Origin of the sequence: Pontibacter sp. BAB1700 (genome assembly GCF_000277005.1) — a bacterium.
GTDB lineage: Bacteria > Bacteroidota > Bacteroidia > Cytophagales > Hymenobacteraceae > Pontibacter > Pontibacter lucknowensis.
Map to the genome: position 1 here is coordinate 1 of NZ_AKIS01000081.1, position 55293 is coordinate 55293.

Annotated in this window: 46 protein-coding genes, 1 tRNA gene and 8 pseudogenes; 18 read left to right on the top strand and 37 right to left on the bottom strand. The window is 50.0% G+C overall.

From position 1 onward, the window contains the following. Nucleotides 1–113 precede the first annotated feature (113 nt). From O71_RS27235 to O71_RS10050, 9 genes and pseudogenes are all read right to left on the bottom strand, one after another. Nucleotides 114–377, bottom strand: a pseudogene (locus tag O71_RS27235) (murein L,D-transpeptidase family protein); the annotation flags it as partial. A gap of 244 nt (nt 378–621) precedes the next feature. After that, nucleotides 622–792, bottom strand: a pseudogene (locus tag O71_RS22645) (SOS mutagenesis and repair protein UmuC); the annotation flags it as partial. Between the two features lie 16 nt (nt 793–808). Continuing rightward, complete coding sequence (locus O71_RS10020; RefSeq protein ID WP_007656171.1) at nt 809–1528, bottom strand: DUF5131 family protein; 720 nt, start codon at nt 1526–1528, stop codon at nt 809–811. 11 nt (nt 1529–1539) lie between these two features. Further along, nucleotides 1540–2415, bottom strand: a complete 876-nt coding sequence (tcmP, locus tag O71_RS21680; RefSeq protein WP_007656173.1) for a three-Cys-motif partner protein TcmP — start codon at nt 2413–2415, stop codon at nt 1540–1542. A gap of 46 nt (nt 2416–2461) precedes the next feature. After that, entirely contained in the window at nt 2462–3595 is a 1134-nt protein-coding gene (gene tcmP, locus O71_RS10030; protein WP_007656175.1) for a three-Cys-motif partner protein TcmP, read from the bottom strand. Nucleotides 3596–3773: 178 nt separating this feature from the next. Next, entirely contained in the window at nt 3774–4745 is a 972-nt protein-coding gene (locus O71_RS10035) for an ADP-ribosylglycohydrolase family protein (protein ID WP_040574108.1), read from the bottom strand. A 183-nt stretch (nt 4746–4928) separates the two neighbouring features. After that, on the bottom strand, nt 4929–5735 hold the full coding sequence (locus tag O71_RS10040; RefSeq protein ID WP_007656179.1) for a hypothetical protein: 807 nt from the start codon (nt 5733–5735) through the stop codon (nt 4929–4931). Between the two features lie 20 nt (nt 5736–5755). Continuing rightward, the gene (locus tag O71_RS10045) at nt 5756–6637 is read right to left on the bottom strand and encodes a hypothetical protein (protein ID WP_155800768.1); all 882 of its coding nucleotides are present in this window, start codon (nt 6635–6637) and stop codon (nt 5756–5758) included. A gap of 315 nt (nt 6638–6952) precedes the next feature. Next, the gene (locus tag O71_RS10050; protein WP_007656183.1) at nt 6953–7201 is read right to left on the bottom strand and encodes a hypothetical protein; all 249 of its coding nucleotides are present in this window, start codon (nt 7199–7201) and stop codon (nt 6953–6955) included. Nucleotides 7202–7492: 291 nt separating this feature from the next. Here O71_RS10050 and O71_RS10060 point away from each other — a divergent pair, with 291 nt between their 5' ends. The 3 genes from O71_RS10060 to O71_RS25585 all read left to right on the top strand — a co-directional run bounded on the left by O71_RS10060 (nt 7493) and on the right by O71_RS25585 (nt 11248). Further along, nucleotides 7493–7867: a hypothetical protein gene (locus O71_RS10060; RefSeq protein ID WP_007656187.1), complete on the top strand. Its 375-nt coding sequence runs from the start codon at nt 7493–7495 to the stop codon at nt 7865–7867. Between the two features lie 175 nt (nt 7868–8042). Further along, nucleotides 8043–9599, top strand: coding sequence for a hypothetical protein (locus O71_RS25580; RefSeq protein ID WP_237717800.1), 1557 nt, complete (start codon nt 8043–8045; stop codon nt 9597–9599). A gap of 53 nt (nt 9600–9652) precedes the next feature. Next, the gene (locus O71_RS25585; RefSeq protein WP_237717801.1) at nt 9653–11248 is read left to right on the top strand and encodes a type ISP restriction/modification enzyme; all 1596 of its coding nucleotides are present in this window, start codon (nt 9653–9655) and stop codon (nt 11246–11248) included. A gap of 84 nt (nt 11249–11332) precedes the next feature. Here the strand turns inward: O71_RS25585 and O71_RS10070 are convergent, their stop codons facing one another. The 3 genes from O71_RS10070 to O71_RS10080 form a co-directional block, all read right to left on the bottom strand. After that, on the bottom strand, nt 11333–11722 hold the full coding sequence (locus tag O71_RS10070) for a hypothetical protein (protein ID WP_007656189.1): 390 nt from the start codon (nt 11720–11722) through the stop codon (nt 11333–11335). Between the two features lie 291 nt (nt 11723–12013). Continuing rightward, nucleotides 12014–12090: transfer RNA gene (locus O71_RS10075), tRNA-Arg, on the bottom strand. Nucleotides 12091–12157: 67 nt separating this feature from the next. Further along, on the bottom strand, nt 12158–12877 hold the full coding sequence (locus tag O71_RS10080) for a TVP38/TMEM64 family protein (protein ID WP_007656191.1): 720 nt from the start codon (nt 12875–12877) through the stop codon (nt 12158–12160). Between the two features lie 184 nt (nt 12878–13061). On the opposite strand from O71_RS10080, the gene O71_RS10085 reads away from it, so the two are divergent. Both O71_RS10085 and O71_RS10090 read left to right on the top strand, forming a co-directional pair. Beyond that, a complete protein-coding gene (locus O71_RS10085) occupies nt 13062–14201 on the top strand; it encodes a cystathionine gamma-synthase (protein WP_007656192.1) in 1140 nt (379 codons plus the stop codon). Nucleotides 14202–14271: 70 nt separating this feature from the next. After that, on the top strand, nt 14272–14796 hold the full coding sequence (locus O71_RS10090) for a DUF6141 family protein (protein WP_007656194.1): 525 nt from the start codon (nt 14272–14274) through the stop codon (nt 14794–14796). A 71-nt stretch (nt 14797–14867) separates the two neighbouring features. On the opposite strand, the gene O71_RS10095 is transcribed toward O71_RS10090, so the two are convergent. The 3 genes from O71_RS10095 to O71_RS10105 all read right to left on the bottom strand — a co-directional run bounded on the left by O71_RS10095 (nt 14868) and on the right by O71_RS10105 (nt 16777). Further along, the gene (locus tag O71_RS10095; protein WP_007656195.1) at nt 14868–15584 is read right to left on the bottom strand and encodes an OmpA family protein; all 717 of its coding nucleotides are present in this window, start codon (nt 15582–15584) and stop codon (nt 14868–14870) included. A 328-nt stretch (nt 15585–15912) separates the two neighbouring features. After that, entirely contained in the window at nt 15913–16281 is a 369-nt protein-coding gene (locus O71_RS10100) for an STAS/SEC14 domain-containing protein (RefSeq protein WP_007656197.1), read from the bottom strand. 103 nt (nt 16282–16384) lie between these two features. Continuing rightward, the gene (locus O71_RS10105; protein ID WP_155800771.1) at nt 16385–16777 is read right to left on the bottom strand and encodes a DUF5329 family protein; all 393 of its coding nucleotides are present in this window, start codon (nt 16775–16777) and stop codon (nt 16385–16387) included. Between the two features lie 146 nt (nt 16778–16923). Here O71_RS10105 and O71_RS10110 point away from each other — a divergent pair, with 146 nt between their 5' ends. Next, nucleotides 16924–18852: a hypothetical protein gene (locus O71_RS10110; RefSeq protein WP_007656201.1), complete on the top strand. Its 1929-nt coding sequence runs from the start codon at nt 16924–16926 to the stop codon at nt 18850–18852. 41 nt (nt 18853–18893) lie between these two features. Next, nucleotides 18894–19391, top strand: coding sequence for a DUF421 domain-containing protein (locus tag O71_RS10115; RefSeq protein ID WP_040574110.1), 498 nt, complete (start codon nt 18894–18896; stop codon nt 19389–19391). Nucleotides 19392–19470: 79 nt separating this feature from the next. On the opposite strand, the gene trxA is transcribed toward O71_RS10115, so the two are convergent. Beyond that, a complete protein-coding gene (gene trxA, locus O71_RS10120) occupies nt 19471–19797 on the bottom strand; it encodes a thioredoxin (protein WP_007656205.1) in 327 nt (108 codons plus the stop codon). A gap of 370 nt (nt 19798–20167) precedes the next feature. Here trxA and O71_RS10125 point away from each other — a divergent pair, with 370 nt between their 5' ends. Continuing rightward, nucleotides 20168–20758: a DUF3575 domain-containing protein gene (locus O71_RS10125; RefSeq protein ID WP_192811668.1), complete on the top strand. Its 591-nt coding sequence runs from the start codon at nt 20168–20170 to the stop codon at nt 20756–20758. A gap of 99 nt (nt 20759–20857) precedes the next feature. Here O71_RS10125 and dnaE read toward each other — a convergent pair. Both dnaE and O71_RS10140 read right to left on the bottom strand, forming a co-directional pair. Beyond that, nucleotides 20858–24482, bottom strand: a pseudogene (gene dnaE, locus O71_RS10130) (DNA polymerase III subunit alpha). Nucleotides 24483–24696: 214 nt separating this feature from the next. After that, the gene (locus O71_RS10140) at nt 24697–25782 is read right to left on the bottom strand and encodes a mechanosensitive ion channel family protein (protein WP_007656209.1); all 1086 of its coding nucleotides are present in this window, start codon (nt 25780–25782) and stop codon (nt 24697–24699) included. Nucleotides 25783–26073: 291 nt separating this feature from the next. Between O71_RS10140 and O71_RS26490 the strand changes: the two are divergent. Continuing rightward, nucleotides 26074–26727 (top strand): annotated as a pseudogene (locus tag O71_RS26490) (MFS transporter); the annotation flags it as partial. Between the two features lie 79 nt (nt 26728–26806). Beyond that, a complete protein-coding gene (locus O71_RS26495) occupies nt 26807–27325 on the top strand; it encodes an MFS transporter (RefSeq protein WP_255345382.1) in 519 nt (172 codons plus the stop codon). A gap of 74 nt (nt 27326–27399) precedes the next feature. On the opposite strand, the gene O71_RS10150 is transcribed toward O71_RS26495, so the two are convergent. The 4 genes and pseudogenes from O71_RS10150 to O71_RS10165 form a co-directional block, all read right to left on the bottom strand. Next, on the bottom strand, nt 27400–29946 hold the full coding sequence (locus tag O71_RS10150; RefSeq protein ID WP_155800774.1) for a LysM peptidoglycan-binding domain-containing protein: 2547 nt from the start codon (nt 29944–29946) through the stop codon (nt 27400–27402). 392 nt (nt 29947–30338) lie between these two features. Continuing rightward, nucleotides 30339–30983: an O-methyltransferase gene (locus tag O71_RS10155; RefSeq protein WP_007656213.1), complete on the bottom strand. Its 645-nt coding sequence runs from the start codon at nt 30981–30983 to the stop codon at nt 30339–30341. Between the two features lie 151 nt (nt 30984–31134). Beyond that, a pseudogene (locus O71_RS10160) lies at nt 31135–32365 on the bottom strand (M16 family metallopeptidase). Nucleotides 32366–32430: 65 nt separating this feature from the next. Beyond that, nucleotides 32431–33183 (bottom strand): hypothetical protein, encoded by a 753-nt coding sequence (locus tag O71_RS10165; RefSeq protein ID WP_007656215.1) that lies wholly within the window; start codon nt 33181–33183, stop codon nt 32431–32433. A 162-nt stretch (nt 33184–33345) separates the two neighbouring features. On the opposite strand from O71_RS10165, the gene O71_RS10170 reads away from it, so the two are divergent. The 4 genes from O71_RS10170 to O71_RS10185 all read left to right on the top strand — a co-directional run bounded on the left by O71_RS10170 (nt 33346) and on the right by O71_RS10185 (nt 37664). Further along, nucleotides 33346–34344 (top strand): glycosyltransferase family 9 protein, encoded by a 999-nt coding sequence (locus tag O71_RS10170; RefSeq protein ID WP_007656217.1) that lies wholly within the window; start codon nt 33346–33348, stop codon nt 34342–34344. Nucleotides 34345–34532: 188 nt separating this feature from the next. Further along, the gene (locus tag O71_RS10175) at nt 34533–35825 is read left to right on the top strand and encodes an aminopeptidase P N-terminal domain-containing protein (protein WP_007656219.1); all 1293 of its coding nucleotides are present in this window, start codon (nt 34533–34535) and stop codon (nt 35823–35825) included. 385 nt (nt 35826–36210) lie between these two features. Continuing rightward, nucleotides 36211–37158, top strand: coding sequence for a thrombospondin type 3 repeat-containing protein (locus tag O71_RS25590; RefSeq protein WP_040574115.1), 948 nt, complete (start codon nt 36211–36213; stop codon nt 37156–37158). Beyond that, nucleotides 37083–37664 carry an OmpA family protein gene (locus O71_RS10185; RefSeq protein ID WP_051017737.1) on the top strand — a complete coding sequence of 194 codons (582 nt, stop codon included), beginning with the start codon at nt 37083–37085 and terminating at the stop codon, nt 37662–37664. The genes O71_RS25590 and O71_RS10185 overlap by 76 nt, the downstream gene beginning before the upstream one ends. Before the next feature lie 214 nt (nt 37665–37878). On the opposite strand, the gene O71_RS10190 is transcribed toward O71_RS10185, so the two are convergent. The 8 genes from O71_RS10190 to O71_RS10220 all read right to left on the bottom strand — a co-directional run bounded on the left by O71_RS10190 (nt 37879) and on the right by O71_RS10220 (nt 42282). Further along, nucleotides 37879–38802, bottom strand: a complete 924-nt coding sequence (locus tag O71_RS10190) for an aspartate carbamoyltransferase catalytic subunit (RefSeq protein WP_007656225.1) — start codon at nt 38800–38802, stop codon at nt 37879–37881. 7 nt (nt 38803–38809) lie between these two features. Continuing rightward, nucleotides 38810–39358, bottom strand: coding sequence for a bifunctional pyr operon transcriptional regulator/uracil phosphoribosyltransferase PyrR (gene pyrR / locus O71_RS10195; RefSeq protein ID WP_007656227.1), 549 nt, complete (start codon nt 39356–39358; stop codon nt 38810–38812). 77 nt (nt 39359–39435) lie between these two features. Continuing rightward, on the bottom strand, nt 39436–40335 hold the full coding sequence (locus O71_RS10200) for a hypothetical protein (protein ID WP_007656229.1): 900 nt from the start codon (nt 40333–40335) through the stop codon (nt 39436–39438). Continuing rightward, nucleotides 40320–40913: a hypothetical protein gene (locus O71_RS10205; protein ID WP_007656231.1), complete on the bottom strand. Its 594-nt coding sequence runs from the start codon at nt 40911–40913 to the stop codon at nt 40320–40322. The genes O71_RS10200 and O71_RS10205 overlap by 16 nt, the downstream gene beginning before the upstream one ends. 105 nt (nt 40914–41018) lie before the next feature. Next, entirely contained in the window at nt 41019–41423 is a 405-nt protein-coding gene (locus O71_RS10210) for an EVE domain-containing protein (RefSeq protein WP_007656233.1), read from the bottom strand. A gap of 71 nt (nt 41424–41494) precedes the next feature. Next, complete coding sequence (locus tag O71_RS23850) at nt 41495–41665, bottom strand: hypothetical protein (protein ID WP_155800777.1); 171 nt, start codon at nt 41663–41665, stop codon at nt 41495–41497. A 9-nt stretch (nt 41666–41674) separates the two neighbouring features. Further along, entirely contained in the window at nt 41675–41899 is a 225-nt protein-coding gene (locus tag O71_RS10215; protein WP_007656236.1) for a hypothetical protein, read from the bottom strand. A 20-nt stretch (nt 41900–41919) separates the two neighbouring features. Then, on the bottom strand, nt 41920–42282 hold the full coding sequence (locus tag O71_RS10220) for a hypothetical protein (RefSeq protein WP_007656238.1): 363 nt from the start codon (nt 42280–42282) through the stop codon (nt 41920–41922). 153 nt (nt 42283–42435) lie between these two features. Between O71_RS10220 and polX the strand changes: the two genes are divergently transcribed. Both polX and O71_RS10230 read left to right on the top strand, forming a co-directional pair. Next, nucleotides 42436–44181, top strand: coding sequence for a DNA polymerase/3'-5' exonuclease PolX (gene polX / locus O71_RS10225; protein WP_007656240.1), 1746 nt, complete (start codon nt 42436–42438; stop codon nt 44179–44181). A gap of 3 nt (nt 44182–44184) precedes the next feature. Beyond that, a pseudogene (locus O71_RS10230) lies at nt 44185–45182 on the top strand (glycosyltransferase family 9 protein). A gap of 110 nt (nt 45183–45292) precedes the next feature. Here O71_RS10230 and O71_RS10235 read toward each other — a convergent pair. The 3 genes from O71_RS10235 to O71_RS10245 form a co-directional block, all read right to left on the bottom strand. Then, nucleotides 45293–46243: a TraB/GumN family protein gene (locus tag O71_RS10235; RefSeq protein ID WP_007656242.1), complete on the bottom strand. Its 951-nt coding sequence runs from the start codon at nt 46241–46243 to the stop codon at nt 45293–45295. Nucleotides 46244–46289: 46 nt separating this feature from the next. Next, nucleotides 46290–47861, bottom strand: a complete 1572-nt coding sequence (locus tag O71_RS10240) for an IPT/TIG domain-containing protein (RefSeq protein WP_007656244.1) — start codon at nt 47859–47861, stop codon at nt 46290–46292. 133 nt (nt 47862–47994) lie between these two features. Beyond that, nucleotides 47995–49107, bottom strand: a complete 1113-nt coding sequence (locus O71_RS10245) for an outer membrane beta-barrel protein (protein ID WP_155800780.1) — start codon at nt 49105–49107, stop codon at nt 47995–47997. Between the two features lie 107 nt (nt 49108–49214). Between O71_RS10245 and O71_RS10250 the strand changes: the two genes are divergently transcribed. Then, nucleotides 49215–49631 (top strand): hypothetical protein, encoded by a 417-nt coding sequence (locus O71_RS10250; protein ID WP_007656247.1) that lies wholly within the window; start codon nt 49215–49217, stop codon nt 49629–49631. Between the two features lie 151 nt (nt 49632–49782). Here the strand turns inward: O71_RS10250 and serS are convergent. Then, a pseudogene (gene serS / locus O71_RS10255) lies at nt 49783–51056 on the bottom strand (serine--tRNA ligase). 281 nt (nt 51057–51337) lie between these two features. Between serS and rho the strand changes: the two are divergent. Continuing rightward, a pseudogene (gene rho / locus O71_RS10260) lies at nt 51338–53133 on the top strand (transcription termination factor Rho). A 118-nt stretch (nt 53134–53251) separates the two neighbouring features. Here rho and O71_RS10265 read toward each other — a convergent pair. The 3 genes from O71_RS10265 to O71_RS10275 form a co-directional block, all read right to left on the bottom strand. Beyond that, nucleotides 53252–53725 (bottom strand): hypothetical protein, encoded by a 474-nt coding sequence (locus O71_RS10265; RefSeq protein WP_007656251.1) that lies wholly within the window; start codon nt 53723–53725, stop codon nt 53252–53254. 68 nt (nt 53726–53793) lie between these two features. Beyond that, entirely contained in the window at nt 53794–54699 is a 906-nt protein-coding gene (locus O71_RS10270; protein WP_007656253.1) for a UbiA family prenyltransferase, read from the bottom strand. A gap of 7 nt (nt 54700–54706) precedes the next feature. After that, nucleotides 54707–55293, bottom strand: a 587-nt coding sequence (locus O71_RS10275; RefSeq protein WP_007656254.1) for a hypothetical protein, incomplete at its 5' end; no start/stop codon positions are given.

The window sequence follows — 55293 nt, forward strand, 5'->3', positions numbered from 1 at the left end:
GTGCGGAACTCTTCCAGGAACTGGCGCTTGATCTTGTCCAGATCTAAGCCGTTTTTTTCTTCCATGTTTTCTGCGTTAAAGGTAGTACTCTAAAACCTTTGACACAGTTGGCTTTACGCCCTCACCGATACTACTTTGTAAAGCTCGTCAACCTCTTCATCTGTCAGGGCAATACAACCCTGCGTCCAGTCCACCCACCTATGCAGCCGGCCAATGACGCCAGTGCCGTTCCGGAGACCATGAATCTTGATTGCACCTCCCGGTAACTTGCCTAACGTCTTTGCATGGGCAATGTCATTTGCATTAGGATAGGAGATGCCTAGATTCTTGTGGTAGGCACTGTTGGCATTCTTGTCGTTGATAGTATAGCTACCTCGGGGGTTTTCATGTCGCCTTCATACTCTTTGTGTCCATCCGGGTTTTCGGCCTAAGGCGATAGTGTACGTCTTGACCAACTCTCCACTCGCATAGGCCACCAACTTCCTTTGTGATTTGTACACCACTAGTCTATCGATTTCTATGCCGTCTTTCAGTTTGGTTTCCGGTAGATAGTAAACCGCCAATCCAATCAGGGGAATGCAGAGTAGGGTAACTATTGTATTTCGCATTGTCAAAGTTAATCGGTGTACTCATGGGAATATCTAGCGCCTTGGCCTCGTTGCTCCGGGCTACCACGCAGCCATCGTTGTTGCTCAGCACCACCACCGGTTTTCCGTTCAGGGACGGGACGAACACCCTTTCACATGAAGCGTAGAAGTTGTTGCAGTCCAAGAGGGCGAATATCGTAGTCATCGATTCACGTCACTTCTCATGTAATAATGGCCTTATCAGGCATGGCATCATAGGTCTTCCCGTTTAGCTCTCTGCCAGCTGCTTTTTTATTTCTTCCTCCCCACTGCTTGAAGAAGAAAGCTACTCTAGCACTTTCACATTGGGTCTGAATGTCAACCACCCATTCGGCTCTCATGGGTCTGGGGTTTCTGCCGGACTCACCGCCCACTATCACCCAATCAATGTTGTTCAGATTGAGGTTCGGCAGGGGGCCGATAAGAGGCTCCAAAGAAAGGAACTTGACCACTGCGTTGGTTCGCATCAAGTGCTCAATTCTGAACGTTACCGCATCGTCCTCAACCGATACGCCCATCCATATGTTGGGGGTCCAGTTGAGGAAAGGGGACAGTTCCTCTAATCGCTCAGCTCTTTTGGTAAGTATCTGGAAAGTATGCTGCGGGCACTCGTTCATAACTTTGAAAACCTGCTGCACGAAACTCAGCGGCACATCCTCGTGGAACAGGTCGCTCATGCTATTAACGAAAATCACAGACGGCTTCCACTTACGTGGCTGGTCCAACACCTCCGGGTGTACAACCACCTTTTTGAAGCCGCTGCTGTACTTTTCTAGACCCATTGCCTGTAACCTCTTGGTCATCACCTCAGCATAGCAGAACTTGCACCCCTGCGAGATTTTTGTGCACCCGGTAGTTGGGTTCCACGTGGCCTCTGTCCATTCTATACTTGATTCTGCCATAGGTACAATGTTTATCGTATTGAGTACTTCCTGATAATATCATTCGAGATGCGCAGGCCAGCCTTGTTATTGCTTGCACAGATGAAATGATATAAAGTGTTTCTGTTCTTGCTTCTCATCACGTAAGGCTTGCTCACGTGTTCCCAAACCTTTCCAAGCTGCTGCGAATATAGCTCCGCTATCTTGTTAATACTATCGTCCTGCTTCTGCAACTGCGTAATCTCATCCCCAAAGAGAGACATCGTTGTTGACGTTCTGTAAAATTGCTTCCTTATCTCGGCTTCATCCAATCCAAGGAAACGCTCCAATCTCCCCATCCATGCCTCTGAAATGTTGCCATCCGCAGTGAGCAACCTATTGGCGGCAACGCCAGATGGCAGCAGAACCCACAGGTCTATGCCAAGCCCGGCACATGCTTCCAGCGACTCCCAATCCAGCGCCATACCAAACGGGTCTATAAATGCCAAGGCCCTGTGGCCGGGGTTCTTTCTTAAAAAATCCGCCAAGTCCTTCAACTTCAAGTTGCAGTCGTCAGATACGCAGTAAATGCTCTTATCCGGGAACCTCGTTCTCAGTGATGTTTTGAGCGTGCTGCATTTAGTGCTGTCCAGCTCGACCAAGTAATATATGTCGAACTGCTTTGGGTGGTCGATGTTCAGAACCTTTGTCGCAACCCCCTCAATCAATGTGTCCGTAAGTCCAAAGTCAAGCTTAGGGCTTTCCGAGGGCGATGTCTCAATCGTCCCGCAACCGGCAAATCCATCGAAGTAAACCAGCTCAAAATCATACTTGTTCATGATGGTGAGATAGGCATTCAGGTATTCCATGAAGATGTTAATCTTCTTCTGAGTCCACGCACCACCAAACTTGTTGTAGCCTTGTGCCATAAATATAAACGATTAATTGCTAATAATGTTAGTTGTGCTAAATATTTTAGTCGAATTGAATAATTGAGGTGTAGGTGATTTTTCCCGCTGGCCCTCCCTTTTTAGCATCCCGGATGTCCACCAGTCCCCGCTCCCGGAGAAGGCGGAATGCCTCCTTGTAGTTCTCTTTGATATAGTTGGTACCGATGTTATGATTTTCAAACACCTCATTGATTGAGCAGAGGTTATATAAGCTCTTCTTTCTATAAAGGTCTTCGGTGAGATTAATGACAGAGTGGGGCAGATACCTGTGGTAGTCAGGTACTAAGAGGCGCAGTCGCTTCTGATTGGCCCCGAACAAGGGTACACCGTCTTCTTGGAAGTCACTGTATTTAGTCATGATTTCCTTTATTCTCATGTAGGCGATGCGGGCCTTGGTGACAAAGACTAAGTAGTGGCTCGTCTGGTTACGGTGCGGGAAGTTTATCTTGAACTTAAAGGTCAGGTAGTTCCTCTCCCGGAAGATATTTTCAAAGGAGTCGATGATGAAGGTCTCTCGTTTCTTAGGCTTCTTTTCTCGCTTATAATATTCTCTAATGTCATTAATGCGGTCTCCGAAGATTTCCTTCATCAGGTCGCTAACGTTATCATTGAGTACTGCTGACCGTATCCTGTTCACGTTGAAGAGCATGAACAGGTCAGAACCCCAGTTCTTGACGGACTGCAAGAGCATTTCCTGTGAGAAGCTGTAGCCGAAAGGGTCTATGAAGGTCAGGGAGGGATTACTGTTGTTGAGCAGGTTCACCAGTAGACGCTGGTTTGCCTTTTCGTTCAACACCAGCGGGGCGTGGTGCAACTCCTCGTAGAATGGCAGCGAACTCAGGTTAGCTTTTAGCTTCTCCACTACTGACTTGGTTGAGTCGTTGAAGAAGGTTTTGACGCTCATGTTCAGGTCTATTCTTTCACCCGAGCTTTTATGAATGCTCTCTAAAATCTTGATAGGGGTTGAAGGCTGGCCATCTTCGTAGTAACCCGGCCCTGAGTACAAGTCCACATACAGCACCGTATTAATCCTTTTGAACTTCTGGCCATACAGCAAGATTCCGCACCAAGCTTTGAAGTACTTATTCAGTATCTCGGACTTAATCTCAGACGTGTTTCTCTTCTCTTTGAAGAAGCATTCGGGGTTGATAGAAGCCACTTGATTGAAGTGTGAGTGAATGTAGAATTTTTCTTTTTAAATATATGAAATTTTGTTTGTAGGTTAATGGGGTGTAGGAATAATTATGTGGATAGGTTGCGGTAGTAAGGGGACATGGCCAAGAAGGGCTGGTATAGGTGGCCGTGCGGACGAACCACCTAACTTGGCTTTAATTAGGTTACCCTTGGCAGAGCGAAGCAGCCAGTCTCGCAGCCAGTGCCTCAATGTCCTGCCTTCTCGCTAGATGGGCTAGCCAGTCGGCTGGTATTTCCTCCTTACTCGTCAGCAGCAATCCCTGTAGCCCGCTGGCTACTGCGGAAACTGTATCTGTGTCGGACCCGAGACGGATACAGTTCTCTGCCACAGCCTCCAACGTGTCGCAGTTGAGCAGGCAGTAGAGGGCCGCCTCTAGAGTCTCCACGACATACCCACCGCTGTATATCTCGGACATGGCCAGCTCGTAAATTCTACCATCAAGGATTCTATTGAAGTGCTGCATCTCGTCTTCCGGGACACGCAGGTATAATAAGTGGTCCCGGACGATTTTGTTGGACTGCCAGTAGGCTTCGAACTTGTCCTTCCCATCAAGCAGGAGTTTGGCATATTCTAGGTAATAGAAGCAGGCGGTTGTACAGGTCTGCGTGGCGTGCGTGATGGCGCTGACCTCCCTTGTCAGTTCATACCGCTCATGGATGGGAATGTCTTTGATGTATGTGTAGAAAACGAGCGGGAGCACCCTCATAAGGCTCCCATTCCCCTTGGAGTGCTCGTGGCTCAATCCAGAATCGAGAGGGCTGACGCCCTGTAGCATCTTCAAGATGGCCTCCCGGGTGACACCCCCAATATCGAAGACGGTCGCATAGTCCGCAGCCCAGTGCCCCTCGGTAAACCAAAGGCAGAACTGCCGTCCAATGTCCCGGATGTCATATCCAAAGCACAGGGAGTCGGCAAGGCAGAGCGTCAAGCACGTATCATCTGAGTATACACCGGCAGGCTGGCCATGCGTGCCCCCTCCAACCATCATGGTCACGCATTCCACGGTCTGTAGCTCAGCCCTGCTCTTGAACTCGTAAACCGTGCCCAAGGCATCTGCGCAGGCAAGGCTCAGCAAGGCGCTCTCTATGGTGCTGCGTAGTTCTTCATGTTTCATACCTAAAGTTACAAAGAGTATCCCACCTTGGGAGGGACTAGTGTTGAAATAATATTCCCATATGGAGGATACTTCCCGAGCACGGGGCAATATCACTGTAGAATCAAATGGACAGAGCATCAAGGGCACCATGCTGTAGGGTCCAGACAGGCCTTGGGAGGTCCTACAGAAGAATCCAGTCAATCAACTGTGCTTTTTGAACCGCTCGTCCAATTGTCTCAACCTTTCCGCTACGTGGGGCGGCACTTCTGGCGCTTTCTCTAACCCATAACCATCCATGAGCTTGGAGAGGGTAATGGGCTTGACGCACGCCTTCTCTGTGACTGCAACTCGGCTGGGCTGGGCCATCGGGAATATATCATTAGCTACCTCCACGGTTCCTCCATCGTAGGAAAGTGTAGGAGCCGGTAAACCTAGTGTTTTAAAGGTATCCTCAATGATGAATTTGACCAGCGGCACATCGGAGGATTTCAACAAGTAGCTGTCATGGATGGTGGTGAAAGGGGCAGTTCCCTGCTCCACGGCTGTCACAGCCACAAGGTCAATCAATATTCGAGCTTCCAAACGCTGCAACAGGTAGGGGATGGAGTATATTTTGTTTACACTCTCACGCTCACCCGCAGCGGTATTGACAAACTCGCACGCTTTCACAACGCCCGGGTAGTGCTCTTGTAGGAGTGCCTTTGACTTCTGACATTGTCCCTTCCTGCTGAACAATGTCCTAAAACAGATGTCCTTCACCCTCTTCTTCTTGAACTTCTTGTTGTGCTTGCGCTCTAGGCTGGCGGCTAGCATGCCGTAAAGTTCACCAGATATCGCCCCATCAATGAACTCCTTGACGTCCGGCTTCGTGTGGTATGCCTCTCGGAGCAGGTGATGCACCTTCTGTAGCTTCTTTGGGTTCATGCCCGGTGCGAGTACCTTCATGACCTGCTCAGGGAACAGAACCATGCAAGCGAAGAAGTAGAACTGGCTGTTCTTCACGTCCATCTCCACTGCATGCTCACCATCTATTCTGACATAGCTCCGAATGATTTTCTTGTTGTTGGTGAATATGGAATGGAAGCGTTCTCCTTTAAAATCTCGGGGTGTGACATAAATGTCCCCTGATGCCAACCTGTCGCTTGCGTGGAGGTGTTTCTGTAAGCTTCTGTCGGACCTGAACTTCTTGTGATTCCGCAGGCACCATGACGTGAAGCCATCCGCATCGAATGTTGCTGCGAGGCGGTACACGTTATCCACCAGTTGCTGCCGTCCCTTCTCTCGTAGCTGTTGCTGCCGTCTTTCTTCCTTTGCCTTGAGGCCTTCACCAGCATCTTGTCAGTGGCGTATTCGACCCGGTGGTATTTCCGAACATCGGTAGCACACGTGATGAGTCGCTGCTGGAACCTGTAGTACTTGCTGTGCCGCCCGTTGAAGTAAAAGTCCGTAGCACCGTTAGATGAGTAGCAGGTGATATATCTGGCGCTCTGGAAAAACTCTAGGTAGCGCTTGTAGTCGCTTCCCACCCAGTTCGACAGGTCGCTAGAAGGGACGCCCACGTAGCCCATTGAATGCAGCCTGCTGTTGTCCTTGTTGGTGACCTTCCTGATGGACTTGTTTATCAGCAGGGTGGACAAGGCGAGCGCCCGGTCTATTTCGAACTTGGTGCCGGTGCTGGGCCAGTGTGTTGCCGAGTCCGCCTCTACCTGCGCTACGGTGAGGTTAATAGGCAGGTATGCATGGCTCCGCCACCGTTCTGGGTGTGCTGCCTTGATAGCGGCCAGTCTCTCTCTGTCGGTCTTGCCCTTCGTCTGCCCCACGGTGCTCTCCCTGATGGGCTTCACAAGCCACTTCTGTGTCCGAGCGTTCCAGTACATCTTACATATCGGGCATCTCTCTCCGTGTCTCATTTGTCATTCTCTAATGTTGGTTCTACCATTGTAGAATCGGGAACACCGAAAGTTTTATTCCAGTGAATATTTTTTTTGAGACCACGCTGGTATACCATGGAAGGGCCTACAGTATATAGCGATACAAATAACCTCCTCTCTCCCAAAAAAATCCTAGACATCTTTGATAGTGTAATGTCGGATACTGGATGAAATAGACTGGGTACAAAATAATGAGGAATGGAGTAACCTTTCAACATGGTGAGCACACGTCAGTGGTGCTCACACCAAGTGTGTACCATAAGGGGAGGAGTTTGTATATGCATGAAGACAATCCTATTTCTGGCTGGACTTCTTGTCTTTGAACATGCTCAGAAGGTCTTCAAAGAAATCATCATCCACTTCCCTGCTTACTGTAGGTGATGTCCTCAGGGAGGAGGACTGGACCCCTGTATCCGGGTGTTGTTTTTCCTGTCGACCCTCAAATATTTTATCTATTACTGCGAGTATAATCTCTTTTAGGTCCTCGCCTTCGAATGTCACTGTGACCTTGGCGTTCTTGCTGTTGTCTCTCGCTGCTTCCATTACATAGTTTATTTTTTATTCCCACATAAACTGGGGGTGTAGTTATATATTTATTCCCACATGCTGAAACCGGAAACTGGTAGAAAAACAGGTGGAAAAAATTATATATAATAGAAATGAACAGCATCTCATGAGTAAATATCAGAGTGTGAAATGCAAAAGAGAAACGTGGTCCACAATCACAGAGGCGGTCCATATCCTACGTGACCACGGCTACTATCTCAAAAAAAACGAAATAGTTGACTTGGCCCTCCGGAAACTTGTTACAGCGATAAAACGGATGGAGAAGCGATGATAAACATGGACTACTTGTATCAGCGTGGAAGCTTCTGTTATACCCAACAAATAGGAGGGAAAGAATATTACGTGACGCTTGCGCTGGGGCTTAACGATATCAGGCCAGCGTATATCTACATGTTGTCCATGAAAGACCTGCCGGAGCGCATACCCGTTATGGTTGAGCAATGTATAAAACCAAATGGTGCTGGTCAGGCGGATGTGTGTGTAATCGAATACCTTGCTGAGGATGGCGTAACGATAATGCAATTGAAGCACCTCGACATCACCGTTGAGGAGCTTCATACCCAAGAACCAGAGAGCGTCTATGCTGGCATTCCCTTGTTGACTTACGACCAGTTCATGCAGGTGCTGGAACATAAGCAGTAACGACCGGGGCGGTACAATTATCCGGGTTGCGAAAAAAATATTCTTACATTAACTGAGCCTTCTGGTAAGCTGCAATGGTCATATAAATTATTCCTATATTGCATTGATGGCATAATCTGTAAGCCATTGTTGACCGCTCGTGCAGTCAACAGGGCATCACTGCAAATAGGAATCCATGACACTCCACGATTACATCAACATACTCAATACACGTTTCAGGACAGGCATTTCCAGAGAACACAGCTATAGGGGAGACCTTCAAACTTTAATCTCCACCATGGTCCCCGATGTACTGGTAACCAACGAGCCAGCCCGTGTGGCGTGCGGTGCGCCTGATTACATCATTACAAAGAAGGATATCCCAATGGGTTACATCGAGGCGAAGGACATAGGCGTACCGCTGAATAGCAAGAGCTTAAAGGAACAGTTCGAACGCTACCGAGCCTCGCTGGACAACCTAATCATCACCGATTATCTGGACTTCCATTTGTACATCGAAGGAGAGTTCAAAACGTCATTGCGCATTGCGGAGGTACGAGACGGACAGATTCACCCGGTGCCTGCTAACTTCGCTATGTTCGAGAACCTGATGAAGGATTTCTGCACCTTCAACGGCCAGACCATAAAAAGTTCTAGGAAGCTAGCAGAGATGATGGCTGGCAAGGCACGTATGCTCGCTGAGGTGATTGAGAAAGCGCTGAGCAGTGATGATGTGAATCACGAGAACAGCACCCTCCAAGACCAAATGGATGCCTTCAAGATGGTTCTCATGCATGATATCAAAGCGAGAGAGTTCGCTGACATATATGCCCAAACCATTGCTTACGGCATGTTCGCTGCGAGGCTCCACGACCCGACCCTACCTACCTTCACCCGTCAGGAAGCGGCACAACTCATTCCGAAGACGAACCCATTTCTGCGGACCCTCTTCCAGTACATCGCTGGCTACGACCTTGATAGCCGCATCACATGGATTGTGGACGGGCTGGCAGACCTTTTCCGTGCTACTGACGTGGGGGCACTATTGAAGAACTTCGGGAAGGCCACGCAAACTCACGACCCTATCATTCACTTCTATGAGACCTTCTTGGCCGAGTACGACCCGAAGCTGCGTAAGGCACGTGGCGTGTGGTATACGCCAGAGCCTGTCGTTAATTTCATAGTTCGTGCCGTTGACGACATTTTGAAATCGGAGTTCGACCTGCCGCAGGGCTTGGCAGACACCTCCAAGACAAACGTGACACTGAAAGTGCCCACGCACGACAAGCGATTCAAAGCAGGCCAGCGGGAGTACGAGCAGGAGGTGCATAAGGTGCAGATACTTGACCCAGCCACGGGCACCGGCACGTTCTTAGCTGAGGTTGTGAAGCACGTCCACAGTCGATTCAAAGGGCAGCAGGGCATTTGGAGCAACTATGTGGAGAACCATCTAATACCACGTCTGAACGGCTTCGAGTTGTTGATGGCGTCCTATGCGATGGCGCACCTTAAACTGGACTTGCTGCTGTCAGAGACGGGCTACAAGCCCACAAGAGACCAGCGATTTCGGGTCTACCTGACCAACAGCTTGGAGGAGCACCACCCCGATACTGGGTCTTTGTTCGCCACCGCTTTGGCCAACGAGGCGAACGAGGCCAATCATATCAAGCGGGATACTCCTGTTATGGTTGTAGTCGGAAACCTCCCTACTCCGGTATATCTTCTAACAATGGCCAGTGGATCAGCGGGCTAATTGATGACTATAAGTATGTTGACGGAGTGCACTTCAATGAGCGGAAGCACTGGTTGAACGATGACTATGTGAAGTTCATTCGGTATGGCCAGCACTTCGTGGAAAGGAACGGTACGGGTGTATTGGCTTTCATCAACCCGCACGGGTTCTTGGACAACCCCACGTTCAGGGGGATGCGGTGGCACCTGCTCAGAACCTTCGATTCAATCTATACCATCGACCTGCATGGAAATAGCAAGAAGAAGGAGACCGCACCAGACGGTAGTGAGGACCAGAACGTCTTTGACATCATGCAGGGGGTATCCATCAACTTCTTTATCAAGACCGGGAAGAAGAAAGATGCCGAGCTAGGAAGGGTATACCATGCCGATTTGTATGGAAAGCGAGAGTTCAAGTACAGGTTCCTTTCTCAGAACACTTTGAAGACGGTTAATTTTACGGAACTCAAACCGGGTAAACCTTTTCTATTCTTCGTACCCAAGAATGATAGTGGGAAAGGAGAATATGAGGAAGGGTTTAAAATCGATGACCTATTCGGAGTCAATGTTACGGGTATAGTAACTGCAAGGGATTCACTCGTGATAAGTAATGACAGAGATGAGCTTCTGCGTAGGATTCAGCGCTTTACTGATTTCAATTACACTGACTCCGAAACAAGGAATCATTTTTTTGGTGGTAAGAAGTCGGGTAAATACCCAGCGGGAGATTCAAGAAGTTGGTCTCTATCAGCGGCTAGGCGGAAAATAAAGGACAACGACCACTTGGCGTTTATCAGAAGCATCTCCTACAGGCCATTCGATACAAGGAGCATATACTACTCGACTGATATGGTAGACTGGGGAAGAGAAAAATACATGCAGCACTTCTTAAAAGGCGATAACGTTGGTCTTGTGATACCGAAAATCAATAAGGAGGACAACTGCTTTTTTATAGCAGACAAAATCATTGCTCACAAGCTGTGTAGCGCCTACGACTCCAACTCTATATTTCCGCTCTATCTATACCCGGAGGAAACAGGACAGATAACAATTGGTGACCCTTCTGCGAGCCGAACACCAAACCTGAACAAGAAGCTGGTGCAGCAGATTGCAGATAGAGTGGGTTTGAAGTTCGTCCCGGAGCGGGAGGAAACCCACGACAAGTTCTCACCACTAGACCTGCTCGACTACATATACGCTGTCTTGCATAGCCCATCATACCGAGAGAAGTACAGGGAGTTCCTCAAAGTGGATTTCCCACGTGTGCCCTTCCCAGCTGGACCCGATTCGTTCTGGAAGCTCGTGGAACTTGGAGGGGAGCTTCGGCAGGTACATCTTCTAGAAAGCAGGGTGGTGGGAGAGTACATAACCCAGTACCCGGAGGATGGAAGTAATCTGGTGGAGAAATTACAGTACGTGGATGGAAACGTCTACATCAACGATACGCAGTACTTTGCCAACGTACCGCAGGTGGTCTGGGAGTTCTACATCGGTGGCTACCAACCGGCTCAAAAATGGCTGAAAGACCGTAAAGGCCGAGAGTTGAGCTTTGAAGATATCCTGCACTACCAGAAAATCATTGTCGCCCTACACGAGACGGATAGGCTCATTAAGGAGGTTGATAAGGTTGGGGTAGAGAAGGCGCAGGATGTAGAGGAAGTCGATAGGTAGCGCATCTTTGTAAATCTAAACGCAAGTAAAGTAAAGGTTTCTGTATCTCGCAGTGAGCACGGACTGGTGAGCATATTCCATATATTAGTGATAGCGCTTATACTCGCTGAATTGAGTTTCTATCTGCTTGGAAGATGCATCTATGGGTTCTTTGCTTGTTAGCATTCTTATCTCAATCTCTAATGAACTGAGCATATGTACTGGCACCTGTTGTACAGGTACATCAAGGGGCGAGAGTTGCTCTGACAAACATGCAGTGAATATGCAGACTTCTTGTTTTGAATGAATGCTCTGTTGTAACATGTCGACTATGGCTTCACCGAAGCCGAACATAGAAAAGACATAATTATAGTATGGCTCACCACTCACCACTACACGTAATGAGATTTCAAAATCAATGTTCCTATAGGTCGTTACATAAGTACAACTACCGAACTGGTGAAGGAAATCTATGGCATCAAGGTGTTCCTGCATGTTAGAGTTTTCCTTATATATCCTAGGTAGGGCCGCTCTTTTGGGTTAATAACCGTGAAGGGGGTAATGCGATAAATACATACGCAGCGTGTATACATTGATTCGCTCGACACTACAGCGTCTGAGAGTAGAGGAGGGGTTTGGATGTAGAAATATTTTTTACAAAATGTACAGACTGTAAAATGTAACGATTAAGCGAGGCGGTGAATGGGAGGTTGTGGTGAATTTCTGTGGTGAATAGGCACAAAAAAACCGCTAAGTTGTTGATTCTTAGCGGTTAATCTTGTAAAGTGGTGGTCGCGAAGGGAGTCGAACCCCTAACCTTCTGATTCGTAGTCAGATGCTCTATCCAGTTGAGCTACGTGACCATTCCGTTATTGTGATGCAAAGTAAAGGCCTTTTTTCTTGCAATGCAAGCCCCAAAGCGAATTTTTCTCAATTTTTTGCCGTCGCTTTCCGCAGCGCCCGCTTCAGGGCATGGTCAAAAATGAAGTACAGCCCGCCTATCGAAATGATAATCAGGGATATCATAAGCAACTGGCTGCCTTTGTTGCTGCCGGGGTCTTGCAATAATTTTATGACATCACTGGCCTGTGTACCTACCCAAAAGAAGAAAAGCGTACGCGGCAGCATGCCAACCATACTAGCCAGGAAAAATTTCACCTTGTCCACCTGCAACAGCGAGAGGACAAAATTCATAAGCGCAAAGGGTAGCACGGGCGATATACGGGTCAGAAAGATCAGGCTCCAACTCTGGTCGCGCAATTCCTGCATCAGGTACATCGTTTTCTCAAATCGATTTAGGAAAGACATCATTTTGCCGTGGTCGATGAGCCGGGCCAAGGTATAGCCGATGAGTGAAGCAATGCCATACGAAACCACCACACCTGCAAAGCCAGGCCAACCGAGGTAGAAGCCGCTCACCAGTGCTACAAAAGTAGTCGGGGTCAGGGCGAGCGACATGGTAATGGAGATCACGACAAAGTAGAGGAGCATCTGCGGCCAGCTCAGGTCTTGTAGCAGGGTTTCATTCTGGTACAGGTATACGGCAGCTGATGAACTCACCACTAGCGGAACTACGACCAGCAACAGCATGGAAATAAACGAAGGCGCGTTTTCCCGTATAAAAGTCCGCAGCATGGACAGTTTAGGCATAACAGGTGTTTTGGTCAAAGATAAAGCCTTTCAGGCAAGGATTTGCTGAAGGTATACGTAGATAGCGGTACGGGCAACAAAATTTAAAGATATGTGCCAGGCAGCGTGAAGCTTCCTGGCGCCATCCAACTCCCGAAAGGTAAAATTACTAACTTGCAACAAGCCATTATCAAAAAATAAACCTATGAAATTTGGAACAAAAGCTATACATGCCGGTGTGGAGCCGGACCCAAGCACGGGCGCTATCATGACACCCATTTACCAGACCTCTACCTACGTGCAGAAGTCGCCGGGTGACCATAAAGGCTACGAGTACTCCCGCACCCACAACCCGACACGGACGGCTCTGCAAAATGCCCTGGCTGAGCTCGAGAACGGCAAGCATGGCCTTTGCTTCGCTTCAGGTATGGCTGCCATCGATGCCATTATCAAAATGCTGAAGCCGGGTGACGAGGTGATCTCCACCAACGACCTGTATGGCGGCAGCTACCGCATCTTCACCAAAATATTTCAGAACTACGGCATTAAATTCCACTTCACTGACATGAGCGACCTGAGTAAGGTAGAGGCGCTGGTGAACGAGAATACCCGCATGATCTGGGTAGAGACGCCCACCAACCCGCTGCTCAACATCATCGATATCAAAGGCTGCGCTGCCATCTCCAAAAAGCACAACCTGCTGCTGGTGGCCGACAACACCTTCGCGACTCCATACCTGCAGAACCCACTCGACCTGGGGGCTGACATTGTGATGCACTCGCTAACCAAGTACATGGCGGGCCACTCCGACGTAGTGATGGGTGCCGTGATCGTGAAGGACGACGAGCTGCACGAGAAGCTGGCCTTCATCCAGAATGCCTGCGGCGGCACGCCTGGCCCTCAGGACTGCTTTCTGGTACTGCGCGGCATCAAGACGCTGCACATCCGCATGGAGCGCCACTGCGAAAATGGCCGTGCTGTAGCGCAGTATCTCATAAATCACCCGAAGGTGGAGAAAGTGCTGTGGCCTGGCTTGCCGGATCATCCGAGCCACCAGATAGCCAAAGAGCAGATGCGATCCTATGGCGGTATGGTTTCGTTTGCGCTGAAGGGTGACAGGATGGAAGATGCAATCGCTACACTGGAGCGCTTCAGGTACTTCTCGCTGGCAGAGTCTCTGGGCGGCGTGGAGTCGCTCTGTGGCCACCCGGCCTCTATGACCCATGCCAGCATACCCAGTGCTGAGCGGCTGAAAGCGGGCCTGAGTGACTCGCTGATTCGCCTGAGCGTAGGTATAGAGGACATTGAAGATCTGCTGGCGGATCTGGAGCAGGCCATTGGTTAATTAGTATTCAGAAACAGACAGGTATAGCCGTTCCGCTCACCCGTGGGGCGGCTATTTGCATCAGGTATAGATGGAAGAGCAACGCATCTTGTTCCGGGAAAAACAGCGTTTTAAGCAGTTCTGGCTGTGGGCACTTATACTAGGTATAGCAGCTGTCTTTTGGGCAGGCTTTGTTTACCAGGTAGTGCTGGGTGGCGCCTTCGGCAACAGGCCTGTCACGGATATACAGCTGAGTCTGATGCTGGCGCTGATCAGCTTCGGGCTCCCTTTCTTTTTCTATTACATGACCCTGACGACAGAAGTGTTGCCAGGTATGCTACAAGTGCGTTTCCGCCCTTTTCATCTGAAGCCTGTCCGTATACCTTTGCACACCGTGCGCGACTTTGAGAGAGTAACCTATAACCCGATTGGGGAATACGGCGGCTGGGGAATCCGATGGGGAGCAAAGGGTAAGGCCTACAGCACGTCGGGCAGGGAAGGGATATTGTTACGCTTTTACAATACACAGCCGCTCCTGATCGGCTCTCAGCGGTCAAAGGAGCTATTCCAGGCCATAGAGCAGGGCAAGGCCTCAGGCAAAGGTATAGCCGGGTAGATAAGTAGAGGTATAAAAAAGGCCGATAATCAAATTGAGTAGCGGCCTTTTCTGATTATAAGGTATAGGGATTACTTCATCGACTGGATGCCCAGTATCTTGTAAATCTCAGTAAAGTCAGGTGTCAGGATGATCTCTGTACGGCGGTTCTTGGCTTTTGCAGTAGCGGAACGGCCTGTGTCAACCGGCTGGAAATAAGCACGGCCGGCTGGCGTGATGCGGTCAGGTGACAGGCCACGCTGCGCCATCAGGCGGGTGATCTCTGTGGCACGCAGTACGCTCAGGTCCCAGTTGTCGGCGATGTCCTTTGTGCCCGGTCTTACCTCCACGTCATCGGTGTGGCCTTCTACCATCACGCCTACGCTCTGATTTTTCTTCAGCACGTCTACCAGCTGATCCAGGGCCTGTTTGCCGGTGTTGTTCACTTTGGTGCTGCCTGTAGCAAAAAGCAGTTTGTCAGACATCGAAACGTATACCTTGCCATCTTTGATGTTCACGCTCAGGTCACCCTGGTTGAAACCAGAAAGCGCACCGTTCACTTCATTGCGCAGGTTGTCCAGCACTTTTTTCTGGTCATTCATGGCACGCTCTAATTCGGCCAGTTTCTGCTCACGCTCTCGCAGCGTGCTGCTCAGTTCTTTTTCCTTGTCACGGCTGGCTGCCTGCTCGCGCTCCAAAGCCTCTTTGCTGGCTTTCAGCTCGTCGTACTTTTTGGAGGAAACGCAGGAAGACATCAGGGCGCCGCATAGTAGCAGTGATAGAGATGCTTTTGTGAAATTAGATTTCATGTGTGTTTGATTGTTGTTTGTGTTGTTTGTAATTGATTTTTACTGGCAACTATGGGACAAAACGAAAAATGCCGCTTCTAAAGTATAGCTGATCTTAAATTTCCCCCTTCGACAGCTTCAGTTTAAAAGCAAATATTGTGCTAAATCTATATATTCTGAGCAGCTTGCTCATAAATATTTTTTCGGGGAGTTTTTGTGCGCAGAAGAGAGTGATGAAGGGCTTTGGATACAGAATAGGACAAGATATGAGCCTCAGCACAAGGCAGGGACAGGTATAAAAAGAGAGGCAGCCAGAACGCTGGCTGCCTCTCTTTTTATTTAATTTTGCTTATTGCGCTTCGTCCGCCTTCACCCACTCCAATGCCTTGTCGCGGTCGGGTACTTCAAAGTGCTTTACCTTTGCCGTAGTAAAAGGGCTTGCCATGACGGTGAGCCAGTCCAGCCACTTGCGGTTGCCCACCAGCGCGACTTTCTTAAAATCAGCAGCGTGGCGGAAATCAAACTTCAGGTCCTCCCAAAGTGCCTGAAGGGAAATTTCCTCGGCATCCTGCAATTCAGCATATACCCGTATCTTACCATACTGCTTGATTTTTTCCTCCAGTATCGGAAGCATCACATCATAGTCATGGCGGTCTATACTTCCTGCCAGACGAAAAGCAACCAACTCGTCTCGCGACTCTTCAAGTAACTGTAGCATTGGGATCAGGTTTGTCGTCATAAATACGTAACGGCGATGACTGCGTTCCAGTATAGTATTATGCTTTTACTATACTTATACCTGTTTTTGTACAGTTCTGGTCTTACTCAACACGCAGGTCGCGCAGTTGACGAAGCAGTACGTCGCGGGTTGTACTGGTGCTGCCGTCAGCGAACCGTATGCTGTAAGGCGTACCTGAAGAAGATTGTGAGGCCAGTTCCGTGACGAATCCCTCAGCTGTTTTTACTCTTGAAGCATGCTTCTTCCATTTTGAAGACAAATGCCCGGCAGCCTTTTCAGGTGAAAATTCACTGTTGTCGCGTATAAAAGTGGCACCTTCGAGGTTGCGGATATACGCAAGCAGCTTCTGCACTTTTTGATCCTCTGACATGGTTTCGTAAGTCCCATTGCGTTCATAAGCATCTTGCGCAGCAGCCGGCTGCAGTGCACTTTGGGTTAAGGTGATGGCAACTGCCATTAATAGTATTCTGAGCATGGTTTTTGTACTCTTTTATATTCAAAAAAAACTTATCGGATGTGTATTTTTGTAATCCGATAAGGCACTTAATCTCAAGTCTTAACGTTAGGTTCAGAAGCAAAAGCTATACCTGAATTCGCCCCTGTAACGGCTTTACGTATTTTATGAAGAAAATTTTCTCACTCTTTGTGATGGCGCTGGTACTTAGCCACCAGGCCTTCGCCCAGCAGAACATCGAAACCAGACTGGGTTATAGTTACAACGATAAATTTGAATTTTCGGACGAGTGGCAGTACCTCTCTACTGACATTTACCTCTATAATGGTGGGCAATTCAACCGTGTGCTCAATGAGTTAGAGTCGGGGGTGAAGAAAAAAAGCAAGAAAAACTATGCCTACGAACTGGAGTACCTTTTCATTACGGCACAGCTTAAGAATCTGAAGCTCTTCGGTAACGACCAGATCGTATATCCACTCTTCAACTTTCACATCAATACAGACAAAAACGACTATCATACGCAAGTGAGCGATCATTTAGAGGTAGTACGCATCATCGACAAGATGCCGCTCACCTCTGCCCAGAACAGTATCGACGCAGCCATTAATGCCAAAGCGGTTACCAATCAGGATGGAGACCAGGTATTTAATCTGGTGGCCAGTCAGTTGGTGAGCTTGTCTAATCTGACCAACCCGTCAGTAGCGGTTATGTCGTTGGTGGGCGAATTTGGTAATCTGCTGGGCTCTCGTGCTAAAAAGAAAGAGTATAAGTTCAGCTCTACTATCCGCCTATACGAAGGGCAGGATTTCGACACACGACTTCATTCCGTGAAGGTATACGTGCTGGTGCCGGGCAGTGTAAAGACTGTAACATTAAAGCCTGCCAAGCTCACCGACTACCTGAGCAAAAACTCCAACAAGCTGGATCGAAAGCAGTTAGAGGATGCCATTGGCTATAAAGAGTATCCGTACATTGTGGTGGCCAATTACAAGTCTCTCTACAAAGTGGATGTGCTGACAGGAGATGAAGTGACCATGGACCTGATCGAGAAGCGCAAGCAGAAGATCCAGACGGCCTACGACACCAAGTTGATGAACGATGAAACGTACCGTCAGGAGAAACTGTATGTAGAGTACCTGCGCATCTTTGCCGAGATGAAGCAGAACCTGAACGCCTACCGCCTCAACTACCGCAATAACTCTCCGGAAATAAACGCCAAGAACCTGTTTGGCATTATGCAGGAGTACAAGCGCATGAAGACTGCATTTGAGGCGCGTGAGAAGGAATTTGACAAGAATAGTACATATAAGAACATCTTTCGATCGGAGTACGAGTCCATCATGGCCAATGCGGATCTATACCTGGATGCTGATCATAACTTAAAGAACGGGAAGCTGCTGGTGAATACACTTCAGGAGCTGGAGAATAATCCAAAGGCTTGGGATACACCGGCCAAACGGGAGGCTGCGCTGGCCAGGCTGTCTTCGGTGGAGTTACCGCGTGCCGACTACCTGTCAGCTTCGGTAGAGGGGGAGGCCATCGTGCGTCTGACCAAAAGGCTGGAGGACATGCAGTACCGTGAAGTGTTTGAGAAAGAGGTGAAGAAACTGGCCGATGCCCAAGCCTCTGACGAGACCCTGTCGATACGCAATGCCCTGCAAGACAAGGCCAATACGAGCAACTGCCTGAGCTGCCGCGAAAAGGTGCGTGATGCGGTAAGCGACTACAACAAACGCTACGAAAGCTTCAGGTTGAAAGAGGAAACCAAAGAGATGGGCAAGCTACAGAGTGCGGCCGAACAGCAGGTCCTGCGCCACCTGCGCTGGCAGCTGTGCTTCGACAATAACCTGCAGGCAGTGGCGGTGGCCAGTTCCGACAATGGCATGGACCAGTACTATACCAAGTTGGGTGAGAAAAGCAGTGCCTTTGCAGCTACTATCAAAGAACTGGAGACCCTTGCCAAGAACGAACCCGAGAACCCACGTCTGCAGCAGGTGCAAGCCTACAACAAGCAACTGACGAACCTGATGAAGGAGGTGGAGCAGCATTATGCCATGCTCTGCCAGCTCGACAAAAAGCTCTGTGAGTGCCAATAGGCGGCTAATAACAATCCCGCTGCTTCTGCCGTTGGGAGAGTATGGAGAATTTTTTCGAAATTATTCTCGGAACAGGAGAAGACAGACTAACCTGGTGGCAAATGTCCATACGGGCGGTGGTCGTTTTCATTGCCGCTCTGGTCATCATGCGGATTGGCAGCAAGCGTATCTTTGGTAAGCATACAGCCTTTGACATCGTGTTGGGCATCATCTATGGCTCTGTTCTGAGCCGTGCCATCACAGGTAATTCACCATTCTTTCCCACACTTTGTGCGGCACTGGTTTTAGTGCTGCTACACCGGTTTCTGGCTTTTCTCGCCTTTAGTACTTCCGGGCCTTTAGGTAACTTCATCAAAGGCCGGCCTGTAATGCTCGTTAAGCATGGGGAGGTGCTGGGAGATAAACTGAAAGAAAATAACCTGACGGAAAATGATCTGGAGGAGGCCATGCGACAGGGGGGAGTGACAAGCAGAGACGAAATTGAATACGCCTGCCTGGAACGCAGTGGTGACATTACTATTATCAAGAAAGATTCCTGAAGCATATACGCAGCATAAAAAAGGCAGAAGCCTCTCCTGAATGGAAGAGGCTTCTGCCTTTTTATAATTAGATGGATGATTAGGCCATCTGAGCGTCTAGCTTCTGAGCCAGAACGTTCTTTGGCACAGCGCCCACCTGCTTGTCCACCACTTGTCCGTTCTTGAAAACGAGCAGTGTCGGGATGCTGCGGATGCCAAACTTGGCAGATGTCTGTGGGTTGGCGTCTACGTCTACCTTACCGATCACGGCTTTGCCTTCGTACTCGCCAGCCAGCTCTTCTACGATCGGGCCTACCATGCGGCACGGACCGCACCACTCTGCCCAAAAGTCTACCAATACTGGTTTATCTGAATTGATGATCTCATCAAAATTAGCGTCAGTGATTTCTAATGCTTTGTTAGCCATAACTTTAACGTTTTGTTGGTTAAATTCTGTGTTTTAAATATAGTAACATTTACTAGCTTCTCAAATTTGAGCCCAAACTGTGTTTGTCTGACAAGCTGTCCTGTTATCGGGTTATTCCCCCTGCAAATTTAGAATTTATACATACGGATTTGCAAGGCGAGGGTATATTTATTTGTATAAACAAATGTTGCTGATAAAAGTTGCATGCGCAAGACAGCGAGAAAAATGAAGCATAAAAAGGACTTTGCAACAACTCAATATATTATCTTTAGTTAATATAAGTTATAATGACAATTATTGAATTATAGGTATTTTGATTTTATAAAGCTTACAACCCGATGACTCGATGAAGACTAGGTGCACTTTAGCTTTGTTTCTGTTCCTACTTATAACCCGGGGAGTCTGCGCGCAAGATATCGAGGGAGAAGATAGTAAACTACAAAGGCCCAATGCATTTAAGCTTAATATAATACCTCTGTTTATTGGGTCATTCAATGTGTCTTATGAGCGGCATATCACCCCACATTTTGCAGGGGCATTAACAGCTACCGCTTATCCGAGGCGACTCACTTTGATGAAAGACGATTTTTCTTCGACGTATGCGATCACATCCGATTTTAAATTCTATTCGAAGGGCAAATCTCTCAATGGGTTTTATGCAGGGCCATACCTGAAGTACCGCTTGCGCATACACAATGAAAGAGAAGGAGGAAATGGTTTTTGGCTTTTCAGCGAACCCGACCGGGAGTACGAGCAATGGGCAGGGTATGGCGCTGGAGCAATAATGGGATACCAGCAAGTGAAGCCTAAAGGTTTTACTATTGATCTGTTCTGGGGAATAGGTTATCATTTTCACCAAAAGCTGATCAGCAAATCAAATTATACGAAGGAAGAGATAGAGTACCACAAACCCTCACCTTATGACCTTCGGTTGGGTATGTCGCTCGGCTATGCCTTTTAAAGCAGAAAGGTATGCCACTTGCGCAGCATACCTTTCTATACCTGAAGACACAGGTCTACTTAACTCTGAATCTCCCTTGTCTCCAAGTTCTCAAATCCATTACAGCAGTTTACACTCCCCCAGTCCCAAGTCCTTTACCTGACCTAGGAATACCTTCGGGTCAATGCGGTACTTGCGCGAGTAAGTCGGCAGCACCAGTTTTTCGTCCGGCACGTGTAGCGTGATTTCCAGTCGCTTCTGGCCCGGACTGGTCGCGATGGCTTCTTCCAGGGCTTCGGCTATGTTCGGCGTAAGGAGCTGCAGATTCACGTCCAACTGCACACCTTGCGCCATCTTGTCCATCACGTCGCCCAGAAGCTGGATGTTGGTTGGCTTAAGCTCCCACTGGTCCTCGGTGCGGTAACGCAGCTGCACCTTGCCCCGGATGAACAGGTATAGTCCCGTCTTCAGATAAGGCGAGAACTTCACGTAGTCTTCTCCGAACAGTGCCATTTGCAGCGTAGTGTCGTAGTCTTCGATGGAGAACAGCGCAAAGGGATTACCGTTCTTCGCCGTCCTGATTACCACTTCAGATACCATACCCGCTACATTGATATCCTTATTTTTGTGGTTGGCGATATCAGCCAACGAGGAGGTACAGTAGGAGTCGATCTCCATCTTGAACTGGTCGAGCGGGTGGCCCGAGATGTAGAAACCTACCACTTCCTTCTCGCGGCGCAGCATTTCGGCCTGCGTCCATACCTGTACCTCTGGGATCTTCGGTAGTGGAGAGGCCACAGCAGCGCTTCCCCCCGAACAGCGACTGTTGCGCTGCCTGTTGCTCGGCCTGATAGTTGTTACCGTAACGAACTGCCTTTTCCAGCAAGCTGATGTTCTCACCTTCCGGTACTTCCATCAGCTGAGCGCGGTGGTAGAGCCCCCACGAGTCAAAGGCTCCGGCCAAAGCCATGCTTTCAAAGGTCTTCTTGTTCACCGCACGCAGGTTCACGCGCTTCGCAAAGTCGAAGATGTCCTGGTAGGGACCGTTCTTCTCTCTTTCCGAGATGATAGCGTCTACGGCGGCTTCGCCGGTGCCTTTGATAGCGGCCAGACCGAAACGGATCTGCCCCTGTTCGTTCACGTTGAACTTGAGCAAGGATTCGTTCACGTCCGGACCCAACACGGCCACCCCTTGTTTGCGGGCCTCCTCAATAAAGAACGTCACCTTCTTGATGTCGTTCATGTTGTTGGTGAGCACCGCCGCCATGTACTCGGCAGGGTAGTGGGCCTTGAGGTAACCGGTCTGGTAGGCCACCACCGAGTAAGCAGCGGAGTGGGATCGGTTGAAGCCGTACTGGGCGAACTTCTCCATCACGTCGAAAACCTCAGAAGCTTTCTTGGCCGGGATTTTATGCATTTCTGCAGCACCAGCAATAAACTTCTCACGCTCCTCGGCCATTTTCTTCATGTCCTTCTTACCCATGGCGCGGCGCAGCAAGTCGGCGCCGCCCAGTGAGTAACCGGCCAGAATCTGGGCCGTCTGCATGATCTGCTCCTGGTATACCATGATCCCGTACGAGTAATTCAGGATCGGCTCGAGCAGCTCGTGCGGGTATTCCACTTCCTCTTTGCCGTGCTTTCGGTTAATGAAGTTCGGGATGAACTGCATTGGGCCCGGACGGTAAAGGGCGTTCATGGCGATCAGGTCTTCAATGTTGGTCGGCTGCAGGTCCTTGAGGTACATGCGCATACCCTCCGACTCGAACTGGAACGTACCGATCGTGTCGCCGCGCTGGTAGAGTTCGTAGGTTTTCTCGTCATCAATCGGAATATTGTCGATGTCGATCTCCACGCCATGGTTCTTCTTGATCAGCTCCATGGCGTCTTTGATGATGGTCAGGGTTTTCAGGCCCAAGAAGTCCATCTTCAGCATGCCCGCGCTCTCGATCACCTTGCCGTCGAACTGCGTCACGAGCAGATCGGAGTCTTTGGAGGTCGAAACCGGTATGTAATTGGTGATGTCGTCCGGGGCGATGATCACACCGGCCGCGTGTATACCTGTGTTGCGCACCGAGCCCTCCAGCTTTTCAGCCAGCTTCAGTACGGCCGCGCGTGCGTCGTCACCTTCGCGAATGGCAGCCAGCTCCAAGTTCTCCATGAAGGCCTTGGCCAGTGTCGTACCCGGGGTTTCAGGTACCATTTTGGCCAGTTCGTTTGCCTCTGCCAGTGGCAGGGAAGTAGAACGGGCTACGTCTTTGATCGACGACTTGGCAGCCATCGTACCGAAGGTGATGATCTGGGCTACCTGCGTCTTGCCGTACTTGTCCACCACGTAGTCGATCACGCGCTGGCGGTTCACGTCGTCGAAGTCGATATCAATATCGGGCATGGACACACGCTCCGGGTTCAGGAATCGCTCGAAAAGGAGGTTGTACTTGATCGGGTCGATGTTGGTGATACCGATGCAGTAGGCCACCGCCGAACCAGCGGCAGAACCACGACCCGGACCCACGAACACGCCCATGTCACGACCGCGGTTGATGAAGTCCTGCACGATCAAAAAATAACCGGCAAAACCCATCGTCTTGATCACGTGCAGCTCAAAGTCGAGGCGCTCGGTCACTTCCGGCGTAATCTCGGTATAGCGTTTGGCAGCTCCCTCGTAAGTGAGGTGGCGCAGGAAATCGTCGGCGTCGGCGTGCTGCGGCGGTATCGGGAAGTTAGGTAGCAGGATGTCACGCTTCAGCTTCGGCGGCGTGATCTTGTCCACGATCTCGTTCGTATTGTCTACAGCCTCTGGCACATCGCTGAACAGCTGGTTCATTTCGGCCTGCGTCTTGAAGTAGAACTGGTCGTTCGGGAAACCAAAACGGGTTTTCGGACCAGCCTCGTCAATGCGCTGCAGCATCTGACGCACGTTCATGTGGTTGCTATACTTGCTGCGCACGTTCTCCACGGTGTCGTAGATCACCTTCTGGTCATCGCTCAGGAAGCGGTAGTATTTGGTGGCAAAGTCGCCCACAGGGGTGCTCTGGTCTTCGCCGGTGTTCACGCAAAGCAGGATGTCGTGCGCGTTCCAGTCCTCCTGGTCCACGTAGTGCGAGTCGTTCGTGCAGATTACCTTGCAGTTATACTTCTTTGCCCACTTCAACAGCACCTGGTTGATGTCCTCCTGACTTTTGCCCGTGCCGTCGATGTTCATCAGGCCGTGGCGCTGGATCTCGATGTAGTAATCCTCACCGAACACATCCAGCCACCACTTGAAAATCTCCTCGGCTTCTTCCTCGCTTTTCCACAGGATTGCCTGCGGCACCTCGGCACCAATGCAGCAGCTGGTCGCGATCAGGCCTTTGCTATACTTGAGCAGCAGTTCCTTATCGATGCGCGGCCATTTGCTGTATACCCCCTCAATGTAGGAAAGCGAGCAGAGCTTGGCCAGGTTCTGGTAACCCTCCTGGTCTTTAGCGAGCAGCAGCTGGTGGTGGCGCACGTCTTTCTGTTCCTTTGTAAAGGTTTTCAGATGACGGTCATTTACAAGGTAAAACTCGCAGCCCACGATCGGCTTCACGTTATACTTGTTGGCCTCGTTGACGAAGTTGAAGGCGGCGAACATGTTACCGTGGTCGGTCATGGCAACGGCGGGCATGCCATCGGCCTGCGCCTTTTTCATGAGGGCGCTGATGCTGGCCTGACCGTCGAGCAGGGAGTACTGGGTATGGGTGTGTAAATGCGAAAAAACAGGCAAGACTATAGAGAATTAGTAATGACGAATGATGAATTAACAATGACACACATGTATACTTCACTATATACAAGCGGGCATTTTCGGGATGTTAAAATTACGGAAAATTGGTCGGCTGCCCAAACCAAAAACAGCCTGTGGCTAAAACAAAAGTGCGGCGGAAATAGTCCCGCCGCACTCCTTTATTTTGACTTTGTCTGGATGTCAAAATGTTAGCTTAGAACATCCGCTGCGCTTCGTTTTCCGCCATTTGTTTCTTGTTCACGACATACAGTTTCTGAGTAGGATAGGCGAACTCAATGCCACGCTTCTCAAATTCCCGGAACAGCTGCATGTTGATGGCCTGCTGCGTATCCATGTACTTATTGAAATCGGAAGAAAGCACGTGGTACACGATCACAAAATCGAGGGAGGAGTCGCCGTAGGAGGAAAAGTGCGCCCGGTCAAACTCAGCCAGTTCCTGCGACGTGATGATCTCTTTAATGATCTCAGGTATAGCCTCCACCTTATCGGCAGGTGTTTCGTAGGTTACGCCAATACCGAACTGGATGCGGCGACGTTCCATGCGCTTGTAGTTGTGAATGCGGGAGCTGGTCAGGTCGGAGTTGGCGATGATCAGCTGTTCTCCGGTCAGACTTTTGATGCGTGTGGTCTTTACGCCGATATGTTCAATGGTGCCGCTCTTGTCGCCGAGCGCAACAAAATCACCCACTTCAAAGGGACGGTCCAGAAAGATGACGAAGTAGTTGAAGAGGTCACCCAGGATGTTCTGCGCTGCTAATGCCACGGCGATACCGCCTATACCTAAACCGGCGATGATGGCCGTCAGGTCATAGCCCATGTTATCAAACAGGAAACCAATGCCGATAAACCAGATCACCATGTTGATGATCAGGCTAATGGCCCCGATCTCGTTGGCGTTGCTGCGGTCATGGTGCTTTCTCTTGAAGTAGGATCGGACCAACATCACCAGCGTGGTCGTGATAAACCGGATGACCATGAACGTAATGGCTACTGTAATGGCAATCTGGAAAATACCGGCAACTCTCGGGGTCAGGTTAAGGGAGGTGATGCCAAGGTATATGACAATAAAGTGCACGATCGGAACGCCAAAGCGGGCAAAACTCTGCACCGCATAGTCGTCGAAGTGATTATTGGTGTTCTCGGTCCACTTTCGGATGCGGATCAGAACGGAGCGTCTGAAAATGGTGATGAGCAGCGAGCCCAGCAGGATGATGGCAAAGGCAATCAGGTATTCTTGGACAGTATTGTGAAAATAGACTCTATCTAAAAGGTCATTCATGTACTCGGGTGATTTGATGAAGCTTAAAGTTACAAAATATAAATAAAACCTGCTGACGGCATTGGGTTTACAGTGGCTTATAAATAAATAGCTGAAGGGAGTGACAAATTTATATGATTGCTTAATCAGTCATTATCAGAATAAGTTAAACTTTGGGGACGGGGCTAGCCGTAAGTTAGTTTAATGCACAAACAGGTAAATGCGTAAAAAGGTATGGCGGAAGCGGTAGATTCAGGAAAGCTAGGAGGGATGTTCCGGGCATTGCGATCACGCAATTACCGGCTGTTCTTTATGGGGCAGGGCATTTCCCTAATCGGTACCTGGATGCAGCAGATTGCCATCAGTTGGCTGGTATACCGCCTCACCGACTCCGTGTTCCTCTTAGGAGCTGTGACTTTTGCGAACCAGATTCCTTCTTTTTTGCTTGGGCCTTTTGCCGGTGTGCTGGCTGACAAATTCAACCGCCACCATGTATTGCTGGTCACCCAGTTTCTGTCGATGCTGCAGGCGGGTACTCTGGCTATACTCGTGCTCACTGGTACGGTGCAGGTATGGCACGTGCTGACGCTGATGGTCGTGCTCGGTACGATCAATGCCTTTGATGTGGCTACCCGGCAGGCTTTTGTGGTGCAGTTGGTGGGGAAACGTGAAGACATCAGCAACGCCATCGCCCTCAATTCTTCTATGTTCAACATGGCTCGTCTGGTTGGCCCGTCGATCGCAGGTTTGCTGATTGCCTGGGTGGGAGAGGGGGTTTGTATCCTGATCAATGCGGTAAGTTACATTGCCGTGCTGGCGTCGTTGCTATCATTGCGACTGGAGCCTTTTGTAAAAGAAGTGCGACAGGACAATGTATGGAACTCGCTGCGAAACGGCTTTTCCTACGCTTTCGGATTTCCACCCATCCGCACGCTTATCCTGATTGTGGGTTTGATCAGCCTGTTCGGGATGCCTTTCAGTGTGATGCTGCCGGTGTTTGCCCGGGATATATTACAGGGTGGTGCCAACACGCTGGGGTACCTGGATGGGCGCATCCGGTTTAGGAGCTTTGTCAGGTGCGCTGTTCCTGGCGCAACGCAAGTCTGTCATCGGGCTGGGCAAGGTGATCGTGTTCACCATGTCCTTGTTCGGTACGGCACTGATGGCTTTTTCTTTCTCTACGATACTCTGGCTATCGCTGGTGCTGATGCTGTTTACAGGTTTTGGTATGATCGTGACCATGGCCTCCTGCAACACCCTGCTGCAAACACTGGTGGATGATGACAAACGGGGGCGTGTGATGAGCCTTTACGCCACGGCCTTTATGGGAATGGCCCCATTGGGAAGTATGCTGGCCGGGGCTGTGGCAGAGCAGGTAGGGGTGGCCTATACGTTGCTGGGCTGCGGTTTGCTGTGTGCTGTGAGTGTCATCCCCTTCGCCTGGAACCTGAAGCGCCTGCGCTTGATGGTGCAGCCCATCTACGAGCGCCTAGGCATCGTACCGGAAATTGCCTCAGGACTTCGTGCAGCTTCCAAGCTGACGGCTCCTCCGGGAAAGCGCTAGGCATAGCTATACCTTATAACCACAAGAGCCAGCTGCAACAGCTGGCTCTTGTGGTTTGATACTTTTTTAGAATGCTACTTCTTTTTGATGGTCAGCTTGTCGCCTGGCTTCACGTTGAAGTCTGATTTGCCGTTCCACTCCATGATGTCCTTGATGGTGACGCCATACTTGCGGGAGATCTGGTAAAGGCTCTCGCCGGATACCACCGTGTGTTGGGTACTGGCGCCTGAAAAAGTTTCCGCGGGAGCTTCTTCCAGGTCTTCATTCGACCCTGCTGCGTCGGCTGGAGCTGTAACGCGCAATTGCTGCCCGATAGAGAGTGCTGAGCTGGAAAGGTTATTCCACGTCTTCAGCTCGTTTACCGTCACATTATACTTGCGGGAAAGCACATAAAGCGACTCACCGGATGCTACCGTATGGATCTCAGTTTTTTCTTCAGCAGTTGGCGCTTCTGCCTTCGCCGCAGCATTAGAGGCAGATTCCTCAGGTACTGTGAGGGGCTCTGCGATGATGAGTTCCTGACCGATCTTGATTGGAGCGTCACCCAGGTTGTTCCAGGTCGTGATATCGGTTACAGTCACAGCGTACAGCCTTGATATGGCCCACAAGGACTCACCTTGCTTCACGACATGGCGGGTAGGCTTGTTTGCTGGAGTCGCCTTTTCTTTCACTGTTGTACTGGCCTGTGTATTTTTAACTGGCTCCGGCTTGGCAGCTGCTGTTTTAACCGGCTCAGCTTTAGCAGGCGTAGGTTTTTGAGTTTCACGTGCTGTGTTGGCAGCTTCAACCGTTTTTACTGCTTCCTCTTCTGTTTCTATCTCCTCATTTCCAGAGAAGCCAACAAACACATCTTCGCTCAGACCCGCTGCCCATTCCGCATTTTCCTCTTCTGTCTCTTCCGACTGTGCTTCCTGAACTACTGTTTTCTGTTCACCGCTTTCCTGGGCCTTCTTGCCAGGGTAAAGCGCGGCAGTTTTTGATTTTTCAGCAGCAGGTGTTGTCGCCTTCTCAGATTTAGGTTCTGCAGCTTTTACCTCCTGCTCAGGCGCCTTCATAACAGGCACAGGCACCGACTCAGGCTTGGTGGTAGTTGCCACTTCTACAGTCGCTTCTTCCTTGGCTATACCTTGATTTGCTTCCTTAGCAGGTACAGCATCTGTTCTTGCAGGTATAGCAGCAGTTGTTTCTTCTGCCTCTTTTGTTGCAGCAGCCGTTTGTGTTTCCTGTTGCTCAGGCTCCGTTGCCTGGCCTTTCAGTTTGTTCCAGCTTCTTTTGAAGCGGGTCAGGAAATCATCTTGCTTTCCAGCGGGTTCTTTTGATGCAGGTTCTGCTTTTGTTTGTCTGGCAGAAGCGGTGGTGGTTTGAGGCGTATTTTCAGCTGCAGCCATCACCGGATTGCTAGTGGCAGGTACAGACTTCAACTCACGCACTTCAATGGCTACTTTGGCCGGACGGCGCTTCTGCAGCCAGAGCACACGGCCCGGTACCGGCACCTCAGCACGCTTCATACGATTTTTAAACTGCAGGTAATCCATGCGGATGCCGTAGAGCTGGGCGATTTCCTGCATGGTTTCCCCGTGCTGTACGACATGGTACTCTTTGTCTGCATTCAATCGTTTGGCCTCAATGTAGTAAGCTTCGCCTTCCTCGAACTTGTCGAAGTCACGCATGTCGTTGAATCGGAGTAGCTTGCGGGTTGTAATTCCGGCCTTCAGAGCCAGTTTGTCTTTGGTGTCGCCTTTGCCGGCTATGATGGCTTTCAGGTTGTTTCGCTTGATAATGCTGCCTGCTGCCGGTGCGGCAGCCGTCTGGCGGGCAGGTGCTGTGCGAACCGGCTCAGTTGACGCCACTATACCTGGCTCGGTCGTATGGCGAACAGGGAGCATCACATAATAGTCTTTGTCGGCAGGTATAGTGCCGCCCAATAGCCATTTGTTATACTTCTCCAGCTCAGAAGGATCAGTTTCATGCGCCAGTGCAATGTCGGCCAGACTCTGTCCGGGAGTGGCACGCAGTTCACGCAATGAAACCACTGGCGGAGCGCTCTTTCCGATAAAGCTGTCATAGGCTACCTTGTGTGCCAGGAAAGTCAGCAGGTATGGGTCTGATTTTTCGGTTATGTCCATTTTCTTGCTCCCCTTATCCGACTCTTTGGTATAAGCTTTGGCGCCAGAGTAACCATGGTAGTAGGAGAGCAGCGTGTTGAACCAGTTGTTGTAGTAGTTGTTGCTGCGCTTGAAATAACGTGCAGCACCACGACTGGCCTCTACAATATGCCGACGCTCATCCACGATGTGGTCCATGCGCAGGTTAAAGTCCAAAGCAGCTTCTTTCTTGAACTGCCAGTAACCTACTGCATTGGATGTAGAAACGGCATCGCCGCGCAAGCCGCTTTCCTGCAGGGCGAGGTATTTGAAATCATCTGGAACGCCTTCTTCCTGGAAAGTACGCTCGATCAGTGGGAAGTAGGCATCAGCCAGCTCCACCTTCATCTGGAAGTACTTTGGGCTGCGGTGCAGGGCATCAACTTTTTTCTGGATCTCCTCCTGTGCTTTGGGCGAGATGCGCAGGTGAATGTCACCGAAATAAAGGTTGTGAGGCACGGTGACAGTTTGTGCCATAGCAAACAGTGCAGAAGCAGGAGCAGTAATATTGGTAATGGTCTCTTCATAAAGGTAAAGGAGTAAAATAAGCGAAGCTATCCACAAAAAGGCTACAGTATATGTTGAAACAGATGTTGATAACTCATTAAGGTATAGTATGTTCTCTATATAGAGATACGCTTGCAAAATTAACGCAATTTGTCGCTCATTCTAAAGCTTAGAACGAAGTAATTTAGGAGAAATTTTTCGCTGTGGATAAGTTGGGAGCCTGCACAGCCGGGAACTGACAGATGAATACCGCATAGGAGCAGGCAGGGGAAGATTATACCTGCTTTGCTATGCCTAAAGAGAGTGAGCTGTACCTGATCTAAATAAAAAAGGTGGCTCTGCTGCCACCTTCTCTGTTACTTTTACTTCTTTCGGGCAACCATCAACCCGTCCCGCACTGGCAGCAGAATGTTCTCTACCCGCGGGTCATCCTGCACTTTTTTATTGAAGTCCAGGAGGGCCGCCGTGTCCTCGTCTAGTTTTTTGCGATGCTTAGCCAGCACCTTGCCACTCCAGAGCACATTATCGGCTATGATGTAACCACCCGATCTTACCCGGTCAATCACCAGGTCATAATAGGTGGCATAATTATACTTGTCGGCGTCGATAAATACCAGGTCAAAGGTGGCGTCTATGGTCGGGATGATCTCCAGCGCATTGCCAATGTAGTATTTCACGCTCTCGCTCAAACCTGCCTCTTTGATGTAGCCACGCACCATGTCTTCGAGCTCTTCATTGATGTCAATGGTGTGCAGTGTGCCGTCTTCCTGCAGTCCTTCAGCCAGGCACATGGCAGAGTAGCCAGTGTAGGTGCCCACTTCCAGGATCTGCTTTGGGCGGATCATGTGAGAGAACATGGAGAGCAGGCGACCTTGCATATGACCCGACAGCATGCGTGGCTTCATTACGTTCAGGTGCGTCTGGCGGTTTATCTTGCGCAGCAGTTCCGACTCTGGTGAAGTATGCTCCTCAGCATACTGCTGTAGTTCTTCGTCTAGAAATTCCATTTTGATTATTGATTGTTACTTGCCGACCAGAAAAGACCTTTCCTTATACCTTTCAGAGGCTTTTAAGGAACAGTCTCGATAATTGTTGAAAGTTAACTTCCTGTATTGCTGTACGAGATATGCACAACAATCAATAATTAACAATCAGCAATTAATTAGGCACATAATTCAAAAAGCTCAGCTTCTCCTCACGCAGGACGTCGTTGGCGATGTCGATCAGGTCTTTGGCTGTAGTGTTTTTGATCTGGTCGAAGATTTCGTTCAGGGTGTCGATGTGGCCCTGGTCCAGTATGCTCTTGCCCATCATCATCATCAGGCCCATGTTGCTTTCTTCGGCCATCGCCAACTGTCCCATCAATTGTTCTTTGGCGGTGTGCAGTTGCAGCGAGCCAGCTGTTTTTCGCGCAGTTTCTTAAGCTCCTTCAGCACAAGGGAAGTGGTGCGTTTTAGCTGCTTCTTCTCCGTGCCAAAGTAGATAGACAGCAGACCTGTGTCAATGTAGGTGGCGTAGTTGGCGTCGATGGTATACACCAGGCCGTGCTTTTCGCGGACGGCCAGGTTGAGGCGAGAGTTCATGCCCGGGCCACCCAGCAGGTTAACCAGCATAAAGAAAGGGATACGCGCTCGTCGTTGAGTGCGTAAGCCGGAGATCCGATCACGCAGTGTGCCTGGGAGATCGGTTTCTCGAATGTTACCGTCTTAGGGATATACTGTTCGAAGACAATGCGTTGGCGTGGCCTGCTGATGTGCGGAATGTCAGCCAGGTACTTCTCGGCCAGTTTTACCACTTTCTCAAACGGCAGGTTGCTCACGGAGCAAAACACGAGCGCCTCAGTGCTCAGGTTGTCTTTGATAAAACGTTGGAAGTCGTCTTTCTTAAAGCCCGATACGCTCTCTTTTGTGCCCAGTATGTTGTTGCCAAGCGGATGGCCGTCGAACACCACATTGTCAAACTCGTCCACGATGGCCTCTTCCGGAGTGTCCAGGTACATGGCCATCTCCTCGAGTATCACACCGCGTTCTTTTTCTATTTCCTTCTCGGGGAAAACAGAGTGGAACGTGATATCAGTGAGTAGTTCGAAAGACTTCTCGAAATGTTTATCGAGTACAGAACTGTAGAAGCAGAGCTTTTCTTTGGTCGTGTAGGCGTTCAGTTCGCCGCCTACCGACTCCAGTCTGTTCAGGATGTGGAATGACTTGCGCTTGGCGGTTCCCTTAAAAGCCATGTGCTCCCAAAAATGGGCCAGACCCAGCTGTTCAGGTTGCTCGTCGCGGCTACCTATGTCCAGGATAAAGCCGCTGTGCGCAATTTTGGTGTGTAGTACTTGTTTGTGAACGATACGAATACCGTTCGGCAATGTATGAATATGATAATCAAGCATTCAGTTCGCAATTAGCCTGCAAAGATACGCAAAATTACCAAAATAGGCCGCCTGCTTCTTGAATGTTAGCGGTCGAGGTTGCGCCCACCGACGTTGATCACAAAGCCCAGTGAAAACACGGAATAGCCTGCCGTAAGCGCCTTGCGGTTGCGCAATCCGAAGTTGCTGCCACTTGTATACTGCAATTGTACTGAAGGGCTGAGCACCATGCGGGTATAGAAAATGGGCTCCAGGAAAATGTTGTCCTCGTTAGGCTGCTCCACCCCGTTGAGCAGGTGTTTGTTCATGTTGACATAGCTCACGCGCAGGGCAGTGCCGTAGTTGAGAGGGTATTCGTTGCCGAGGATTCGCAGCGATTTTTTCTTCTTAGAAGTGAAGTTAACCTGCGTGAAATATTTGCTGAAGCCGGCTTCGCGACGGGTATAGGTCATCACGCCTTCTTTTTCTTCCTTTTCGGTGCGGTCGCTGCTGCCACCGCCAAAGCCGCCGTATACCTCCAGTACACGATTCTGATTCGGCCCGAAAGTAGTAAAATAGCCGGCTCCTGCCTCGACCAGGTTGTGACGGAAGTCCCGCTTCTTACGTTCCTGGTTCAGCATAGAGCCGTTCAGCATCACCCCGATGTTGTCGGTAACAGCGTAAGCCGTGTTGAAAGTAATATTGCCCTTCGGTGTAATGTGGCCAGCAGCACTCAGTTCACCCTTCTCGGTAAACATGGGCACATTAGGAACATTGGGCATGTAAGTTGACACACAGCCTGTGGTCAGGAAAAGGAGGGTGAATGCGAGAAGTTTAGCAGAATGTAACAGTGCTTTCATACGGGTAAGCGTGGCTAAAAGAACTGCTAAACTAACGCTCCTGCGGCTAAGAAGAAAAATATTTTTGTTCTTTTCCGTGAAAGGAAGTGCCCGTCTATACCTGCAGCATTCTGACTTTCAAGTCTAGCCGCATTGCCGTAGCTTTGCAGCAGCTTATACCTGATGAAAAAAATTCTGATCATACAGACTGCCTTTCTGGGCGATGTGGTGCTGGCAACCGGCCTGGTAGAAAAAATGCATGCCCACTACCCGGATGCGCAGCTCGATTTTCTGCTTCGCAAAGGCAACGAATCGCTGCTGAAAGGGCATCCACTGCTGCGGCAGGTACTGGTCTGGAACAAGCAGGAAGGCAAGTATAAGAGCCTGCTGCAATTGCTGAAGCAGGTCCGGCAGGAGCGTTACGACCTAGTGGTGAACCTGCAGCGCTTCGGTGCCACAGGTATACTCACCGCCCTCTCCGGTGCGCGGGAAACTGTTGGCTTCGACAAAAATCCTTTCTCACGCTTTTTTACGCGTCGCTATACCCATGACGTGAACTCCGGTACGCACGAGGTGGAGCGAAACCACCTGCTCATCGCCAGCCTTACCGACGAACAGCCGGCCAAGCCCAGGCTATATCCTTCTCCTGAAGATTTTGCCAGGGTGCAGCCATTGAAGCAAGAGCCCTTTATCTGCATGGCACCAACCTCGGTGTGGTTTACAAAGCAGTACCCGCCAGAGCAGTGGGTGGAGCTACTCGATCAGCTAGGCGACAGGTATAAGGTATACCTGCTCGGGGCGCCAGCCGATAAAGCACATTGCGACGAGATCATAAGCAAGACCAAAAACCAGCAGGTAGAAAACCTCTGTGGGCAGCTCAATCTGCTGCAGTCAGCGGCCCTTATGCGCGACGCTGTGCTCAACTACGTAAACGACTCCGGGCCGATGCACCTGGCTTCTGCGCTGGATGCGCCTACCTGTGCCATCTTCTGCTCTACGGTGCCAAGCTTCGGCTTCGGGCCACTGGCAAGCTTCTCAGCTGTGGTGGAGAGGGAGGAGCCACTTTACTGTCGCCCCTGTGGTTTGCATGGGTATAAATCCTGTCCGGAAGGACATTTTAAATGTGCAAAAGATATCCGCACCGGGCAGTTGCTGGAAGTGCTCGCATCATGCACGGCTTAAGGGTGTTGGAACAGTGATTACAATGCGATAGGCGAAGCATTGGGCCTGAACCTACAGCACCTGTTATATTAGGTTTTTTCTATAAAGGTGTTTGGACTTGCGATAAAAGTGCTACATTTGCAGTGCAAGTTCAGTCGGGCCTATAAACCTGACGAACCACAGTGCCAAGCTACTATACCTACAAAACTATGAAATACCAGCCCATCGACAAGGAGCTGTTCTGCCATAACAGACGCAATTTTGTGCGGCAGCTCAAGCCTTCTTCTCTTGCTGTTTTTCATGCTAATGATGTGATGCCGACCAATGCGGATGGCACCATGGCGTTCCGCCAAAACAGCGACCTCTTCTATCTTTCGGGAGTAGACCAGGAGGAAAGCATCCTTTTGCTTTTTCCGGACTCCCGTGACGAGCGCATGAAAGAAGTGCTGTTTGTACGCGAGTCGAACGAGCACATCATGGTTTGGGAGGGATATAAGCTTACAAAAGAGCAGGCCCGCGACACCTCAGGTATAGCCACTGTTCTGTGGCTGAAGGATTTTAAACAGGTATTCAACAGCCTGATGGCCGAAGCCGAGCACGTATACCTGAACACCAACGAGCACCTGCGTGCCGTGGTGGAGGTGGAGACGCGCGACGCCCGCTTTGTTAAGTGGTGCCAGCAGGTATACCCGTTGCACCGCTACGAACGCAGCGCGCCTATCATGCACCAACTGCGTGCGATCAAATCTGAAACAGAAGTAGCCCTTCTCCGCAAAGCATGCGATATCACAGAACTAGGCTTCCGTAGACTGCTGCAGTTTATCAAGCCCGGGGTGATGGAGTTTGAAGTGGAGGCGGAGATATACCATGAATTCCTGCGCAACCGTTCACGCGGTCCGGCTTACAGCCCGATCATCGCATCGGGCGAGAATGCCTGCATCCTGCATTACACCGACAACAGCCGCGAGTGCAAAGACGGCGACCTTCTGCTGATGGACTTTGGTGCGGAGTACGCGAACTACGCTGCTGACATGACACGCACTGTGCCTGTGAATGGCAAGTTCAGCAAGCGCCAACGTGAAGTATACGATGCCGTGTTGCGTGTGATGAAAGCCGCTATACAGATGCTGGTGCCCGGCAACTCACTTGATCAGTACCATGCCTTTGTGGGTACCGTCATGGAGAATGAACTGATCGGGCTTGGTTTGCTTAACGAGAGCGATGTGCGTAACCAGGATCCGTCTAATCCGCTATACAAGAAATATTTCATGCACGGCACTTCCCATTATTTAGGACTTGACGTGCATGATGTGGGAAGCAAATACCGGCCTTTCGAGGAAGGAATGGTGTTCACCTGCGAACCAGGGATCTACATAAGAGAAGAAGGAATAGGGGTAAGGTTGGAGAATGATATCCTGATCACCCGTAGCGGGCCAGTGGACCTTATGAAAAACATTCCGCTGGAGGCTGATGACATTGAAAGGCTGATGCAAAAACGCTAATAGCGTACGTAGTAAGGGTTTACATATAACTACTCGCAGCCTTTTTTATTGTATTTACGTTAAAAACAGATGCTTTGCATTAATTAATGTTGAGCATACAACCTACAGCTCGTAAAGAGGGTTGAAAATATAGAGGTGCGCAATTGTAACTGACAGAAAAAGCAGTGCAAACAGTGCACCGGAGTAGATTTAGAATTTAAGCTGCTAAGGCCATTTTTTTATACTTTAACAAAATGCTTTTGCTTATGGATATAAACTACATCAATGCAACGACTACCCGCCTGACGTATCGAAATATACGTTCCGTCTGTTTTTTTATAGAAATATAAAAAACTTACCTGAAAATATGTACGTATTGTCATATCAAAATATACTTTTTAAAATTATGCGAAAAACTCTAACGAAACTATTAACAACTGCTTTTGCACTTGTATTCCTGCTGTCTGCCAATACAGAGGTACTTGCGCAAAATGCTGACCAACGGACAAACCTCCAGATTTATGGAAGTGCGCTCCAATATAAAGGTGATTTAGGAAACAACTGGTGGAAAGACAAAATGGGCTGGGGAGGCGGCGTATCGCTGAACCAATACCTAAGCCCTTCTTTTGATGCCGGTTTGCACCTGAGCTACGGTAATACCGAATTCAGCAGATTCGGATCCACCATGGATACCAAAATCGGTATGGCGATGCTCGGCCTTAGACTGAAAATGTATGGCAACATCCTGAAAGAGGATGCCTTTATCGGTCCATACCTGTCAGTTGGTGGTGGTGCTCACTTCGTAAGACCAGAAGGTACTTCGCCAACTGGTGCCTATGAAGACAACTTCATTGCAGGAGCTGCCTTTGGTGGCGCCGGTCTTCGTTTCAGATTCTCTGAAAACATCAGCCTGTTCCTGGAAACAAGAGCTCACTTCACTAGCAACGACCGCTACGACAATATCGAGTCGAACATCAACGACCGATTCCTGCAGCACAACATCGGCCTTGGCATCAACCTGGGCAAAGCTAAGGATACTGACGGTGACGGTGTGCCTGACAGAAGAGACAAGTGCCCGGATACTCCGACTGGCGTACAAGTTGACAAAGATGGTTGCCCTATCGACACGGACGGCGACGGTGTTCCGGATTACCAGGATGAGTGCCCTACTGAAGCTGGTGTAGCTAACCTGGGTGGTTGCCCTGACCGTGACGGTGATGGTGTAGCTGACAAAGATGACCAGTGCCCAGATGAGCCAGGTACTGCTGCCACACAAGGTTGCCAGACAGCGACGGTGACGGTGTTCCGGATAAAGATGACAAGTGCCCAGACACTCCACGTGGTGTTCAGGTAGGTGCCGATGGTTGCCCGGTTGACTCTGACGGTGACGGTGTTCCGGATAACGAAGACCTTTGCCCTAACTCTCCAGGTACTGCCGAAACGAAAGGTTGCCCTGAGCTGGACGAGCGTACTAAGAAACTGATCGAAGAGAAAGTTCGCTTCGAGTTTGACCAGGCTCGCGTACAGGACGGCTACCGTCAGCTGCTTGACAGCATCGTAGTAGCACTTGAGAAATACCCTGACCACGTACTGTTGATCAAAGGTCACGCTGACCACATTGGTTCAGAAGAGTACAACCAGGCACTGTCTGAGCAAAGAGCACAAGCTGTGAAGGACTACCTGATCCAGCGCGGTGTACAGAACCCAGACCGTTTGGTAATAAGAGGTTATGGTGAGACTCAGCCAATCGTGAAAGTTAATACAAGACTTTCTAAAGCCAGAACTGCAGCAGCCCGTGCTCAGAACCGACGTGTCGGTTTCGAGATGAACACGCCGGATATGCAACTGAATCTGGAGTAACATAATTAGCCGTTAAGGTTAAACGAAAAAGGCCCCGCAGAGCAATCTGCGGGGCCTTTTTGTGTTTGGTGGCTACTTATTGGTTCTTTATTGATTCTTTATTGATGCCTTATCCCAGGGTAAACAGCATTTTGTGGACGCAGAGCCGCACTGTTTTCATAACAGCAATGCCACTTTATTTCATGAACTGTGATTATAAATGAAGCGAGCTATCTTACTTCCTGGAAGCCAGTAGGTATAGTACCGCCATACGGATGGCAACACCGTTTTCTACCTGGTTCAGGATGATGGAGTGATGCGAATCGGCGGCATCGGAGCTTAGCTCTACACCGCGGTTGATCGGGCCGGGATGCATGAGCACGATCTGCTTGTCGAGGCTGTCGAGCATCTTCTTGTCGATGCCATAGTAAAGCGTATACTCGCGCAGGGATGGGAAGTACTTCATTTGCTGGCGCTCCAGCTGAATGCGCAATACGTTAGCTACATCGCACCAGTCAAGGGCTTTGCGGACATCAAACTCCACTTTTACGCCAAGCTCTTTGATATACTTGGGCAGCAGTGTTACAGGGCCGCAAACCATAACTTCAGCACCGAGCTTTTGCAGGGCAAAGATGTTGGAGAGAGCCACACGTGAGTGCAATATGTCTCCAATGATCACCACTTTTTTGCCTGCTACATCACCCAGCTTTTCACGGATAGAAAAGGAATCGAGTAGGGCCTGTGTAGGGTGCTCGTGGGTGCCGTCGCCAGCGTTTACGATGTTTGCGTCTATATGGCGGCTCAGGAAGTGCGGTGCACCCGGGCTGGAGTGACGCATTACGATCATGTCCACCTTCATGGCCAGGATGTTGTTCACTGTGTCGAGCAGGGTTTCACCTTTCTTAACAGAACTACTGCTGGAAGAGAAGTTGATCACATCGGCAGAAAGCCTTTTCTCGGCTAGCTCAAAAGAGAGACGGGTGCGGGTAGAATTCTCGAAAAATACGTTGGCGATGGTAATATCACGCAGCGAGGGCACTTTCTTGATGGGCCGGTTCAAAACATCTTTAAAATTGTCAGCGGTCTCGAAAATGAGTTGAATGTCTTCTGCTGTGATGTCTTTGATGCCGAGTAGATGCCGGACGCTGAGCTCTTGCATGGGTGCTTTATTCTTCGTTTTTGGTCACTAACCAGATATTGTCTTCTTGTGTGTCGGACCCTTGCCACTCTACCAGTACCCGCTGCGATTGCAGGGAGTTGACGCGTCGGCCCACATAAGTTGGCTCAATGGGCAGGTGGCGACTGTAAAGGCGATCGATCAGCACCAGCAGCTCCACATTGGCTGGGCGACCGAATGAAATCATGGCATCCATGGCGGCTCTCACGGAGCGACCGGTATAGAGTACGTCATCTACCAGGATCACCTTTTTGCCTTCAATCAGGAAGTCAATGTGCGTGGCGTTGGCGGCCAGGGGCGTTTCTCTTCTTCTGAAATCGTCGCGGTGGAAAGTAGTGTCGAGGTAGCCGGTTGGAACAGTGGTACCAAGTATAGCCTTCAGCGTACTTTGAATGCGTTGCGCTACCTGGCGTCCGCGGGGCTGTAAACCGATGATAACGGAATCAGAAAAGTCACCATGGTTCTCGATGAGCTGGTGGCAAAGGCGCATCACCATAATCTCGAGCAACTGGTGGTTTACGATGAGTCTTTTCTGCATGGCCTGGGGGTCTTGGTTGCAAATATAGGATGTTCGGTTGAATTGTTAAATTGTTAGATAGCTAAATGGCTAAATTGTCAGAAACTGATCTTGTTGATGTAGAAGACCGTGCGGTTGGGGCCGTTGGGCACACGTATGCGCTGGAAACCGAAGGCGGCAAAATGAGAGCCATACCAGCGGATCAATCCCGGCATATCTGTGGTGAGGATTTTTTCTTCTTTTTCGTAGGGCAGGAGCTCCACAGAAGTTTCCTTATCCGTGAACTTGTTCTGCTCCATCTGGCGGTAGATGACCTTGCCGCGATCAGGGTAGGCCATCACGACGCGTCCATCCGGCAGCCCGGCAACCTCCACGGCATGGGTCAGATCAGGGGTTAGTACATCACGGAGCGGGAAGGTGTTGTCCCACAGCAGGACGCCATCCCGATCAAAGCCCAGGGCAATGGCGTGCGTGCGCTTGTAAGCCTGTGCAACCCGCTCCAGTCCCCTCACCCGACTATCAAAATAGCCACTGCTGCTACGGTACTGTGGGAAGTAAACCTCAGCGGCCAGTACGTATCCGTTAGGTGTCTGGATCAAATCGTGCAGAAGCATTCGGAAGCGCTGTGTTGGCTCCTTGCCGGCAGCAATGCGGGCAAACTCACGTTTGCGGGTGCGCTCTTCACGACGGGGCTTCATGTACTTAAAAAAGTTCTGAAGATCCAGCAGCGAGTAAAACTCACCTTCCACGATTTTGGAGATGACAGGTGCCGTGAAAAAGCCCTGTACAAAGCGAAGATCACGTACCCCATACGTGCCGATGAGCATACGGGAGAGTGTGTCGCCGGGAGTGATTTCAGCGTTGAGCAAACTCTTGTCCTGAGGCTGCAGGATAAAGTAGTTCTGCTGCAGCTTGCCGTCGGAGTCAAAGCTTTTCACCTGCAGGCGCGATATCCGTCGGTTGGTTTCGGCCAGCACCACATCTACACGCCCGTGCACGTGTCGGTGTGCAGGTCTGAGAAAGAGGACTCGTCGCCGTAGAGTGCGGGCAGCATTACGGGCTGTGGTTTCTCAGGGTCCAGGAATAGCAGGCTTGGCTTTGTGTCGTAGCTGTTGCCGGTGATCAGGAAATGATTGCCGCGCAGTACATTGAGTTCATAGATATACTCTGCCTTTTCGAGCACGACCTCGCTCTTGGTCAGAGCGCCACTGCCCAGGTGGAGCCGCACAAAGGTATAGAGTGTAGGTTTGGCTGCCTGAAAGACGAGATAGGTATAGGGAGCCTCGGTATAGTGGCGTATAAACTCAAACTCAGGCTTCAGGTCGAGCTTGCTTGCCCATACCCGTTCCAGCTGCTCGTCGTATTTTTCCAGCGTAAAGTCAGGTTCCTTTGCCCAGGTGTCGGATTTGCGGCTGTAGACCAGCAGGCTGCTGTCTGGCAAGGCCAGCACCTCTACGTGGCTGTTTTCGAGCTCGTAGGGTAGCTCCAGGCGCACAGGCTGGCTAGGCTCCTGGGCCCATAGCAGGGCAGGTGCCAGCACAGCAAAGCAGAACAGCAAAGGGCGCAGGTATAGCATGTTACAATCTCGGGCTGCCGGCTGGCAGAAGGTATAAGGCAGTTAAATGCTTTGTACTCTTTTTTGTAAAGTAACGTTGTGCCTGCGTGCGGCAAGCCGCCCGGGTCAGTTGCCCAGGGCGAGCAGCACGTCAAACTCCTCGGCCTTGAGCGGCATCACCGACAGGCGCGACTGGCGCAGCAGGGCAATGTTCTCAAGGCGCGGGTCTTTCTTGATCTGGTCCAGTGTTACGGGATCCTTGAAGTCACGCACGGGCACCAGATCCACGGCCATCCACTTCGGATCGTCGGCGGTTGGGTCAGGGTAAGCGGGTTTGTCCACTTTGGCCATGCCCACGATCGCTTTCTCAGACACACTGTGGTAAAACAGCACCAGGTCGCCGGGCTGCATTTGCTGCAGGTTGTTGCGGGCCTGGTAATTACGAACGCCATCCCAGCAGGCACGGCCTTCTTGTACAAATCTGGCCCAGGAATAGGCCTCAGGTTCTGATTTTACTAACCAGTATTGCATGTGTAAGGTATAGGTAATCGAAATATAAAAATCTATTTAAGTAGCGTGTGGCTACAGCCGGCCGATGCGCTTCAGGTAAATACCAGTTCACCAAATAGTAGGCCGATCAGCAAGCCTCCTGTAAAGCCGGCAAAAAAACTGGGCATGTAATCAGTGAAGACAATGAAAGATGTAGCGATCAGCAGGGACAGCATGATCATCAGTCTTGTTTTGCGGGACAGGTTGGCGAAGGTATATCTCATTGTTGAAAATTAAGCTTGGTTTTTATGATGGCTGCGTCTTCGCAGGTATAGAGCGGCTTCTCCTAACACGACGGCTAATAAAAGCCCTCCTGCAAAGCCTCTGGAAAAATTTGCCAGACCTTTTGAGTACCCTGCAAAATTATCCGAGTAAGCCATCGCAGCCGCTACGAGTAGCAGCACCGCATAGGTGATCAGGCGTGCTTTAAAGGAGAGTTTCTCTATGGGCTTTTCCATGATGCTCCGTCTTTAGAATGCTAGTCCTGCACATCAGGTGTTATTCTCACTTTCAGCACACTGTCCTTCAGCGACACCACTTCCATGGTATAGCGCTGCTCCGGGTGGCCATTGCCTTGGATGTGTACCAGGATGGTATTCTTGTCTTTGTATTCCCAGATGCCGATATGTTCTTCCAGTCCATCAGCAGGGGCAATTACATACTGTTTGGCCACGCCTTCGGGCTCCAATGCAAAGCCGGTACGACCTCTTGAGGGCGGAAAATCATAGGTGTTGGGGCGGTACACAAGCACCTCATCCTCATCCTCTTCATAAGAGTGTAGCCAGGTTTGGCCCAGGAGTTCGGCCTCTGCCTTTTTACGGCAGGTGTTGGCCAGCAGCATGAGGCACAAAACGCATAACAGCGAAGCGTATTTCATATTTCTTGTTTGTATGCTTCTTTTAGAAAAAGCTAAATATATAGCTAAGATAGGGATTTCCTGCTTTATATAGAAGCCCCATTATATAAAAGGCCGCCGGGAAGTGGTGGCAAAGGTATGGCGGCTTTTTCTATCTTTGTACTTATACACAACACTGCCTTGGAAAATAAGAAAATCATAAAGCTGTTTAAGCTGGCTTCCGAGCTCATGGAGCTGCACGATGAGAATCCGTTTAAGGTACGCTCGTACGTGAACGGTGCCGCTGCGCTGGAACTGGTAGAAGATCCGCTTGAAACTAAAAGTCAGGCCGAACTGGAAGGTATAACAGGGGTGGGCAAGAGCATTGCCGCCCGCGTGATCGAGATAAAAGAAACCGGTTCTTTCACCGAACTGGACCAGTTGCTGTCTGTAACACCACCGGGTGTGGTAGAGATGCTGCGCATCAAGGGCATCGGTCCGAAAAAGGTCCGAAACCTTTGGAAAGAGCTGGGTGCGGAAACCGTGGAGGAACTGCTCGACGCCTGCGAGCAGGACAAAGTAAGCAAGCTCAAAGGCTTTGGCGCCAAGACCCAGGAAAATATCAAACAGGCGCTGCTCTTTACACAGCAGAACCGGGGCAAACTGCTTTTTGCAGAGGCCGAGCCAACTGCCCAGGCTTTGCTGGAGCAGGTGCAGCAAGCCTTGCCGGATGCTGAAGTAGCGCTGGTCGGTGATGTACGCCGTTGCCTGGAGATTATAGAAAAGCTAGAGCTCGTTATCGGCACTGATAAGCCGACAGAAGCAGAAGTTGCTCTGAACAAACTGGACGAGCTGCAGCAGGACGAGCTAAACTCTGGCCCTATGGTATGGCGCGGCAAGCACAGCGTAAGTGGGCTGGCCACCGAAATCCGCTTCGCCAGCCCGGCGAACTTCCAGAACGAACGCTTCATACGCTCTGCTTCCCAGGAGCACCTGACGCAAGTATTTGCAGCTAACAAAAATATGCTGACTGTTGCCCGCGAAAGCAGCCACAGTTCTGAAGAGGATATCTACTCCTCGGCAGGTATGGCCTACATCGTGCCGGAGCTGCGGGAAGGCACCAACGAGCTGCAGCTGGCTATGGAAAACAAGCTGCCGAAGCTGCTGGAACTGGGTGACCTGAAAGGCATCCTGCACAACCACAGCACCTACTCCGACGGTGCCCATACCCTGGAGCAAATGGCGACCTACTGCCGCGACATGGGCTACCAGTACCTCGGCATTTCTGACCATAGTAAGACAGCTGCCTACGCCGGTGGCTTGCGCGAAGGCGATGTGCTGCGTCAGCAGAAGGAAATAGACGAACTAAACCAAAAACTGGCTCCTTTCAAGATATTCAAAGGTATAGAGTCGGACATACTGGGCGACGGTTCCCTGGACTACGAAGAAGACATTCTGAAATCTTTTGATTTCATCGTGGCCAGCATCCACAGCAACCTCAACATGGACGAGCAGAAGGCAACAACCCGCCTGATCACCGCCATCGAAAATCCTTATACTACCATGCTCGGCCACCCGACCGGTCGCCTGCTGCTGCGCCGCGAAGGTTACCCGATCAATCACAAAATGGTAATCGATGCCTGTGCTGCCAACAATGTGATCATCGAAATTAACTCCAACCCCTGGCGCCTTGACATCGACTGGCGTTGGGTAGCTTATGCGCTGGAGAAGGGCGTGATGCTGAGCATTAACCCGGATGCCCACCACACCAGCGGCTATGACGATATGCGCTACGGTGTGCTGGTAGGTCGCAAAGGCGGACTGACGAAAGAAATGACCTTCAATGCGAAGTCAGCGGAGGAAGTGGGAGCTTATTTTAAGGCGCGGAAGGAGAAGATAAAGTAGCGAATGCCGAAAATACTCATTCTCCGTTTTTCCTCTATCGGCGACATTGTGCTGACAACCCCGGTGGTGCGCTGCATTAAGCAGCAGGTGCCGGGGGCAGAGGTACATTACTGCACCAAGCAGGCTTTTAGAGGTATACTGGAGCTAATCCCTATATCGACAAAGTACATACGCTGAGCGGCAGCCTGGGCGAACTGGTGCAGCAACTCCAGGCCGAGAACTTCGACTTTGTGGTGGACCTGCACAACAACCTGCGCACGCGCATCATTAAAACCAGACTTGGCAAACCATCCAAAAGCTTCGATAAACTCAACTACGCGAAGTGGCTGATGGTAAATCTGAAAGTGAACCGCCTGCCCGACGTGCACATCGTAGACCGCTACCTGGCCGCTGCTGCGCCGCTAGGTATACAGGACGACGGCAAAGGACTGGACTACTTCATACCTGCTGATGCCGAAGTAGACATCAACACGCTTCCGGAAGCTTTCCGGCTAGGGTATACGGCCTTTGCCATCGGGGCACAGCACTATACCAAACGACTGCCCACGGAGCGCATCATCGAGCTGTGTGCGGAGCTAAAACAGCCAATCATCCTGCTAGGTGGCAAAGAAGATGCAGTGGTAGGAGAGGAGATCGCTGCTCATTTTGATCAATCATCAACAAGCAATCAACAACCAACAACCATCTACAACGCCTGTGGCAGGTATAGCCTGGCTGGTTCGGCCTCGCTAGTGCGGCAGGCACAGCAGGTGGTGAGCCACGACACAGGGCTGATGCACATTGCGGCGGCCTTTCAAAAGGATATCATCAGCGTATGGGGCAATACCATACCTGAGTTTGGCATGTACCCTTTCCGAACCAGGTATAAGGTGCTGGAAGTAAACGGGCTGCCTTGCCGGCCCTGCTCTAAAATTGGGTATAGCAAGTGCCCTAAGGGCCATTTCAAGTGCATGCGCGATATCGATTTCAGTGCCATCGAGCGACAGCATTTTAAGGTATAAAGCAGCTTAGGTATACAACTAGGCAGGTATCAATAACGGCATCGCCCGCACAGGTTTAAACTTGTGCGGGCGATGCCGTTTTCAGGTATAGCTATACCTGGAGGTTTGGTTTACTGCAGTGGTTTCACGGTATAGCCGGCTCTTTGCAGCAACTGCAGCAGGCCATTTTCGCCAGGCAGGTGCATGGCACCAACTGCTATAAAAGTAGACTGCTCTTTCATGATAGCAGGGAGCTTGGTCATCCAATCTTTGTTGCGGTCGTCTGCTATGTAGGCCATGTCGCCACCGCCGGTCAGTTCGTTGTATTCATGTGAAAGCGCCCACATACCTGCCAGGTCTTTGTCAAAGTATAGCTGCACGAGTTTGTCAGACATCTTCATGGCTGTTTCTTTGTTTTTTACATATGCCACGAGTTGTTCTGCCTGCTTGTCCAGTGGGTGGTGATTGTAAAGAATGTCAAACTGCTGCTCCATGGTTTCGAGCGTGCTCACTTTCTTTTTGCTTCTTCTATTGTAGCTGGCAAAGTACATGTCGAGTGGCTGGCCGGTGTATTCTTTCAGAACTTCCATACGCTGGTAGTCTTTCAGGGAAAGCATCAGCAGCAGTGTCATCGGCTTCATTTGGTCGGCCATGCTCAGCTCAAATCCAAACTGCTCCTTTATTTCCTGGTTAACCAGGGCGTAATCCTCTTTGCTCAACAGATTCGAAAGCTTGTTGTCCGGCATCACCATTTTGGCTCCCAGTTGCATCATCTTAGCGGAATCCACCTCTGTTTCCACCACAACACCGCGACTTTCCATAAAGCGCTCCATTACCTCCGGTACCGTGTTCAGGTAGCTGGAGTTGAGCAGGTGGTACGTGCCGTACAGGTATGATGGCTGCTTCAATCCATTGCCGCTGATCTCCCAGAGCAGTGATTTGGCGGAGGTAACAGGCTGTGCCTGAGCAGTAGTTGCTTTGGCCGGTTTTGATTTAACTTTTTGGGCCTCGCTTAGGGTAGGGGATAGCAGCAGCGCAACTAACAGGATGCAAAGGCTGGTAATTTTGTTTTTGTAATTCATGCTTAATGGTTTAAAATAGAAGTAATATCAATCACAGGGGTATAATCTACCTATTCTGGTAGTAATATAAAGTGGCGGAGCAGCTACCAAATGACCCTAAATATAACTTGTCGCCGTAGGAGAAGCCGGAGTATTGCTCGCTACTCACGCAACCAGGGTAGACGGCTACTTTTTCCCACTTTTTCTGTTCCTCACTAAAACGCAGCAAGGCTCTGTCGCCCTTCGCGCTGATTGCAAAGCCGGTTCCCTGGTGGGTGAAAACTCTGAAAGGACCGTTTAAGGTACTTTCCTCAGGCATAACCGCTACCTGCGACCAACTATCTTGTTGTGTATTGTATAGCCAAGTGGCATTACCCACTACTGTGTAGGCTTTCCCGTTGATCACAAAGCCGGAGCCGTTGTAGTTGTTCCGGAAAGGGTTGAGCGCCTCTACCTCTTCTGTTGCCGGATCATAGCGCCAGAGTGTTGTGTTGCTGCTAGTGTTGCGGCCTCCGAAGAAGTAGATATAGCCATCGTGTGTAAAGCTGCTGGCGTCGGAAACGCCGAAGGTCAGACCTTTCTTTTGCAACCAGCTTTTGCTGCTGATATCGTACTCCCAAACCGACATAAAAATGGTATAATACTGATAGTTTCCCCCGATAAGGTATACCTTGTCCCCAACCTTATGCAGCGCAGAGCCATTGCGAGCCTGTCCGGGAAAAGCGCCTTCATTTCGCCAGATACCGGTTTCCACTTCGTAACTTATCATGCGATCGTAAGAAAAGAAGTAGGCTTTTCCGCCCGAAATGAAGGAAGGTATGTGCGCTGTGTTGGCTGGAACAGAAGTGGGCTTGACTGAAGCAGCCATGAAACCTGACACTAAGGTATAAGAATAAGGTAAAGCTGCCGTCTTGCTTCCCCGGTTGACAGATACAGTCAGTGCTTTGTCATACAGATCCGGTGTGATTACTGGTACTTTCACCTTGATCTCTGTGTCTGTTACTGAGACTATGGTTGCTGATTTCCCTCCAATATTCACATATGGTCCCCAACCGGAGTAGCTTAAGTTTTTGCCATAAATACTCAACTCGTCACCGGGCATTCCCTTGTCAGGCGAGATATGGGTAATCTGTGGGCCTATAATCTCAAACTCCTCTTCAGCTGTCGTTTGCTCACCATGTGCAGTCACGGTTATTGGGAAAGTCCCCGAATAAGTCACTCTAGGTGTTATTATCGTAATACTGTCGGGGTGCGCGGAGACGACATATGCCTGTATTTCCCCGATGCTCACTTTTACTAAGCTTCTGTTGTTGCTAAAGTTTTGACCATAGATAGTAACAGTACTATTGTCTTCAGCTGCTTTTGGGCTGAAGCTATGGATAACTGGTGCAGCGGTATTCAGGCTTTTGAATGCTAAGGCCGTTCCATACGTGGTGTTCTGGCCATGCCTGGCATAGGCCTGTATCCTGTAATTATACCCCTTCACGAGACCATGCGTCAACCTGGCCTCAAACTCACCGGTGACAGCAGAAATGCCTACTACCTTCTTTATAATACTCTTGTCATTGTTTATAGCGGTGTACTCAAACCCATACTCGGTCACTGGTTCACTACCGAGGCTAACGATTTCACCCTTCACGGATGCCCGGTACTATCAGGTGTAACCTCAAGTGTTCTCAAAATAGGATAACGCTGTGCCTCTGGAAAGTCCTTTTCTTTGGCGCAACCATGCAGCACCAGCAGGAAAATAAAAGACAATAATTTCAGCTGCCTCATAGGTTGAATCGGATTGTAGTAGAAAGGTTGTTGATGGAATAGTTCTCGGCGAATACATGACCGGTGCTGAGCCCAAGACTGACATAGTTTTTTGGGAGGTAGAAGTACTGTAATCCCACGCCAGCCATTACGCCAAAGTTTGCTTTTTGCAACCGGAATATATCCTCATATTCATGCAGACTGGTCGAATTGCTTTTGTGCTTAGCCTCCAGGAGTTTGTTAGACTGCTTTACCGCATACAATAGTTCCGCTCCACCCTCAGCATAGAAAGAGACTTTGTTGCCGTTGAAGTAATAGCGGGGTATAACGGATAACCTTAGGAAGTCAAGGGTCAGTTTCATGTGTTGGTCCAGAGAAGTACTGATCAGTGCTGTTGCAAAGTCCATTTTGCCATAGCTCAGTTGACTGATAATACTCAGATTGTTAAAGTCCCAAACGGGCGCCTCAACAAATGCTCCTGCCTCTACATTTTCTGATGTCATGCTGTAATCCCCAAATCCGTTTTCAGGAAAGGCTTCAGTTTTGATCTGTATGGTGGAGCGGTTGAAACTGGCTATACCACCAAAGCTGAACATGGACATTCTCGCATTTCGGCCTTTGTTGATGTTGCGGGTATAGTAACGAAGGGACTGTTCAGACAGCCTGACACGTGGTAGCTGCCGCTGCCAGAAAGTTGAGTTGGCGGCATGCTGGCTCAGGTTAGTCTGCAGGTTCTCCTTTGTAAGCTGGGTGAGGTCGTTCTTCTCAAAGTAATACTGTTTCCCGTTCTCCCCACGTATCGCGTATAAATTAAGCTCACCTCCTGTAATGGTTTTCAGGAATACATGGCGCATCTCTCCAAAGTAGGTCACCTTCCGGGCGACGAACTTCGTGCTGTCACTATACCCAAATTCTGTTAAAGCCCCGGCAGCGTATGTCTCAAGCAGGCTTTTTTTTGATTTTTGATACTCAACCTGGAAGGGCTTTCTCGGATCAAACTGTATATACCCATCTGTATAAACAGTATCACCCTGCACAATGTAGCCTCGTGACTGAGCCCTGGAAGAAGACCAGCCCAGAAGAAGCACAAAAAGCATGGAGAAGGTAAAGCAACTAATTTTGCTGTTCATTGAATAGGGAGTAGGAAATCGAAGTGATTTTGAGATAAATTTGCGAGACTAAAAATAGATATAATATTATATAGTTTTTAGCYGAACAGATTAATTAATTTAGGAAAATGCCGAAATACAATTTAACATGGCAGGCATCTGACGTGCAGTTACTGGAGGCTTTGTTGCTGGCGACAGGGGGTGAGGGAGGTGCTACACTACAGGACGTTTTGCTGATGGGCGACGCTGTCGATGGCACTGTTTATTCACTGGAAGAAATAACGGAGGGATTGGAGAAACTTACTGCTGTTGGTTGTATCACGGTACAGAAAAATAAACTATCCTTGTCGCCTGAATTTCTAAAAGAGTATGAACAGGCTACTTTGGACGAAGGGCTAGAGGAGGAATCTGTCCGGCCCCTGGAAAAGCTACTCCATCAGAAGGCGATTACAATGGAGGCGATAGAGCAGGTGCGGGCTAATGTGCTGAAGAAGTACAAGATAAAAAACTACTATCAGCAGTACCTGGAGCAGTATGGAGGCTAATGTACTAAGCTGAAAGAATTGGTGCTTTACAGGTGTGCCAACTTAATTTAATCTTCAGTATTGTGAAGGCTTGTATGGGCTTGAGAATAACAGAAAAGCCGCTGGATTCCCAGCGGCTTTTCTGTTTGTATGCTATTCAATCAGTAGCCTATTAGCTGATTTTCTCAAATCCCAGGTATGGGTGCAGCACCTTCGGCATGTTGATACCGTCCGGCGTCTGGTTGTTCTCCAGGATAGCAGCTACGATACGCGGTAAGGCGAGGGCGCTACCATTAAGCGTGTGCAGCAGCTGCGTCTTGCCTGACTCTGTTTTATAGCGCAGTTTCAAACGGTTAGACTGGTAAGTCTCAAAGTTAGAAGCGGAGCTTACCTCCAGCCAGCGGTTCTGAGCGGTAGAGTATACCTCCATGTCGTAGGTGAGGGCAGAGGTAAAGCCCATGTCGCCGCCGCACAGGCGCAGCACACGGTATGGCAGCTCCAACTTCTGCAGCAATCCCTGGATGTAGCTGCTCATTTCCTCCAGCGCTTCGTAGGATTTTTCAGGCAGCGTAATCTGTACAATTTCTACCTTGTCGAACTGGTGCAGTCGGTTCAGGCCGCGCACATCAGCACCCCACGATCCGGCCTCTCTTCTGAAGCATGGCGTATGCCCTGCGTTCTTGATCGGTAGTTGCTCCACCGGCACAATCACGTCACGGTAAATGTTGGTGATTGGCACCTCGGCAGTCGGGATCAGGTATAGGTTGTCTTCTGTGGCGTGGTACATCTGGCCGTCTTTGTCAGGCAACTGACCAGTGCCGTAACCAGAGGCTTCGTTCACCAGGATTGGCGGCTGCACTTCCATGTAACCGGCTTTCATGGCCTCGTCCAGGAAGAAGTTGATGAGCGCACGCTGCAGGCGGGCACCTTGCTTTTTGTACACTGGAAAACCAGCGCCGGATATCTTATTGCCCAGCTCGAAATCAATGATGTCGTACTGCTGGATCAACTCCCAATGTGGCTGCGCGCCTTCGTGCAATTGCGGAATTTCACCGTGTTGGAGAACTACTTCATTGTCTTCGGCTGTTCTACCTTCAGGAACACTTGCATGCGGAAGGTTTGGTAACTTGTATAATGCTTGCTGTATTTGCTCTTCGATGGCAGATAGCTGCTCAGCCAGCGATTTAGTCTGCTGCTTTAACTCGGATGTTTCTGCTTTGGAGCTTCGGCTTTTTCGCGGTCGCCGTTTTTCATCAGTATACCGATCTCTTTAGAGATTGCATTGGCACGGGCCTGCAGCTCATCGTGCTGGCTCTGCACCTGTCGGCGCTGCTGGTCAAGAGCTACAATGGCCTCCACTTCCTGAGCGGCATTTTTGTAGTTTTTCTTGGTCAGTCCAGCTATCACCAGCTCTGTCTGCTCTCTTAAAACGTTTAGCTGTAGCATAGTTTGGGTCTTTGTATAGCTGCAAAAATATACTTTTTTAGGTTGTAAGCGGCATTTACGAAATCTTTTAAGGAAAAACTGAAACATTTTCAACAAAAACTCCGCTAATATTTGTTAATTAATAAGCATTGCAATAACATTGCAGTGCAATTTATGGCAGGCCCTTTCCTGAGCCGCACAAAACTCTATCGCATTCATTCATTTTCCGAATTATAAGTAAAGCTCTCGCTGCGTTCGCCCAAGCGTGCCAAGCAGGTTAATTTAACTACCATACCACATTTATGTACAAAATTGAAGAATTGAAAGATAGGCTTCTTTCAGAACTCAAGGAAATTGCAGAAGACCTGGGTGTCAAGAATTTCAAGAAACTCAGCAAACAGGATCTGGTTTACAAAATCCTTGATCAGCAAGCCGTTACCCCTCCCGAACAATTGCCGAAAAAAGTAAAATCCTCCCTTAGCACAGCCGCCGCAAGCGAAACCGAAGCTACTGAAAACACAATTACTACCAGCGAAGAGCAACCGGCACCTGCCCCCGCAGCGCCAACCGAACGAAGACCTGCCCGCGAAGCAGCCCGCCGCGAACAAACAAGCCCGACTTTAGTGCAACAGCCGGCACCTACCAAGACCATGGTCCGCAGCGTGAGCGCGTAACAACCCGCCGCGATAACCGCAATGATGCCGGTAATCCGCGTGAGCAGCGTCAGGAGCCGCGAGCAGAGCGCACAGAGGCACGTCCGGAACGTGCTGAGAGACCGGAGCGTACAGAAAGACCAGAACGTGTTGAGAGAACGGAACAACGTCCTGAACGCACTGAAAGAAGCGATAACCGTGCAGAGCAGCGTGAGCAGCGCCCTGAGGTAGGCAATCGCAGCGATAGCCGCACCGAACAGAACCGTGGCGGTGACAATTTCCCTCGTCGCCAGCAACATGCGGCCGCAAACAGTAACAACTTCCGTGAGTTTGACGGAATAATCCTAAATGAAGGTGTGCTGGAATTGATGCAGGATGGCTACGGCTTCCTTCGCTCTACGCACTATAACTACCTGGCTTCCCCAGATGATATCTATGTGTCTCCTTCTCAGATCAAATTGTTTGGTCTTAAGACCGGTGATACTGTAAAAGGACAGATCCGTCCGCCGAAAGAAGGGGAGAAGTACTTTGCTCTGTTGAAAGTGGATTCTGTGAACGGACGTACCACGGAAGAAATCCGTGACCGTATTCCTTTCCAGCACCTGACGCCGCTTTTCCCGGAAGAGCGTCTGAAGCTTACTACCAGGCCAAGCCAGCTTTCGACTCGAATCCTGGACCTATTTGCCCCAATCGGTAAAGGTCAGCGTGGTATGATCGTGGCACAGCCAAAGACAGGTAAAACGGTGTTGCTGAAAGAGATTGCCAACGCCATCTCTGAAAACCACCCGGAAGTATACCTGATGATCCTGCTCATAGACGAGCGCCCTGAAGAAGTAACCGACATGGCACGCAGCGTGAAGGCAGAGGTGATCGCCTCTACTTTCGACGAAACTGCAGAGCGCCACGTGAAGGTTTCGAGCATCGTGCTGGACAAGGCCAAGCGTATGGTAGAGTGCGGCCACGACGTAGTAATCCTGCTCGACTCCATTACACGTCTGGCGCGTGCCTACAACACGGTAGTGCCTTCGTCAGGAAAGATCCTGTCGGGTGGTGTGGATGCCAACGCACTGCACAAGCCGAAGCGCTTCTTCGGTGCTGCCCGTAACGTAGAAAACGGCGGATCCCTGACCATCATCGCTACTGCCCTGATCGACACAGGTTCTAAGATGGACGAGGTGATCTTCGAAGAATTTAAAGGTACCGGTAACATGGAACTGCAGCTGGACCGCAAACTGGCCAACCGCAGAATCTACCCTGCTATCGATGTACCGGCTTCGGGTACACGTCGCGAAGACCTGCTTATGGATCGCGACGAACTCAACCGCATCTGGATTCTGCGCAAGTTTATGTCCGACATGAATTCCGTAGAAGCCATGGAATTCCTGAAAGACAGAATGCAGGGTACTAAGAGCAACGAAGAGTTCCTGATCTCGATGAACGGATAAGGTTACCCCAATAAAAGAAAACGCCTTGCTACTAAGCAAAGGGGCGTTTTCTTTTATTGGTGCTGATTGAGCGATTACATTAAATAGCTAAATTTTTAACTCAATCACTCAATCTCCCTCAACTCCAAAAAGGATAATCTGGCTTCGCGAAGAGATATACAGTATACGTCAGCACCACGCCATACACAATGTGTGCGAAGATAAGCGTGATCAGGTAAGTGCGAAGGGAGATGAGCGGCGGACGAGGGTGCACCAGGAAGAACAGATACCAGATGAACATCGCCATCAGGCCATGGGCTAGCCCGAAAAGCAAACCCCATGAGGCATTGATGAGACCTACCTCTGAGTGCCACAGCGCAATGTAGAACAGCGCAAAAATAATCCCGACCAGATAGTGTGCCACGGTGCCGTATACCTTGGTGCTGGTCGCCATGGAGAGAGAGCCGTCGGGTTGGGTGCGGTTGGTGAGCATGGTGCCCAGTATCCGGATCACCTTCATAACACGGTGCGTCACAAACGAGAGCAGGTACAGAAAGGCAGTCATGGCGGCGGTAGCGGCAATGCCTCCTATTACAGCGTAGAGTAGTTTCATGGTGCGACAGTTTTTGCTGTTATACGAAATCAGGCTGTGTAGTTACAGGAAGCCGGCCGATAGGGACCTTAGCCACTATACATGGAGCGCAGTAGCAGTATCAGGAAAAATGCAAAGCTGATGCAGAGCGACGAGATCTTGTTCATGCGCATCGTATTCTCGAAGTTAACTTCTTCAGGGTTCTGCCACGACTTCCGCACCCAGCTCAGAAAAAAGAAAGTGATGGGCGCGGTGCAGAGCAGGAAGACCAATATGTTCAGTACTTGTCCCAGTGCCAAGTACAGCCCGATCAGTAAGGCCGCTCCCAGGCCCAGGGCTATACCTGCAAACACAAAGGTGCCCCGTATACCTAGTAGCAAGCTCAGTGTTTTATCACCTCGCTCACTGTCTTCCTGATGCTGATAAATTTGAGTAAGAGGATATGAGCCACAGAGAAAGAGCGTGCTTACCAACGCAAACCAGATATTAGGCGATTGCCAGATGAGCTCAAGGTCGAGATCGGCCCCGACCTGTACCATCACAAAAGTAAAGGCGCCCTGAAACACTGTGACGACCAGCGTGCTGATGACAGGATATTTTTTTAGCCGAATATCCCGATCACTGTAAGCTTTGGAAACCAGCAGGTATAGTCCGACCATCAGGGCAAACAGAGGCGAAAGCATAAAGCTGAGCAACAAGGCTAGCACATCGAATAAAAGTACCAAGTGAAACAGCTCCTGCGTGACTTTAGGAGGTCTGCGTAGTCCACCGATGCTGCCTTCGTCGCGATCGTGGTATGAGTTGTAACCATTGCTGGCAGGATATACCAGTACGTGCAGTATAAAGAATACGGCTGCTGCCCGCCACAAGGTATAACCATCTACCACACTGAGCGCAAACCAGTACACGGGCATCAGGTATACCGAAAACGGTATCCGCATCAGGGTCAGGGCACTGCTGTATTTTCCGATAACAGGTATAGCGAGTGGTTTCATAGTTTCATCAATTCTCAGGACAGCCCAGCAGGTAAATGACTTGCTTGCCCGGGACACTCCCCACTATACCTCGGCGCCAGGTATAACCGGGCGGGGTATCGACGCGGGACAGCAACTCGTCCAGCATCCGGGGGTTGTACAGTCTGAAAAGGGATACCAAGCCATCCCAAAGTATACCTAACGGGATGATTGGTATAAGGTACGTGAACAGTAGCCTGCTAAGTTTAAAAGGACGGATAAAGGGAGTTACCAGCAGGATAATGATCGGGAAGGTAAGCAGAAAGATGATCAGTTCGGTCCAGGTTTTGCCGCCTCCCTCAAAAATGCCGATCGGCGCCCGTTGATCGGCCGCGTTCTGCAAAATGGCCACCGCCTGCTGTGGTCTGAAATGGTGAAAAGATGAAAAGATGGTGCGTACTCCTTTTATCTGAGGAGGTACATCCGTAGCATCAACAGGAGAGGCAATGAAATCGATCAACCCACCGGACTGGTCCTGCAGATACTCGTAAGCGCCGATGTTGGGGTATCGGTCAGATAATGTGACACGAACAGGTGTGCCCATGCGCTGGCTTAGTGTTTCACTGTATACCTGCA

Bases quoted from the DNA above. Each gene is read 5' to 3' on its own strand.
- O71_RS10085 (WP_007656192.1), top strand. From the start codon at position 13,062: ATGAAATTTGGAACAAAAGCTATACATGCCGGTGTGGAGCCGGACCCA.
- O71_RS10080 (WP_007656191.1), bottom strand. From the start codon at position 12,877: ATGCCTAAACTGTCCATGCTGCGGACTTTTATACGGGAAAACGCGCCT.
- O71_RS10265 (WP_007656251.1), bottom strand. From the start codon at position 53,725: ATGAAACTACTCTACGCTGTAATAGGAGGCATTGCCGCTACCGCCGCC.
- O71_RS10035 (WP_040574108.1), bottom strand. From the start codon at position 4,745: ATGAAACATGAAGAACTACGCAGCACCATAGAGAGCGCCTTGCTGAGC.
- O71_RS10150 (WP_155800774.1), bottom strand. From the start codon at position 29,946: ATGGCACAAACTGTCACCGTGCCTCACAACCTTTATTTCGGTGACATT.
- O71_RS10105 (WP_155800771.1), bottom strand. From the start codon at position 16,777: ATGCTCAGAATACTATTAATGGCAGTTGCCATCACCTTAACCCAAAGT.
- O71_RS26495 (WP_255345382.1), top strand. From the start codon at position 26,807: ATGGGCGCATCCGGTTTAGGAGCTTTGTCAGGTGCGCTGTTCCTGGCG.
- O71_RS10070 (WP_007656189.1), bottom strand. From the start codon at position 11,722: ATGCAGGAACACCTTGATGCCATAGATTTCCTTCACCAGTTCGGTAGT.
- O71_RS10170 (WP_007656217.1), top strand. From the start codon at position 33,346: ATGAAAAAAATTCTGATCATACAGACTGCCTTTCTGGGCGATGTGGTG.
- O71_RS10250 (WP_007656247.1), top strand. From the start codon at position 49,215: ATGCCGAAATACAATTTAACATGGCAGGCATCTGACGTGCAGTTACTG.
- O71_RS10110 (WP_007656201.1), top strand. From the start codon at position 16,924: ATGAAGAAAATTTTCTCACTCTTTGTGATGGCGCTGGTACTTAGCCAC.
- O71_RS10115 (WP_040574110.1), top strand. From the start codon at position 18,894: ATGGAGAATTTTTTCGAAATTATTCTCGGAACAGGAGAAGACAGACTA.
- O71_RS10090 (WP_007656194.1), top strand. From the start codon at position 14,272: ATGGAAGAGCAACGCATCTTGTTCCGGGAAAAACAGCGTTTTAAGCAG.
- O71_RS10215 (WP_007656236.1), bottom strand. From the start codon at position 41,899: ATGGAAAAGCCCATAGAGAAACTCTCCTTTAAAGCACGCCTGATCACC.
- O71_RS10210 (WP_007656233.1), bottom strand. From the start codon at position 41,423: ATGCAATACTGGTTAGTAAAATCAGAACCTGAGGCCTATTCCTGGGCC.
- O71_RS10060 (WP_007656187.1), top strand. From the start codon at position 7,493: ATGATAAACATGGACTACTTGTATCAGCGTGGAAGCTTCTGTTATACC.
- O71_RS25580 (WP_237717800.1), top strand. From the start codon at position 8,043: ATGACACTCCACGATTACATCAACATACTCAATACACGTTTCAGGACA.
- O71_RS10140 (WP_007656209.1), bottom strand. From the start codon at position 25,782: ATGAATGACCTTTTAGATAGAGTCTATTTTCACAATACTGTCCAAGAA.
- O71_RS10045 (WP_155800768.1), bottom strand. From the start codon at position 6,637: ATGAGACACGGAGAGAGATGCCCGATATGTAAGATGTACTGGAACGCT.
- O71_RS10270 (WP_007656253.1), bottom strand. From the start codon at position 54,699: ATGAAACCACTCGCTATACCTGTTATCGGAAAATACAGCAGTGCCCTG.
- O71_RS10155 (WP_007656213.1), bottom strand. From the start codon at position 30,983: ATGGAATTTCTAGACGAAGAACTACAGCAGTATGCTGAGGAGCATACT.
- O71_RS10190 (WP_007656225.1), bottom strand. From the start codon at position 38,802: ATGCAAGAGCTCAGCGTCCGGCATCTACTCGGCATCAAAGACATCACA.
- O71_RS10020 (WP_007656171.1), bottom strand. From the start codon at position 1,528: ATGGCAGAATCAAGTATAGAATGGACAGAGGCCACGTGGAACCCAACT.
- O71_RS10100 (WP_007656197.1), bottom strand. From the start codon at position 16,281: ATGCTACAGTTACTTGAAGAGTCGCGAGACGAGTTGGTTGCTTTTCGT.
- O71_RS10220 (WP_007656238.1), bottom strand. From the start codon at position 42,282: ATGCTGCTGGCCAACACCTGCCGTAAAAAGGCAGAGGCCGAACTCCTG.
- O71_RS10040 (WP_007656179.1), bottom strand. From the start codon at position 5,735: ATGGACGTGAAGAACAGCCAGTTCTACTTCTTCGCTTGCATGGTTCTG.
- trxA (WP_007656205.1), bottom strand. From the start codon at position 19,797: ATGGCTAACAAAGCATTAGAAATCACTGACGCTAATTTTGATGAGATC.
- O71_RS25590 (WP_040574115.1), top strand. From the start codon at position 36,211: ATGCGAAAAACTCTAACGAAACTATTAACAACTGCTTTTGCACTTGTA.
- O71_RS10245 (WP_155800780.1), bottom strand. From the start codon at position 49,107: ATGAACAGCAAAATTAGTTGCTTTACCTTCTCCATGCTTTTTGTGCTT.
- O71_RS10050 (WP_007656183.1), bottom strand. From the start codon at position 7,201: ATGGAAGCAGCGAGAGACAACAGCAAGAACGCCAAGGTCACAGTGACA.
- O71_RS10175 (WP_007656219.1), top strand. From the start codon at position 34,533: ATGAAATACCAGCCCATCGACAAGGAGCTGTTCTGCCATAACAGACGC.
- O71_RS10165 (WP_007656215.1), bottom strand. From the start codon at position 33,183: ATGAAAGCACTGTTACATTCTGCTAAACTTCTCGCATTCACCCTCCTT.
- tcmP (WP_007656173.1), bottom strand. From the start codon at position 2,415: ATGGCACAAGGCTACAACAAGTTTGGTGGTGCGTGGACTCAGAAGAAG.
- pyrR (WP_007656227.1), bottom strand. From the start codon at position 39,358: ATGCAGAAAAGACTCATCGTAAACCACCAGTTGCTCGAGATTATGGTG.
- polX (WP_007656240.1), top strand. From the start codon at position 42,436: ATGGCGGCTTTTTCTATCTTTGTACTTATACACAACACTGCCTTGGAA.
- O71_RS10235 (WP_007656242.1), bottom strand. From the start codon at position 46,243: ATGAATTACAAAAACAAAATTACCAGCCTTTGCATCCTGTTAGTTGCG.
- O71_RS10205 (WP_007656231.1), bottom strand. From the start codon at position 40,913: ATGCTATACCTGCGCCCTTTGCTGTTCTGCTTTGCTGTGCTGGCACCT.
- O71_RS10095 (WP_007656195.1), bottom strand. From the start codon at position 15,584: ATGAAATCTAATTTCACAAAAGCATCTCTATCACTGCTACTATGCGGC.
- O71_RS23850 (WP_155800777.1), bottom strand. From the start codon at position 41,665: ATGAGATATACCTTCGCCAACCTGTCCCGCAAAACAAGACTGATGATC.